Annotated in this window: 56 protein-coding genes and 1 tRNA gene (1 of these 57 only partly in view); 32 read left to right on the forward strand and 25 right to left on the reverse strand. The window is 66.8% G+C overall.

Going from position 1 to position 54,898, the window contains the following annotated elements; all coding sequences use genetic code 11:
- Positions 1-175: 175 nt before the first annotated feature.
- From ACW17X_RS11930 to ahcY, 3 genes are all read right to left on the reverse strand, one after another.
- Positions 176-871, reverse strand: coding sequence for a LolA family protein (locus ACW17X_RS11930; protein WP_492097633.1), 696 nt, complete (start codon positions 869-871; stop codon positions 176-178).
- Between the two features lie 206 nt (positions 872-1,077).
- A complete protein-coding gene (locus ACW17X_RS11935) occupies positions 1,078-2,283 on the reverse strand; it encodes a BaiN/RdsA family NAD(P)/FAD-dependent oxidoreductase (protein ID WP_492097635.1) in 1,206 nt (401 codons plus the stop codon).
- Between the two features lie 24 nt (positions 2,284-2,307).
- Positions 2,308-3,699, reverse strand: coding sequence for an adenosylhomocysteinase (gene ahcY, locus ACW17X_RS11940; RefSeq protein WP_271164922.1), 1,392 nt, complete (start codon positions 3,697-3,699; stop codon positions 2,308-2,310).
- A 146-nt stretch (positions 3,700-3,845) separates the two neighbouring features.
- On the opposite strand from ahcY, the gene ACW17X_RS11945 reads away from it, so the two are divergent.
- The gene (locus tag ACW17X_RS11945; RefSeq protein ID WP_492088395.1) at positions 3,846-4,247 is read left to right on the forward strand and encodes a Tat pathway signal protein; all 402 of its coding nucleotides are present in this window, start codon (positions 3,846-3,848) and stop codon (positions 4,245-4,247) included.
- Positions 4,248-4,341: 94 nt separating this feature from the next.
- On the opposite strand, the gene pnp is transcribed toward ACW17X_RS11945, so the two are convergent.
- The 8 genes from pnp to ACW17X_RS11985 form a co-directional block, all read right to left on the reverse strand.
- A complete protein-coding gene (gene pnp, locus ACW17X_RS11950) occupies positions 4,342-6,579 on the reverse strand; it encodes a polyribonucleotide nucleotidyltransferase (RefSeq protein WP_492097637.1) in 2,238 nt (745 codons plus the stop codon).
- A 249-nt stretch (positions 6,580-6,828) separates the two neighbouring features.
- Complete coding sequence (rpsO, locus tag ACW17X_RS11955) at positions 6,829-7,098, reverse strand: 30S ribosomal protein S15 (protein ID WP_492097639.1); 270 nt, start codon at positions 7,096-7,098, stop codon at positions 6,829-6,831.
- A 73-nt stretch (positions 7,099-7,171) separates the two neighbouring features.
- A complete protein-coding gene (truB, locus tag ACW17X_RS11960) occupies positions 7,172-8,104 on the reverse strand; it encodes a tRNA pseudouridine(55) synthase TruB (RefSeq protein ID WP_492097641.1) in 933 nt (310 codons plus the stop codon).
- 121 nt (positions 8,105-8,225) lie between these two features.
- Entirely contained in the window at positions 8,226-8,684 is a 459-nt protein-coding gene (gene rbfA / locus ACW17X_RS11965) for a 30S ribosome-binding factor RbfA (RefSeq protein WP_492097643.1), read from the reverse strand.
- A 65-nt stretch (positions 8,685-8,749) separates the two neighbouring features.
- On the reverse strand, positions 8,750-9,427 hold the full coding sequence (locus tag ACW17X_RS11970) for a DUF2459 domain-containing protein (RefSeq protein ID WP_492097645.1): 678 nt from the start codon (positions 9,425-9,427) through the stop codon (positions 8,750-8,752).
- A 58-nt stretch (positions 9,428-9,485) separates the two neighbouring features.
- Positions 9,486-10,010 carry a hypothetical protein gene (locus tag ACW17X_RS11975; RefSeq protein ID WP_492097647.1) on the reverse strand — a complete coding sequence of 175 codons (525 nt, stop codon included), beginning with the start codon at positions 10,008-10,010 and terminating at the stop codon, positions 9,486-9,488.
- A 47-nt stretch (positions 10,011-10,057) separates the two neighbouring features.
- The gene (locus ACW17X_RS11980; protein ID WP_492097648.1) at positions 10,058-10,990 is read right to left on the reverse strand and encodes a Gfo/Idh/MocA family protein; all 933 of its coding nucleotides are present in this window, start codon (positions 10,988-10,990) and stop codon (positions 10,058-10,060) included.
- A gap of 4 nt (positions 10,991-10,994) precedes the next feature.
- Positions 10,995-12,158, reverse strand: a complete 1,164-nt coding sequence (locus tag ACW17X_RS11985) for a DegT/DnrJ/EryC1/StrS family aminotransferase (protein WP_492097650.1) — start codon at positions 12,156-12,158, stop codon at positions 10,995-10,997.
- 187 nt (positions 12,159-12,345) lie between these two features.
- Here ACW17X_RS11985 and ACW17X_RS11990 point away from each other — a divergent pair, with 187 nt between their 5' ends.
- The 3 genes from ACW17X_RS11990 (at position 12,346) to ACW17X_RS12000 (ending at position 14,884) form a co-directional block, all read left to right on the forward strand.
- Positions 12,346-13,434: an AGE family epimerase/isomerase gene (locus ACW17X_RS11990; protein ID WP_492097651.1), complete on the forward strand. Its 1,089-nt coding sequence runs from the start codon at positions 12,346-12,348 to the stop codon at positions 13,432-13,434.
- A complete protein-coding gene (locus tag ACW17X_RS11995; protein ID WP_492097653.1) occupies positions 13,431-13,940 on the forward strand; it encodes a D-glycero-alpha-D-manno-heptose-1,7-bisphosphate 7-phosphatase in 510 nt (169 codons plus the stop codon). Before ACW17X_RS11990 ends, ACW17X_RS11995 begins: the two co-directional genes overlap by 4 nt.
- Before the next feature lie 62 nt (positions 13,941-14,002).
- On the forward strand, positions 14,003-14,884 hold the full coding sequence (locus ACW17X_RS12000) for an alpha/beta fold hydrolase (RefSeq protein ID WP_492097655.1): 882 nt from the start codon (positions 14,003-14,005) through the stop codon (positions 14,882-14,884).
- Here the strand turns inward: ACW17X_RS12000 and ACW17X_RS12005 are convergent.
- Positions 14,881-15,855 carry an ABC transporter ATP-binding protein gene (locus ACW17X_RS12005; RefSeq protein ID WP_492097657.1) on the reverse strand — a complete coding sequence of 325 codons (975 nt, stop codon included), beginning with the start codon at positions 15,853-15,855 and terminating at the stop codon, positions 14,881-14,883. The two genes, ACW17X_RS12000 and ACW17X_RS12005, sit on opposite strands and share 4 nt — an antisense overlap.
- A gap of 107 nt (positions 15,856-15,962) precedes the next feature.
- Between ACW17X_RS12005 and ACW17X_RS12010 the strand changes: the two genes are divergently transcribed.
- The 8 genes from ACW17X_RS12010 to ACW17X_RS12045 all read left to right on the forward strand — a co-directional run bounded on the left by ACW17X_RS12010 (position 15,963) and on the right by ACW17X_RS12045 (position 25,525).
- Entirely contained in the window at positions 15,963-16,202 is a 240-nt protein-coding gene (locus ACW17X_RS12010; RefSeq protein WP_271164909.1) for a zinc-finger domain-containing protein, read from the forward strand.
- 88 nt (positions 16,203-16,290) lie between these two features.
- Positions 16,291-16,731, forward strand: coding sequence for a VOC family protein (locus ACW17X_RS12015; protein ID WP_492097659.1), 441 nt, complete (start codon positions 16,291-16,293; stop codon positions 16,729-16,731).
- 35 nt (positions 16,732-16,766) lie between these two features.
- Positions 16,767-17,366 (forward strand): DUF6655 family protein, encoded by a 600-nt coding sequence (locus ACW17X_RS12020; RefSeq protein ID WP_492097661.1) that lies wholly within the window; start codon positions 16,767-16,769, stop codon positions 17,364-17,366.
- A 38-nt stretch (positions 17,367-17,404) separates the two neighbouring features.
- The gene (gene polA / locus ACW17X_RS12025; RefSeq protein WP_492097663.1) at positions 17,405-20,320 is read left to right on the forward strand and encodes a DNA polymerase I; all 2,916 of its coding nucleotides are present in this window, start codon (positions 17,405-17,407) and stop codon (positions 20,318-20,320) included.
- A gap of 69 nt (positions 20,321-20,389) precedes the next feature.
- Positions 20,390-20,845 carry a DUF6932 family protein gene (locus ACW17X_RS12030; RefSeq protein WP_492097664.1) on the forward strand — a complete coding sequence of 152 codons (456 nt, stop codon included), beginning with the start codon at positions 20,390-20,392 and terminating at the stop codon, positions 20,843-20,845.
- Complete coding sequence (locus ACW17X_RS12035) at positions 20,842-22,113, forward strand: XRE family transcriptional regulator (protein ID WP_492097666.1); 1,272 nt, start codon at positions 20,842-20,844, stop codon at positions 22,111-22,113. Before ACW17X_RS12030 ends, ACW17X_RS12035 begins: the two co-directional genes overlap by 4 nt.
- Before the next feature lie 6 nt (positions 22,114-22,119).
- Complete coding sequence (locus ACW17X_RS12040; protein ID WP_492097668.1) at positions 22,120-23,277, forward strand: beta family protein; 1,158 nt, start codon at positions 22,120-22,122, stop codon at positions 23,275-23,277.
- Positions 23,278-23,413: 136 nt separating this feature from the next.
- Positions 23,414-25,525, forward strand: coding sequence for a phage terminase large subunit family protein (locus ACW17X_RS12045; RefSeq protein WP_492097670.1), 2,112 nt, complete (start codon positions 23,414-23,416; stop codon positions 25,523-25,525).
- On the opposite strand, the gene ACW17X_RS12050 is transcribed toward ACW17X_RS12045, so the two are convergent.
- Together ACW17X_RS12050 and ACW17X_RS12055 are read right to left on the reverse strand one after the other, a co-directional pair.
- On the reverse strand, positions 25,522-26,676 hold the full coding sequence (locus tag ACW17X_RS12050; RefSeq protein WP_492097672.1) for a hypothetical protein: 1,155 nt from the start codon (positions 26,674-26,676) through the stop codon (positions 25,522-25,524). The two genes, ACW17X_RS12045 and ACW17X_RS12050, sit on opposite strands and share 4 nt — an antisense overlap.
- A 90-nt stretch (positions 26,677-26,766) precedes the next feature.
- Positions 26,767-28,935 carry a TonB-dependent receptor domain-containing protein gene (locus ACW17X_RS12055; RefSeq protein WP_492097674.1) on the reverse strand — a complete coding sequence of 723 codons (2,169 nt, stop codon included), beginning with the start codon at positions 28,933-28,935 and terminating at the stop codon, positions 26,767-26,769.
- Positions 28,936-29,090: 155 nt separating this feature from the next.
- On the opposite strand from ACW17X_RS12055, the gene ACW17X_RS12060 reads away from it, so the two are divergent.
- Genes ACW17X_RS12060 through ACW17X_RS12075 form a run of 4 tightly spaced genes read left to right on the forward strand, consistent with a single transcriptional unit; the run spans position 29,091 to position 30,958 of the window.
- On the forward strand, positions 29,091-29,294 hold the full coding sequence (locus ACW17X_RS12060) for a twin transmembrane helix small protein (RefSeq protein WP_183196873.1): 204 nt from the start codon (positions 29,091-29,093) through the stop codon (positions 29,292-29,294).
- Between the two features lie 2 nt (positions 29,295-29,296).
- Positions 29,297-29,869, forward strand: a complete 573-nt coding sequence (locus ACW17X_RS12065) for a cob(I)yrinic acid a,c-diamide adenosyltransferase (protein WP_008261323.1) — start codon at positions 29,297-29,299, stop codon at positions 29,867-29,869.
- Positions 29,845-30,000 (forward strand): DUF6471 domain-containing protein, encoded by a 156-nt coding sequence (locus tag ACW17X_RS12070; RefSeq protein WP_492097677.1) that lies wholly within the window; start codon positions 29,845-29,847, stop codon positions 29,998-30,000. The genes ACW17X_RS12065 and ACW17X_RS12070 overlap by 25 nt, the downstream gene beginning before the upstream one ends.
- Positions 30,001-30,004: 4 nt before the next feature.
- Complete coding sequence (locus ACW17X_RS12075) at positions 30,005-30,958, forward strand: hypothetical protein (RefSeq protein WP_492097679.1); 954 nt, start codon at positions 30,005-30,007, stop codon at positions 30,956-30,958.
- Between the two features lie 225 nt (positions 30,959-31,183).
- Here ACW17X_RS12075 and ACW17X_RS12080 read toward each other — a convergent pair whose 3' ends face one another.
- Complete coding sequence (locus ACW17X_RS12080; RefSeq protein WP_271164898.1) at positions 31,184-31,528, reverse strand: hypothetical protein; 345 nt, start codon at positions 31,526-31,528, stop codon at positions 31,184-31,186.
- Positions 31,529-31,643: 115 nt separating this feature from the next.
- Between ACW17X_RS12080 and ACW17X_RS12085 the strand changes: the two genes are divergently transcribed.
- The 4 genes from ACW17X_RS12085 to ACW17X_RS12100 all read left to right on the forward strand — a co-directional run bounded on the left by ACW17X_RS12085 (position 31,644) and on the right by ACW17X_RS12100 (position 33,928).
- A complete protein-coding gene (locus ACW17X_RS12085) occupies positions 31,644-32,408 on the forward strand; it encodes an electron transfer flavoprotein subunit beta/FixA family protein (RefSeq protein WP_492097681.1) in 765 nt (254 codons plus the stop codon).
- A gap of 1 nt (position 32,409) precedes the next feature.
- Positions 32,410-33,339 carry an electron transfer flavoprotein subunit alpha/FixB family protein gene (locus ACW17X_RS12090; RefSeq protein ID WP_492097683.1) on the forward strand — a complete coding sequence of 310 codons (930 nt, stop codon included), beginning with the start codon at positions 32,410-32,412 and terminating at the stop codon, positions 33,337-33,339.
- Between the two features lie 75 nt (positions 33,340-33,414).
- A complete protein-coding gene (locus tag ACW17X_RS12095) occupies positions 33,415-33,705 on the forward strand; it encodes a DUF167 domain-containing protein (RefSeq protein WP_492097685.1) in 291 nt (96 codons plus the stop codon).
- A 97-nt stretch (positions 33,706-33,802) separates the two neighbouring features.
- Positions 33,803-33,928 carry a hypothetical protein gene (locus ACW17X_RS12100; RefSeq protein WP_492097687.1) on the forward strand — a complete coding sequence of 42 codons (126 nt, stop codon included), beginning with the start codon at positions 33,803-33,805 and terminating at the stop codon, positions 33,926-33,928.
- 10 nt (positions 33,929-33,938) lie between these two features.
- Here ACW17X_RS12100 and ACW17X_RS12105 read toward each other — a convergent pair whose 3' ends face one another.
- Positions 33,939-34,685, reverse strand: coding sequence for a helix-turn-helix domain-containing protein (locus tag ACW17X_RS12105; protein ID WP_492097689.1), 747 nt, complete (start codon positions 34,683-34,685; stop codon positions 33,939-33,941).
- Positions 34,686-34,859: 174 nt separating this feature from the next.
- Here ACW17X_RS12105 and ACW17X_RS12110 point away from each other — a divergent pair, with 174 nt between their 5' ends.
- Positions 34,860-36,983: a marine proteobacterial sortase target protein gene (locus tag ACW17X_RS12110; RefSeq protein ID WP_492097691.1), complete on the forward strand. Its 2,124-nt coding sequence runs from the start codon at positions 34,860-34,862 to the stop codon at positions 36,981-36,983.
- Positions 36,980-37,585: a class GN sortase gene (locus ACW17X_RS12115; protein WP_492097693.1), complete on the forward strand. Its 606-nt coding sequence runs from the start codon at positions 36,980-36,982 to the stop codon at positions 37,583-37,585. Before ACW17X_RS12110 ends, ACW17X_RS12115 begins: the two co-directional genes overlap by 4 nt.
- A gap of 75 nt (positions 37,586-37,660) precedes the next feature.
- Here ACW17X_RS12115 and ACW17X_RS12120 read toward each other — a convergent pair.
- The 3 genes from ACW17X_RS12120 to ACW17X_RS12130 all read right to left on the reverse strand — a co-directional run bounded on the left by ACW17X_RS12120 (position 37,661) and on the right by ACW17X_RS12130 (position 39,013).
- Positions 37,661-37,737 (reverse strand) — tRNA-Arg (locus ACW17X_RS12120).
- A 164-nt stretch (positions 37,738-37,901) separates the two neighbouring features.
- Complete coding sequence (locus ACW17X_RS12125; RefSeq protein WP_492097695.1) at positions 37,902-38,702, reverse strand: SDR family oxidoreductase; 801 nt, start codon at positions 38,700-38,702, stop codon at positions 37,902-37,904.
- The gene (locus ACW17X_RS12130) at positions 38,702-39,013 is read right to left on the reverse strand and encodes a 4a-hydroxytetrahydrobiopterin dehydratase (protein ID WP_492097697.1); all 312 of its coding nucleotides are present in this window, start codon (positions 39,011-39,013) and stop codon (positions 38,702-38,704) included. The genes ACW17X_RS12125 and ACW17X_RS12130 overlap by 1 nt, the downstream gene beginning before the upstream one ends.
- 168 nt (positions 39,014-39,181) lie before the next feature.
- On the opposite strand from ACW17X_RS12130, the gene ACW17X_RS12135 reads away from it, so the two are divergent.
- The 5 genes from ACW17X_RS12135 (at position 39,182) to ACW17X_RS12155 (ending at position 43,615) form a co-directional block, all read left to right on the forward strand.
- Positions 39,182-39,895: a Crp/Fnr family transcriptional regulator gene (locus ACW17X_RS12135; RefSeq protein ID WP_492097699.1), complete on the forward strand. Its 714-nt coding sequence runs from the start codon at positions 39,182-39,184 to the stop codon at positions 39,893-39,895.
- Positions 39,896-39,935: 40 nt separating this feature from the next.
- The gene (locus ACW17X_RS12140) at positions 39,936-40,724 is read left to right on the forward strand and encodes a class I SAM-dependent methyltransferase (protein ID WP_492097701.1); all 789 of its coding nucleotides are present in this window, start codon (positions 39,936-39,938) and stop codon (positions 40,722-40,724) included.
- A complete protein-coding gene (ubiB, locus tag ACW17X_RS12145; protein WP_492097703.1) occupies positions 40,712-42,289 on the forward strand; it encodes a 2-polyprenylphenol 6-hydroxylase in 1,578 nt (525 codons plus the stop codon). Before ACW17X_RS12140 ends, ubiB begins: the two co-directional genes overlap by 13 nt.
- Positions 42,290-42,302: 13 nt before the next feature.
- Positions 42,303-42,755 carry a hypothetical protein gene (locus tag ACW17X_RS12150; protein WP_492097705.1) on the forward strand — a complete coding sequence of 151 codons (453 nt, stop codon included), beginning with the start codon at positions 42,303-42,305 and terminating at the stop codon, positions 42,753-42,755.
- 74 nt (positions 42,756-42,829) lie between these two features.
- A complete protein-coding gene (locus ACW17X_RS12155; protein WP_492097707.1) occupies positions 42,830-43,615 on the forward strand; it encodes a hypothetical protein in 786 nt (261 codons plus the stop codon).
- A gap of 38 nt (positions 43,616-43,653) precedes the next feature.
- Here ACW17X_RS12155 and arfB read toward each other — a convergent pair whose 3' ends face one another.
- The 3 genes from arfB to ACW17X_RS12170 form a co-directional block, all read right to left on the reverse strand.
- The gene (gene arfB, locus ACW17X_RS12160) at positions 43,654-44,055 is read right to left on the reverse strand and encodes an alternative ribosome rescue aminoacyl-tRNA hydrolase ArfB (protein ID WP_492097709.1); all 402 of its coding nucleotides are present in this window, start codon (positions 44,053-44,055) and stop codon (positions 43,654-43,656) included.
- Positions 44,052-44,510, reverse strand: a complete 459-nt coding sequence (locus ACW17X_RS12165) for a YaiI/YqxD family protein (protein ID WP_304935340.1) — start codon at positions 44,508-44,510, stop codon at positions 44,052-44,054. The genes arfB and ACW17X_RS12165 overlap by 4 nt, the downstream gene beginning before the upstream one ends.
- A gap of 791 nt (positions 44,511-45,301) precedes the next feature.
- Positions 45,302-45,652 (reverse strand): endonuclease domain-containing protein, encoded by a 351-nt coding sequence (locus tag ACW17X_RS12170; RefSeq protein WP_492097711.1) that lies wholly within the window; start codon positions 45,650-45,652, stop codon positions 45,302-45,304.
- 184 nt (positions 45,653-45,836) lie between these two features.
- On the opposite strand from ACW17X_RS12170, the gene ACW17X_RS12175 reads away from it, so the two are divergent.
- Positions 45,837-47,243 carry a coniferyl aldehyde dehydrogenase gene (locus ACW17X_RS12175; protein WP_492097713.1) on the forward strand — a complete coding sequence of 469 codons (1,407 nt, stop codon included), beginning with the start codon at positions 45,837-45,839 and terminating at the stop codon, positions 47,241-47,243.
- A 10-nt stretch (positions 47,244-47,253) separates the two neighbouring features.
- Here ACW17X_RS12175 and ACW17X_RS12180 read toward each other — a convergent pair whose 3' ends face one another.
- From ACW17X_RS12180 to ACW17X_RS12190, 3 genes are all read right to left on the reverse strand, one after another.
- Positions 47,254-47,598: a hypothetical protein gene (locus ACW17X_RS12180; protein WP_492097714.1), complete on the reverse strand. Its 345-nt coding sequence runs from the start codon at positions 47,596-47,598 to the stop codon at positions 47,254-47,256.
- A gap of 127 nt (positions 47,599-47,725) precedes the next feature.
- Positions 47,726-49,066 (reverse strand): amidohydrolase family protein, encoded by a 1,341-nt coding sequence (locus ACW17X_RS12185; RefSeq protein ID WP_492097716.1) that lies wholly within the window; start codon positions 49,064-49,066, stop codon positions 47,726-47,728.
- The gene (locus ACW17X_RS12190; RefSeq protein WP_492097718.1) at positions 49,066-50,538 is read right to left on the reverse strand and encodes an amidohydrolase; all 1,473 of its coding nucleotides are present in this window, start codon (positions 50,536-50,538) and stop codon (positions 49,066-49,068) included. Before ACW17X_RS12190 ends, ACW17X_RS12185 begins: the two co-directional genes overlap by 1 nt.
- A 183-nt stretch (positions 50,539-50,721) precedes the next feature.
- Here ACW17X_RS12190 and ACW17X_RS12195 point away from each other — a divergent pair, with 183 nt between their 5' ends.
- From ACW17X_RS12195 to ACW17X_RS12210, 4 genes are all read left to right on the forward strand, one after another.
- Positions 50,722-51,084, forward strand: a complete 363-nt coding sequence (locus ACW17X_RS12195) for an endonuclease domain-containing protein (protein ID WP_492097720.1) — start codon at positions 50,722-50,724, stop codon at positions 51,082-51,084.
- A gap of 114 nt (positions 51,085-51,198) precedes the next feature.
- Positions 51,199-51,900: a tRNA (guanosine(46)-N7)-methyltransferase TrmB gene (trmB, locus tag ACW17X_RS12200; protein WP_492100467.1), complete on the forward strand. Its 702-nt coding sequence runs from the start codon at positions 51,199-51,201 to the stop codon at positions 51,898-51,900.
- A 97-nt stretch (positions 51,901-51,997) separates the two neighbouring features.
- Positions 51,998-53,962: a methyl-accepting chemotaxis protein gene (locus ACW17X_RS12205; RefSeq protein WP_492097722.1), complete on the forward strand. Its 1,965-nt coding sequence runs from the start codon at positions 51,998-52,000 to the stop codon at positions 53,960-53,962.
- Positions 53,963-54,189: 227 nt separating this feature from the next.
- A protein-coding gene (locus ACW17X_RS12210; protein ID WP_492097723.1) for a methyl-accepting chemotaxis protein crosses the window boundary here: on the forward strand, positions 54,190-54,898 show its beginning. The gene runs 1,295 nt beyond the window's last position; 709 of the gene's 2,004 nt are visible here — the first part of the coding sequence; the start codon lies at positions 54,190-54,192; its stop codon lies beyond the right edge, outside the window.

The raw sequence follows: 54,898 nt of genomic DNA on the forward strand, positions 1-54,898 counted from the left end.
GGTGATCGTCTCTCTCGCCGCCGGGAGGGGGATGCATCCGAGGCGGTAGAACGGCCGCCGCCGTCCTGTGCTCTTGATGTCACGCCCGACGGAAAAGGTCAAATTGTCATATTTGACGTTTGGCCGTGATCATCCGGCAACGGATCGATACCCTTGATCGGCGAAAAAGACCGCGTCAGTTGCGGCCCGGACGACGCGTCGGATCGCGCAGCTGGAACAGGCTGGCCGACAGGCCGGACGCCGGCCTTAAGTTGGTAAGCTGCGTCCGGGTGCGGGCCCCTTGGGCGTCGGTGATGGTCCACTCGCTCAGGCGGATCGGACTGCCGGCGAAGGCCAGGACCACAGACCCGTCATTGGGCCGTCCCGAATCCCGGGCCGTGATCGTAAAGGCGCCCGCATTCATGCGGGTAACGCGATCGATCCGCACGCCCTGATCCAGACGGACATTGCGCGCCAGGAAGGTCGACAGCGGCGTCCGCCCCAGCGGGACCTGCTGGAAATTGTTCAAGCGCGGATCATAGCGTTTGACGTTGTAGCCGTCCGACACGACCAGCAGCCCGGCCGGATTGGTGTATTCGAACCGCATCTTGCCGGGGCGCTGCAGATAGAAGCGGCCTTCGCGACGCTGGCCGCCTGGTCCCGTCTCCACGAAGCCGCCCTGGGCCGACGTCAGGGCCTGCAGATAGGCCTGGGCCTGCTGCACCACGGCGCGATCTTCGGCCGAAAGGCTGGATTGCGCCTCAGCCGCGTCAAACAGGCCGAGGGCCGCAACCCCGGTCAAGAGGCCCGCGCCAAGCAGCAGCCGGCGCCGGTCAAGGTCCGCAGCGTCGGCGACGGCGGCTTGGGTCGTGGAGTGGGTGCGTTCGGTCATCAAGTCAGTCTCCCAGTCGGGAATGGTCAGCGGTCCTGCTGTCTTGCCCGGCCGGCTTGGCGTCGGAATGACGCGAGCCTGACCATATTCCGGCGCTCCGATGAAGCCCTGTTCATCGCAATACTGAAGCTTAGGAAGACAGAGGCGGGATAAACGGGCTCGCCCGCCAGCCGTTCCCGACCGACTGATCGGCAATGTCCGACGATCTAGCAGACCTGCCCGGCGGCCCAGCCGGACGACCAGGCCCACTGGAAATTATAGCCGCCCAGCCAGCCGGTGACATCGACCGCCTCGCCGATGAAATACAGGCCGGGAACCGCCTTGGCGGCCAGGGTCTGCTGGTCCAGGGCGGCGGTGTCGATCCCGCCCAGGGTTACCTCGGCGGTGCGATAGCCTTCGGACCCGACCGGCTTGACGCTCCAGGCGTTGACCGCCTGATCCAGCCGCCGCAGCGTCGCGTCGGACAGATCGGCCAGATTGCCCGCCGCGCCCTCGCGCGCGCACAGGCTTTCCGCCAGCCGTCGCGGCACCACATGGCCCAGGGCCGTATGCACGGCCTGACGCCCGTTTGCGGTCTTGGCCGCCTTCAGTTCGTTGAAGACGTCGCGGCCGGGCGCCATGGACGCGACGATGGCCTCGCCCTCGCGCCAGTAGGAGCTGATCTGCAATATGGCCGGGCCGCTGAGGCCGCGATGGGTGAACAGCATGGCCTCGTTAAAGGCCGCCTTGCGCGCCCTTGTGTCGGGCGCCGAGGCGACGCGGGCGTCCACGGCCACGCCCGCCAGCGGCGTCAGGGTCTCCAGCAGGCCCGCCTCGAAAGTCAGGGGGACCAGGGCCGGACGGGTGTCGGTGACGCGGATATCGAACTGGCGCGCGACCTCATAGGCCCAGCCGGTCGCGCCCATCTTGGGGATCGACTTGCCGCCGGTCGCCACGACCAGGGCCGCCGCCGTGACCTGGGTTCCGTCCGACAGGTCGATGGTCCAGGCCTCGCCCGTTTTCGCCAGGCGCTCGACGCCGGTCTTCATCTTCAGGGTCACGCCCGCCGCCGCCATGTCGTCGGTCAGCATGCGGACGATCTGTTTGGCGCTGTCGTCGCAGAACAGCTGGCCCAGGGTCTTCTCGTGCCAGGCGATACCGGCCCGGTCCACGCGCTTGATGAAGTCGTGCTGGGTGAAGCGGCGCAGGGCCGAGGTGGCGAACCTGGGGTTCTCACCCAGGAAGTTCGCCGGCCCGCAGCCCAGATTGGTGAAATTGCACCGTCCGCCGCCGGAGATGCGGATCTTCTCGCCGGGGTTGGCCGCGTGATCGACGACCAGGACCCGACGGCCGCGCCGCCCGGCCTCGGCGGCGCACATCATGCCCGCAGCGCCGGCCCCGACCACCAGGACGTCGAAAGACGCCCGGCTCACGAGACCGGCTCCGGGATATGGGCCTTAGTAGCGATAGTGCTCGGGCTTGAACGGGCCTTCTTGCGGCACGGAGATGTAATCGGCCTGTTCCTTGTTCAGCACGGTCAGCTTGGCGCCCAGCTTGCCGAGGTGCAGCGCGGCGACCTTCTCGTCCAGATGCTTGGGCAGGGTGTAGACCTTGGTCTCATAGGCCGACTTGTTGGTCCAGAGTTCCAGCTGAGCCAGGGTCTGGTTGGTGAAGGAGGCCGACATCACGAAGGAGGGGTGGCCCGTGGCGTTGCCCAGGTTCACCAGGCGGCCTTCCGACAGCAGGATGATCTTGTTGCCGCCGGGGAATTCGATGTGGTGGACCTGAGGCTTGATCTCGTCCCACTTGAAGTTCTTCAGGCCGGCCACCTGAATCTCGGAGTCGAAGTGGCCGATGTTGCAGACGATGGCGTTGTGACGCATCCGGCGCATGTGATCGACGGTGATCACATCCTTGTTGCCGGTGGCGGTGACGAAGATGTCGGCCTTGTCGGCGACGTCGTCCAGGGTCTGGACGTCATAGCCTTCCATGGCGGCCTGCAGGGCGCAGATCGGGTCGATCTCGGTCACGATCACGCGGGCGCCGCCCTGGCGCAGCGAGGCGGCCGAGCCCTTGCCCACGTCGCCGTAGCCGCAGACCACGGCGACCTTGCCCGACAGCATGACGTCGGTGCCGCGACGGATGGCGTCGACCAGGGATTCACGGCAGCCGTACAGATTGTCGAACTTCGACTTGGTGACGCTGTCATTGACGTTGATAGCCGGGAAGGGCAGCTCGCCGCGTTCCGACATCTGGTACAGGCGGTGGACGCCGGTGGTCGTTTCTTCCGACACGCCGCCGATGGCGTCGCGAATGGCCGAATAGAACCCGGGCTTCTCGGCGATGTAGCGCTTCATCACCTTGAACAGGGCTTCTTCTTCCTCGTTCTGGGGATTGGCCAGAACCGAGATGTCCTTCTCGGCCTTCGGGCCGAGCACGCACAGCAGGGTGGCGTCGCCGCCGTCATCGAGGATCAGGTTCGGATAGCCGCCGTCGGCCCATTCGAAGATCTTGTGGGCGTAGTCCCAGTATTCTTCCAGCGTCTCGCCCTTGACGGCGAAGACCGGGGTGCCCGAGGCGGCGATGGCGGCGGCGGCGTGATCCTGGGTCGAGAAGATGTTGCATGAGGCCCAGCGGACCTCGGCGCCCAGGGCTTCCAGCGTCTGGATCAGAACGGCGGTCTGGATGGTCATGTGCAGGCTGCCGGCGATCCGGGCGCCCTTCAGCGGCTGGGCCGCGCCGAACTCGGCGCGCAGAGCCATCAGGCCTGGCATTTCCGTTTCGGCGATGTCGATTTCCTTCTTGCCCCAGTCGGCCAGAGAAATGTCGCGGATGATGTAGTCGGTCATGGGAGGGCTCCTGGCCGCAGGGGATTTCCAGCCCTTCTAGCCCGCAGACGATGAAGGAGCAATAAACACATAAGGATATCCTTATATGCGCTATGCCTGATGGCGGGCTCAGCAGTTTCTTAAGCCTGATCGGTTAGGCTAAAGGGATGGAACGCCGCGCCCTTCTCGGTCTCGCCCTCGTCGCGACGGCCGCCGCCTCGACCCCCGCCCGCGCCTCTTCGGGCGGCGCCGCCGCCCCGTCGGCGGACACCTATTTCAGACTGCCGATCGTCACGGCCTCGATCCTGCGCGCCAATGGCGGGCGTGGCGTGTTTTCGGTCGAGACCGGCGTGGATGTGCCGGACGCGACGCTTCGAACCCGTGCGCAGCAGTCGGCGCCGCGGCTTCGCGCCGCATATGCCATCGCCGCCCAGAGGTTCGCCAATGGACTTCGCCCCGGCGCGGTCCCCGATCTGGATCGACTGACGGCCGAGCTTCAGGCGGCCACCAACGCCACCTTGGGCCGCGCGGGCGCCCGCGTGCTGCTCGGGACGGTGCTGGCCCTCTGATCGCCAGCGGACGCGCCGCTTTTTGCGGCAGAGGAATGAAAAAGGCCCCGCCGTCGCCGGCGGGGCCTTTTTCTTTTCGGACGAGCCTTAAGGCTTAGTCGCGACGACGACGACCGCGATCGCCACCGCGATCACCGCCGCCTTCGCGCTTCGGACGGCCGCCGGTGTCGTCCGACAGAGGCTCTTCGCCACGCTCGGCGCGTTCGGCGTTGATCTTGTCGGTCAGGTCTTCACCCGTCGACTGATCGACGACCTTCATCGACAGCTTGGTCTTGCCGCGATCGTCGAAGCCCAGGAACTTGACCTTGACCTCTTGGCCTTCCGACAGGACGTCGGCCGGGTTGGCGACGCGTTCCAGAGCGATCTGGGACACGTGGACCAGGCCGTCCTTGGCGCCGAAGAAGTTCACGAAGGCGCCGAAATCGACGACCTTGACGACCTTGCCGGAGTAGATGGTTCCGACTTCCGGTTCCGAGGCGATAGACTGGATCCAGGCCTTGGCGGCGTCGATCTTCTCCTGGTCGTTGGCGGCGACCTTGATGGTGCCGTCATCGCCGATGTCGATCTTGGCGCCGGTCTTCTCGACGATCTCGCGGATCACCTTGCCGCCCGAACCGATCACTTCACGGATCTTGTCGACCGCGATCTTGATGGTTTCGATCTTCGGCGCATGCTCACCCAGTTCGGCGCGCGGCGCATCCATGGCCTTGGACATCTCGTCCAGGATGTGGAGGCGACCGGCCGAGGCCTGGGTCAGGGCCTGCTTCATGATCTCCTTGGTGATCCCGGCGACCTTGATGTCCATCTGAAGGCTGGTGATGCCTTCCGAGGTGCCGGCGACCTTGAAGTCCATGTCGCCCAGGTGGTCTTCGTCACCCAGGATGTCCGACAGGATGGCGAACTCGCCCGACGGCTCCAGGATCAGGCCCATGGCGATGCCCGAGACCGGACGGATCAGCGGCACGCCGGCGTCCATCAGGGCCAGCGACGAACCGCAGACCGTGGCCATCGAGGACGAGCCGTTCGACTCGGTGATCTCGGAGACCAGGCGGATGGTGTAGGGGAAGTCTTCCTTCGACGGCAGCATCGGACGGATCGCGCGCCAGGCCAGCTTGCCGTGACCGATTTCGCGACGGCCGGGCGAACCCATGCGGCCCGCTTCACCCACCGAATAGGGGGGGAAGTTGTAGTGCAGCAGGAAGCTTTCCTTGTAGGTGCCCTGCAGGCTGTCGATGTACTGCTCGTCCTCGCCGGTGCCCAGGGTGGCGACGACCAGGGCCTGGGTTTCGCCGCGGGTGAACAGGGCCGAACCGTGGGTGCGCGGCAGGACGCCGACTTCCGACACGATGGCGCGGACCTTGTCGAGGGCGCGGCCGTCGACGCGGTGGGCGTTCTCGATGATGTCGCGACGCAGGACGTCGGCTTCGCATTCCTTGAAGGCGGCCGAGAACTTGGAGCTGTCGACGCCCTCGGGGTTCTCGTCGGTCTTCACCAGGGCGGCGGCGGCGGTCTTCTTGGCCGCATCGACGCCCGAGCGACGCTCGTACTTGCCGGGGTGGGTGTAGGCGGACTTGATGTCCTCGCCGACCAGCTTCTTGATCGAGGCGACGACGTCGGAGTGGTCTTCGGCCTGGAAGTCGAAGGGCTCCTTGGCGGCGTGTTCGGCCAGATCGATGATGGCGTCGATCACCGGCTGCATGCCGGCGTGCGCGAACATCAGCGCCTCGAGCATCTTCTCTTCCGACAGCTCCTTGGCTTCGGATTCGACCATCATCAGGGCGTCTTGCGTACCGGCGACCACCAGGTCCAGGTCAGAGGCCGGGATCTGATCGACGGTCGGGTTCAGAACCAGCTCGCCGTCGATCAGGCCGACGCGCGCGGCGCCGATGGGGCCCATGAAGGGCACGCCCGAGATGGTCAGGGCGGCCGAGGCGGCGACCATGCCCAGGACGTCCGGATCGTTTTCCATGTCGTGCTGCAGCACGGTGATGACGACCTGGGTCTCGTTCTTGAAGCCCTTGACGAATAACGGGCGGATCGGACGGTCGATCAGGCGGGAAACCAGGGTTTCCTTCTCGCTGGGACGGCCTTCACGCTTGAAGTAGCCGCCCGGGATCTTGCCGGCGGCGAAGGTCTTTTCCTGGTAGTTGACGGTCAGGGGGAAGAAATCCAGACCCGGCTTGGGCGAGCGGCCATAGACGACGGTGGCCAGAACCACGGTCTCGCCGTAGGTCGCCAGCACGGCGCCGTCGGCCTGGCGGGCGATGCGGCCCGTTTCCAGGGTCAGCGGGCGTCCGGCCCACTCGATCGTCTTGCGTTTGATATCGAACATATTTCGTCTTTCGTATCCCGGACGGCGTATTCCGTGCGGGGTCCCATCATTGGGGGCGGATGCGTCGGGCGTTCAGTCCTTCGATCCAGGGGTCGCCGCGCCATCGCGAAAGACCCGGGTTGAGGACCGGCATGGCCCTCGCGTCTGCGCCGTAAAGTCCTGCGGCGCCCAGGTCGGTTCTAATCGCACAACGAGGCGCGGACGTGACCGCCCGCGCCTCGAAATACAGTCTTACACTGATCCGACGCCTTAGCGGCGCAGGCCCAGCTTGGAGATGAGCGCCTGGTAGCGAGCGGCGTCGACCTTGTTCAGGTGGTCGAGCAGACGGCGACGTTGCGACACCATCTTCAGAAGGCCACGACGCGAGTGGTTGTCCTTCTTGTGGGTCTTGAAGTGTTCGGTCAGGTTGGAGATGCGTTCCGATAGGATCGCGACCTGAACCTCGGCGGAGCCGGTGTCGCCAGCGGTGCGGGCGTTATCGGCGATGATCTCGTGCTTGCGTTCAGCAGTAACCGACATCGTAAGTCTCCCTTGGTGGCCTACCGCGCTTTCGCGCGACTTGAGGCCGGGTTGGAGTCCCCTGATCAGGCGATCAGGAAAGATTGAAAACGCGGTCGGGTTCTAACCGGCCGGCCCGCAACTGACAGAGGGCGACGAGGGTCTGGCCCTGAAAGGCTGAAACCGTTCGCGAACCGCCGGAAAGGCGATCCTTGAGGGTTTCCACCTGACGGGGGAGCAGAACGATCGGGCGTCCCTGCCGAAGCGAGAAGGCGTCCTGATCCGTCACGGCCAGCTCCGGGATGTCGTCCAGGGCGGTCGCAACGGGAAGCAAGCCTTCCGAGGCGGCGCCCCTATGCACCAAATCCTCGAGAAAATCCAGCGTCACGGCGTTTTCGGTATGAAACGGTCCCACCCGCTCGCGCCGCAGGGCCGAAACATGCCCCTCTGCGCCCAGGACGGCCGCCAGATCGCGCGCCAGCGACCGGACATAGACGCCCTTGCCGGTGCGGATGGTCAGTTCGACGTGATCGGCGTCCGGCGCGTCGGTAACTTCTGCCGAGTAGATGGTGACGCGGCGCGCCTGAAGCTCGAACTCCACTCCGTCGCGGGCCAGGTCATAGGCGCGGGCGCCGTCCACCTTGATGGCCGAGAAGCGGGGCGGGGTCTGGTCGATCTCGCCGACGAAGGCGGGCAGGGCGGCCTTCACCGCCTCGACCGAGGGACGAACGTCCGAGCGGCCGATGATCTCGCCCTCGCGGTCCACGCTGTCGGTCGAGACGCCCCAGTTGATGGTGAAGCGATAGACCTTCTGCGCTTCCATCATCATCGGCACGGTCTTGGTCGCCTCGCCGAGCGCAATGGGCAGGATGCCGTTGGCCAACGGATCCAGCGTCCCGGCGTGACCGGCCTTCTGGGCGTTGAACAGGCGGCGGATGCGGCTGACCGCCTCGGTCGATCCCATCTCGAACGGCTTGTCCAGGCAGACCCAGCCGTCGATCACGTCGCCCTTCTTCTTGCGGGCCATTATGCTGGGCCTATCGCGCTTGGCGCTGCTTGAGGCCACGATGCTTGGCCTACCGCGCTTTGCGCTACTTGAGGCCGCGATGCTCGGCCTACCGCGCTAGGCGCAACTTGGGGCCGGGTCATTAGGCGTCGCCCTCGCTCTCGTCGTCGCGGCGTTCCAGGTCGGCGCGGACGCGGGGGTCTTCGAACAGGCGGTCGATATGGCTGGCGGCGTCGAAGCTTTCGTCGTGGCGGAAGCGCAGGTCGGGGGTGAACTTCATGTCCAGCCGGCGGCCCAACTGGCCGCGCAGGAATTTGGCGTGGACGTTCAGCGCCTTGATGATCTCGCTCTCATGGCCCGTGGTCGGGGCGGCCTCGACGCCGGCGCCCAGGGGTTCGACGAAACAGGTGGCGTGTTTCAGGTCCGGCGACAGACGAACCTCGGTCACGGTGACGGAGACGCCGGCCAGCGCCTCGTCGTGGATGTCCTCCTCGCGCAGGATGTCGACCAGGGCATGACGGATCAGTTCGCCGGCGCGCAGCTGGCGTTGGCTGGGACCGGCCGGGCCGGAGGAATTGCGAGTATGCTGTTTGTGGGCCATCGGCCGCTCCTTCTTGTTCGCCCGCCGGGGCTCGGACCCGGCCGGATAAGCGAAAGTCGGGCGGTCTAGGCGCGTGGAGCCGTCCTGTCCAGTTCCGCCGCTCGGGCGGACCGCATCACCTCGGCCGAAAAAATCGAGCGGGCCGGGCGGACCGTCACCCCGCCGGCGTTCAGCACCCCGGCCGTCCAGTGGTTGCACAGGTGCAGAATCGAGAAGGTGTCTCGACCGGCGAAGAAGCGGGCGTCGTCGCCGGGACGGGCGGCGGCCACACGCGGCGCGCCGTGAGACAGGTCCAGCGAGGCCTCGATCCGCCCCGCCATCCGGTCGAAGGCGGCGGGTGTCAGGCTCAGGGCCGCGCGGCGGTTTGCGGTGTAGCGGTCGCGGGGATCCTGGGCCTCCGGGTCCAGCATCAGGACGGACGGATTGCCCGGTCGGAAGAAGGCGCGCGCGCCGTCGGGCAGCCGATCCGAGATCGGGCTTTGATCGACGTAGAAGGTCGCGTCGCCCCAGCCGATCAGGATCCAGTCGCCCGGCGCCAGGGTCGCTACGGCCTGTCCCAGTGCCCCGCCGCGCCGTTCTAGCGCGGCGCGAGGCACAGCCAGATCTGTGTGGAAGCCGTTATCCAGCAGATAGACGGCGACCGGTGTGTTGGCGTCCGGCGGGATAGGCCCGCCCGGCCGGGTCCAGGTCAGCAGGGCGGCGATTACGCCGATCAGAACCGCCAGGGGCAGGGCCCAACGCATCGTCGTCTCTCCGAACGCCTCTTCAGCCGCGAGGATAAGCGATCAAGCGTGACAGGCGCTAGGAGGCGGTATCGTCGAACGGCGACGCCGGCGCGGTCTGCCATTCGCCGCGCCATTCGTAGCTCAGGGTCACGCAGTGGCGATAGGCGCCGTCGCTCCAGCGACCCACGGCCTGCATGGTCAGGGGCCTGGGCGCGCGGATGCGGCTCATCACAAGCCAGACTTCGTCCGCGCCGGGGCAGAGGGCGCGGGCCAGGCCGCGTCCGTCGCCGGTCTGTTCAATTACATAGAGGTCAGTCTCGCGGGCGCCCTCGGGCAGGGCCCGCCGCGCTGCGTCCGGGCCGCCGCGCGTGAAATCGGCCGAGCCGCGCGCCGTGGTCGAGAACAGCCGCTCGACACTGATCGCCCCGAACAGGCCGCGTCGGACCTGAAGCGTGATCCCCTTGGTCAGGGCCTGGGTGATCCGGTCCGTGGCGTTATACGAGAAATAGCGGGTGTCGGCGTGCGCGGGTGCGGCCGCCGACACGGTCAGCAGGGCGACGAGGCCAGAGACGACGAGAAGCGGGGCGAGGGGCGAGCGCATGTCTCTTCCTTTCCCAACCATTGCGGCGACTTTAGGCCTCGCCCCGATCAGTGTTCCCCCAGGCAGCGCAGGGCGACCTCGAGGTTCCGCAGACCGTCTTCGCCCGTCACCGCCGGGGTCTCGCCGGTGTGGATCGCGCGGGCGAAGGCTTCCAGCTCCTTCCTCAGGGGCTCGGCCGGCCAGCTGTTCAGCATCCGGGTGGAGTAGGAGCCGTCGGGCTGCTGGCCGAAATATTCGGTGACCTGGCGGGTGATCAGGTCGGCGACGATGAATTTGGTCTTGGTGGCGACCTGCAGGGTGCGGGTCTTGTAGGGCGTGACCCAGTTGGTGGTGATGTGGGCGATCACGCCATTGTCGAGCCGGAACTGCAGCAGGGCCGTGTCCTCGCGCTCGGCGCGGGTGCGGGCCAGCTGCGGCTGGACCTCGACGATCTCGGAGCCGGTCAGGTGGCGGATGATGTCGATGTCGTGGACCGCCAGGTCGATGACCACGCCCACATCGCCCATGCGGGGCGGGAAGGGGCCGACGCGGGTGACCTGGATGGAGATGATTTCGTCGTCGGCGACGGCGCGCTTGACGGTCTCGACCGCCGGATTGAACCGCTCGACCTGGCCGACCATCAGGACGCGGTCATTGGCCTTGGCGGCGTCGATCATCCGCTGGGCGTCGGCGACCGTGGCGGCGATCGGCTTCTCGACCAGGACGTGGACGCCCTTTTCCAGAAGGGCGACGCCGATGTCGGCGTGGAAGCGGTTCGGCGTCGCCACGACGGCGGCGTCCAGACCGGCGTCGATGAAGGCCTGGGCCGTGGTGACCGGGGCCGCCTCATAGGCGGCGGCGACGCCGTCGGCGACGACGCTATCGGGATCGAAGACGGTGGTCAGGTCGAACTCGCGCATCTCGGAGGCGACGCGCGCATGGTTGCGGCCCATGACGCCGACGCCGGCGACGCCGAACTTGAGGACGGGGGTGTTCGGCATGGTCTTAGCCCTTGTAGCTGGCGACGGCGGCGATGACCTTGTCCTGGGTCGCCTCGTCCAGATCGGCGTGCATGGGCAGGCTGAGGACCACGTCTTTCAGCCGCTCGGTGACGGGCAGGCCGCCGGCGCCGTGCGGGAAGCGCCCATAGGCCGGCTGCAGGTGCATAGGCACGGGATAATAGACGGCCGTAGGCACGCCCTCGTCCTTGAGGTGGGCGATCAGGCCGTCGCGGTCCGCGTGTTCGATCGTGTACTGGGCCCAGATGGACACGCCGCCGTCGATGACGTGGGGCACGGCCGCCACATGGGGCGCCAGATGTTCATTGTAGCGGGCGGCGATTCGGTTGCGCCATTCGATCTCCTGGCCGAACACCTTCAGCTTCTCGATCAGGATGGCGGCCTGGATGGTGTCCAGCCGGCTGTTCATGCCGATGCGCATGGCCAGATATTTCGGATCGTGGGTGAAGGCGGCCGCGCCGGCCTGAAGATCCTTGGCCACCACTTTTCCGTGGACGCGCAGGGAATCCATCTCCTGGGCCAGATCCTCGTCGTTCGTCAGCACCGCCCCGCCGTCGCCGTAGCAGCCCAGCGGCTTGGCCGGGAAGAAGCTGGTGGTCGTGACATCGGCCCACTTCAGCGGATGATGTCCGTCCAGGGTGCAGCCGAAGCCTTGCGCCGAATCCGATATCAGCTTCAGGCCGTGGCGGTCGCAGATGGCCCGGATGGCGGGATAGTCGGCCGGCTGGCCGAACAGATCGACGGCGATGACCACCTTGGGCGTCAGGCGACCCTCGGCCTTGACCGCCTCGATGGCGGCCTCCAGGCGGACGGGGTCCATGTTGTAGGTGCGCGCGTCCACGTCCACGAACACCGGCGAGGCGCCCAGCCAGGGCACGACCTCGGCCGTCGCGGTGAAGGTGAAGCTGGGGCAGAAGACGGCGTCTCCGGTGCGGATTCCCCAGGCGATCAGCGGCAGGATCAGGGCGTCGGTGCCGTTGGCGCAGCCCAGGGCGTGCTTGGCCTGACCGAAGGCGGCCAGGTCGGCCTCAAACTGACGGACCTGAGGCCCCATCACCCAGGCGCCGCCGACGACGGCCTCCTGAACGGCGGCCTCGATCTTGCCGGCGAGACGCAGGCGCTGGGCCTGAAGGTCGATGAAGGGGATCATGAGAGGCGCTCTCCATGGCGAGGCGGGGCGGCGATTCGGGGGCGGCGGACCGACGGGTCCGGCCGCTAGGCTGGCCGCCCTCCTAGCAAGATCAGGCGCGGGGGCCAAACGGAGCGGCGTCACTTCGCGTTGCCCTTTGCAACCGTGGCCGCTTGGCGCCGCGCCGGATGCACCTTAAGCCACCGCCATGATGACGCTCTCAGATGCAAAGAACCGGGTCTCGACCTGGCTGTTCGATCACGCCCTTCCCTTGTGGGCCTCGCGCGGGGTGGACGCCGACGGGCGCTTCTTCGAACTGCTGGATTTCGACGGACAGCCCGTGACGGGCGCGCGCCGCCGCACGCGGGTTCAGGCGCGCCAGATCTATGTTTTCTGCGAGGCCGCCGACCTGGGCTGGGACGCGGGCCGGGCGATTGCGCGGGCCGGTCTGGACGGCATGATCGCCACCTGCCGCCGTGACGACGGCCTGTGGGTCGCGGCCACCGACGACGCCGGCGGCGTGCTGGATGAGACGCCGGACCTTTATGACCTGGCCTTCGTCATGTTTTCCCTGGCGGCGGCGCACCGTGTGCTGGGCGACGAACGCGCCCGGCCGCTGGCGCTGAAGACCCTGGCCCAAATCAATGCGCGAATGACCGCGCCGCACGGCGGCTGGCACGAGGCCCTGCCGCCCCGCCTGCCGCGACGCCAGAACCCGCATATGCACCTGCTCGAGGCCATGCTGGCCTGGCAGGCGACGGCGCCGGATCCGGCGTTCGAGGCGGCGGCGCGGGCAGCGCTGGACCTGTGCCGGACTCGTTTCCTGATCGACGGCGCCATCCGTGAGTATTTCACCGAAGACTGGGCTCCGGACCCGCAGACCGGCCATATCGTCGAGCCGGGCCATCTGGAGGAGTGGTCGTGGCTGCTGCTTCAGGCCAAGGCCGCGGGTCTGGATTCCGCCGAAGCCGCCGAGGCCCTGCACCGTCGCGGCGCCGCCGAGGGACTGAAGGCCGGTTTCATGATCCGCGAAGTCGATGCGCAGGGCGCGCCGGTCGACGCCGGACGCCGCCTGTGGTGCCAGACCGAGGCGATCCGTTCGGCTCTGGTGTTCGGCGACCATCAAGCCGTCGACCTGATCGCCGCGACCTTCGACACCCATCTGGCCACCGCCGTTCCCGGCCTGTGGGTGGATTCCTATGACGCCGACGGCGTTTCGCCCGACAAGGCTGTGCCCGCTTCGAGCCTCTACCATCTTATGACGGCCTTCACCGAGCTGCTGAGACGCGACGCATGACCGGCCTGCCCGCCGTTTTCCTGGACCGCGACGGGGTCCTGATCGAGGATTCCGGCTATCCGCACCTCCCTGAACATCTGAAGCTGCTGCCCGGTGTGGGCGCGGCGGTACGGCGGTTGAATCTGCTGGGCTATCTGACGGTGATCGTCACCAATCAGTCGGGCGTGGCGCGCGGCATGTTCGGCGAGGATCAGATGCACGCCTTCAACAGCCTGCTGGTCAAACGGCTGGCGCAGGAGGGGGCGGTGATCAATGCGGTCTACGCCTGCCCCTTCCATCCAGAGGCTCAGGACGAACGCTATCGCCATCCTGAGCATCCTGACCGCAAGCCCAATCCGGGCATGCTTTTACGGGCCATCGCGGATCACGACATCGACCCGGCCCGGTCCTTCATGATCGGCGATCAGCCGCGCGATATCGAGGCGGCCAAACGGGCTGGGGTGTCGGGTTTTCTGTTCCAGGGCGGCAATCTGGATGTCTTCGTGCGCGAACTGATCGGCGCCTGACGCCATCGCAATTCCTTGCGCGGTGAATTACGCTGTTCCTTCTTGGTTGAAGGAGCGCCCCCGTGAACCCCGTCGCCGCCTATGCCGAACGTCGCTGGAAATCATCGGACGGCCTGGACCTGTTCGCGCGCGACTATGCGCCGGGGCCCGGCGTCGCCCGCCCCCCGATCATCGCCATCCATGGCCTGACCCGTAACAGCGCCGACTTCGGGGCCCTGGCGCCGCTTCTGGCCCAGAGCGGTCGGCGCGTGCTGGCGGTCGACGTGCGCGGGCGCGGCCTGTCGGATCGCGCACCCGATCCGATGACCTATCGACCCGACGTCTATGCGGCGGATGTTCTGGCCTTGATGGAGCAGGCGGCCATCGACCGCGCCGTCTTCGTCGGCACCTCGATGGGGGGGCTGATCACCATGGCATTGACGGCGCTGCGGCCTAAGGCCGTTGTGGCCGCCATCCTGAACGACATCGGGCCCGAGGTGGCGCCGGAAGGTCTGGCGCGTATCGCCGCCTACAGCGGTCAGCCGGTCGAGATCGGCTCCTGGGCCGACGCGGCGGCCTATGCGAAGCGGATCAACGCGGTCGCCTTCCCCCATTATTCGGATGCGGACTGGGACGCCTTCGCCCGCCGCATCTTCCGCCAGCAGCCGGACGGCGAGATCGGGCTGGACTATGATCCCGATATTTCCGTGCCGATCCGGGCGGCGGGGGCCAAGGCCCTGGTTCCCAACCTGTGGCCCATGTTCCGGCGGCTGGCGAAGACCAAGCCCACCCTGCTGGTGCGCGGGGGGGCGTCGGACCTGTTGAGTCCCGCGATCGCCGAGAAGATGCGCAAGGCCGCGCCGGCCATGGCCTATGTCGAGGTTCCCGGCGTGGGGCACGCCCCTATGCTGGACGAGGCTGAGGCGAAGGCCGCGATCTTCGAGTTCCTGGCGGAGATCGGCTAGTCCTTGGTCGGATCGACCTGGCTCGCGTCCCCGTAGGTCAGGGCCAGGAAGACGTCCTCCAGGTCCGGGTCCTCGGTGGTGATGTCAGCGATGGTGATCCCGGCCTTGCGTACGGCGGCGATGACCTGTTCCACCGACGACTGCCCCTTCTTGTAGGCCACCGCGAAGGCGCCGTTCGGGCGGGCGGTGACGACGAAGCCGGGCAGGGCGGGCGCCGTGTCCAGCGGGACGTCGGGCGTGACGACCACATTGCGGCTGTCCAGGCGGCGCAGCAGTTGCGGCGTCGGCTCGCAGGCCACCACCTGGCCCCGGTTGACGATGGCGATAGTGTCGCAGAGCTCCTGCGCTTCTTCCAGATAGTGGGTGGTCAGGACGATGGTCACGCCCTCCGCGTTGATCTGGCGGACATAGGCCCACAGCTGACGGCGCAACTCGACGTCCACCCCGGCGGTCGGCTCGTCCAGGATCAGGATGGGCGGATTGTGAACCAGGGCCTTGGCCACCATCAGGCGGCGTTTCATGCCGCCGGACAGGGCGCGGACATAGGCGTTGGCCTTGTCCGATAGACCGAGCGCCGCCAGCAGCTCGTCCGAGCGGCGCTCATTCTTCGGCACGCCGTAGAAGCCGGCCTGGACCTCCAGCGACTCGCGCGGGGTGAAGAAGACGTCGGCGACGATCTCCTGCGGGACGACGCCCAGGGCCGCAGCGGCGTCGCGCGGCTCCTTGTCGATGTCGCGGCCCCAGATGGTCACCGTGCCTTCCGACTTCTTCACCACCCCGGCCAGAATATTGATCAGTGTGGACTTTCCGGCACCGTTGGGCCCCAGAAGGCCGAACACCGAACCGCGCGGAATGACCAGATCGACCCCGCGCAGGGCCGTCTTGGGCGCGGCCTTCTTGGAGCCAGCGTAAGTCTTCTTCAGCCCGCGCACCTCGATGGCGTTGTCAGGCAGGATCGTCGCATCGGTCATTTGGGGCGCTTTGGTCGAGACATCGGGTCATGCGGCGGTTTGACGCCGCCGGACGGGCCGCATAGGTATGCGCCCGACGCCTCCTCGCCAAGTCCACGAGTTGAACAATGCCGCCCCGCCATCCCGACGCGATCATTCCTCCGCCCGAAGAGGTCATTGTCTCGACCAAACGCGTCGCCTGCGACGGCGGCGGCGGCGCTCTGGGCCATCCGCTGGTCTATATGGATATGGGCGAGGACGACTTTATCGAGTGCGGCTATTGCGACCGTCGCTTCGTCCTGTCGGCTCATCCGCACGATGAGAGTGAATATCTGAGCCCGGCCGCCCGCGCGCCTGAGGCTCACTGAACCTGCGCCCAAGCCGAGTCGCGGTTTGGACGTTGGGCGATTATAGAAGGCGCTGACCCGCCACTCCCCCGGACGGAGACAGACACTCTTGCGCTATCTGCACACCATGGTCCGGGTTCAGGACCTCGACGCCTCGCTGCACTTCTATTGCGACCTGCTGGGCCTGCAAGAGGTCCGCCGGGTGGACAACGAGGCCGGGCGGTTCACCCTGGTCTTCCTCGCTGCGCCCAAAAACTTGGAACAGTCGGCGGCGGAACGCTGCCCCGAGGTCGAACTGACCTTCAACTGGGATCCCGAAGAATATCAGGGCGGCCGCAACTTCGGCCACCTGGCCTATAAGGTCGACGACATCTACGCCGCCTGCCAGAGGTTGATGGACGGCGGGGTGGTGATCAATCGTCCCCCGCGCGACGGCAATATGGCCTTTGTCCGGTCACCGGACGGGATTTCGATCGAGCTGTTGCAGGAAGGCTCGCCGCTGGCGCCGGCCGAACCCTGGGCCTCCATGCCCAACACGGGAAGCTGGTGATGAGGAGGAGCGACGCGACGCGTTTCGGTTCAGCCGTGGCCCTTCTGACTGCGGTTCTGCTCGCGTCGGCCTGCGCCTCCACCACGGAATCGAACATCGGCCGGACCGCAACCGAGCAGCTTCTGCTTACACGAGCGGCGGACAAGGCCGTCGAAGGCCTCTCCCTGCCCCTGCCGACGGGCACGACGATCTTCGTCGACGAAACCTATTTCCAGGCCGATAATGCCCGGTACGCCATCAGCGCGATCCGGGCGGCCCTGTCCGACGCCGGCTATCGGCTGACTCGCACCAGAGATGAAGCCGACGCCGTGTTTGAAGTCCGCACGGGCGCCTTGTCGCTGGAGCAGATGCGGCGAGTCGTCGGCATTCCGGAAATGCGGATTCCGATCAACGAGAATTTGAACGTCGTCTCGCTGCCGGAGCTGTCGGTCTACAGCAATCGCGACCGCGCAGGCGTCGCCGAGTTTTCCGGCTTTCTTTACGAGGCGAAGACCGGCGCGCCCTTGGGCGCCGTTCTGCCGATGATCGGCCAGTATCGGATCCGGAGCCACAAGCTGCTCATGATCGTCACCTGGGGTCAGCAACAGGCGCAACCGGGCCAGCTTAATCCTGGATCCAGCTGGACCGAATTCTAACGGCTGACGCGGCGGGCTCGGCCGCCTATGTTCCGCCCATGACCGACGCCGCTGCTTCCGAGACCGCCCCCGAACACGACCGCCCCCTCACCCAGGACGGCCCCGCCCTGCGGCTGTGGATGATCGACGCCTCGGCCTACATCTTCCGCGCCTATCACGCCCTGCCGCCCCTGACTCGCAAGTCCGACGGCCTGCCCGTGGGTGCGGTCCAGGGCTACTGCAACATGTTGTGGAAGCTGCTGAAGGACATGAAGGGCGCCGACGGCCCCACCCATCTGGTCGCCATCTTCGACCATTCTGAAAAGACGTTCCGCAACACCCTTTACGACCAGTACAAGGCGCATCGTCCGCCGGCGCCCGAGGACCTGGTCCCGCAATTTCCTCTGGTGCGCGAGGCCACGGCGGCCTTCGGCGTGCACTGCGTCGAACTGGCCGGCTACGAGGCCGACGACCTGATCGCCACCTACGCCTGCAAGGCCCGCGACGCCGGCGGCGAGGCGGTGATCGTTAGCTCAGACAAGGACCTGATGCAGCTGATCGGCGGCGGCGTCGTCATGTGGGACCCGATGAAGGACCGGCGTCTGGCCGAGCCCGAGGTGTTCGAGAAGTTCGGCGTCGGTCCTGAGAAGATGGTCGATCTTCAGGCTTTGATCGGCGACAGCGTCGACAACGTCCCCGGCGCCCCCGGCATCGGCCCCAAGACGGCGGCCCAGCTGCTGGACGAATACGGCGATCTGGACACCCTGTTGGCGCGCGCCGGCGAGATCAAACAGCCCAAGCGCCGCGAGACCCTGATCGCCTTCGCAGACCAGATCCGTCTGTCGCGCGAGCTGGTCCGCCTGACCTGCGACGCCCCGGCGCCGGAGCTGATCGACGATTTCGCCGTGCGCGATCCCGATCCCGAGACCCTGTCGGCCTTTCTCGGCAAGATGGAGTTCCGGTCGCTGCAACGCCGCGTCGGCGACGGCAAGGCGGGACCCAGCGAGATCTCGGCCTTCGCCCCCAAGCGCGCGCCGAACCTGAGCGCCCCGGTCGCCACGCCCCGCTACGGCCAGGTGGTGGAAGGCCCGGCCGAAGCCCAAAGCTTCGACCTCGAGGCCTACGAATGCGTGCAGACCGAGGAGGCGCTGGATCGCTGGATCGCTAGGGCGGTCGAGGCGGGGACGGTCGGCTTTGACACAGAAACGTCGTCGCTGTCGGCGACGCATGCGGGGCTGTGCGGGGTGTCGCTGGCGGTGGGGCCGAATGAGGCGTGTTACATCCCGCTGACGCATGAGCATGAGCCCCAGGCGGGCGAGGGCGGGCTGTTCGGGGAGCCGGGGGAGGCGCGGGAGCCGATCCAGCAGCTGGACAAGGCCAAGGCCTTGGCGAAGCTGAAGGGGTTGCTTGAAGACCCTAGTGTGTTGAAAATTCTGCAGAATGCCAAGTATGATCTGGCGGTAATGGCGCGGCGGGGGATCCGGGTCGCCCCCTATGACGACACCATGCTGATCTCCTATGTGCTCGAGGGCGGGCTCCACGGGCACGGGATGGACGAGCTGGCGCGGCTTCATCTGGGGCACGACCCCGTGCCGTTCAAGAGCGTGGCCGGAACGGGCAAGAGCCAGAAGTCGTTCAAACACGTCGCCCTGAAACCCGCCACCCAGTACGCCGCCGAAGACGCCGACGTCACCCTGCGTCTGTGGCGCATCCTCAAGCCCCGGCTGGCGCGCGAGGGCCTGTCCACCGTCTATGAGACCCTGGAACGCCCCCTGCCCGCCGTCCTGGCCGAGATGGAGACCGCCGGCGTCCGCGTCGACCCCGCCCGCCTGAAACGCCTGTCCAGCGAGTTCGGCCTGCGCATGGCCGAGCTGGAGGCCCAGGCCCACGAGATCGCCGGCCGCCCCTTCAACATCGGCTCCCCCCGCCAGATCGGCGAAATCCTGTTCGGCGAGCTGAACCTGCCCGGCGGCAAGAAGACCGCCTCCGGCCAATGGGGCACCGACGCCAGCGTGCTGGAAGACCTGGCCCACACCCACGCCCTGCCCCGCGTCCTGCTGGACTGGCGCCAGCTGTCCAAGCTGAAGGGCACCTACACCGACGCCCTGACCGCCGCCGCCGACCCCGCCACCGACCGCGTCCACACCAGCTACCAGCTGGCCGCCGCCACCACCGGCCGCCTGGCCAGCTCGGATCCGAATCTTCAAAATATCCCGATCCGCACCGAGACCGGCCGCGAAATCCGCCAGGCCTTCATCGCCGCCCCCGGCCATCTGCTGATCAGCGCCGACTACAGCCAGATCGAACTGCGCCTGCTGGCCCATATCGGCGACATCCCCGAGCTGAAACGCGCCTTCAAGGCCGGGCTCGACATCCACGCCGCCACCGCCAGCGAAATGTTCGGCGTCCCCGTCGAGGGCATGCCCTCCGAAACCCGCCGCCGCGCCAAGGCCATCAATTTCGGCATCGTCTACGGCATCAGCGCCTTTGGCCTGGCCGCCCAGCTGGGCATCGATCAGGGCGAGGCCGGCGCATATATCAAGACCTATTTCGACCGCTTCCCCGGCATTCGCACTTACATGGACAAGACCAAGGCCGAGGTCCGCCAGGCCGGCTTCGTCTCCACCGTCTTCGGCCGCCGCATCCACATCCCCGCCATCCACTCCAAATCGGGCGCCGAACGCCAGTTCGGCGAGCGCGCCGCCATCAACGCCCCGATCCAGGGCGCCGCCGCCGACATCATCCGCCGCGCCATGATCCGCATGCCCACAGCCCTGGCCGAGGCCGGGCTGAACACCCGCATGCTGCTGCAGGTCCACGACGAACTGGTCTTCGAAACCCCCGAGGCCGAGGCCGACCGCGCCATCACCGTCATCAAACGCGTCATGGAAACCGCCTCAGACCCCGCCGTCGCCTTGACCGTGCCGCTGGTGGTGGAGGCGCGAGCGGCGGCGAACTGGGATGCCGCGCATTAGGTGTAGCGTTCTCACTGCTGATTGAATAACGCTGCTTGCCAAGAATCGACACAACGATAATGTTGTGTCATGATTCCTGCTCTGGTTAGACTACCTGGTGCGCCCTACGCCGTCCTGCCTCCTGGCGTTCACAGCGCGACGTTGGCGGAGGTGGAAGATCGATATGCCACAAACGATCGGCGGCGTTGGCTGTTTGAGGGGTTGCATGAGGCCGCCAAGGCTCTTCGTGCCGCCGGATGCGGCACGATGTTTCTCGACGGGAGTTTTGTAACCGATAAGGAAGAGCCGGGAGATTTCGACGGCTACTGGGATCCGGCAGGCGTCATTCCATCTCTACTGGATCCAATTTTTTTAGATTTCGAGAATGAGCAAGCTGCTCAGAAATGGAAATATCGCGGCGAAATGTTCATAGCCGAAGAATTCGGTGGCCCATCTGAAAGTATAAAGCGCTCATTTCGCACGGATAAGTTTACAGGGTCGGAAAAAGGAATTTTGAGAATTAAGCTTCGGGGTATCCACCAGTGATCGCCAATCAAAAACAGTACAAAATCACGGTCGATCGACTGGAAGAGGTCGATAGAGATCTATCAAATTTTGATGAGATATCTCTCGTAAGGAGTGGGATTGATCCCATAATTATTGCCGCGCAGCGCCGTTCACTGGAATCTGAGCGGGGTCGTATGTCGAGGGATGTTGAGCGCTATCTCGCTCTTCGCGAGGGGAGGATCGACGCCCTACATTCCAAGGATATCTCAGGTCTAGGTGTGGCGCTGATCGAGGCTCGACTAGCGTTAGGGCTAACCCAAAAAGAGCTTTCAATCAGGCTGAACATCAAAGAGCAGCAAGTACAAAGGTACGAGCAGGAGCGATATCAATCTGCAAGTCTGTCTCGAATCCAGGAAGTAGCTCAGGCACTCGAAGCTGACACGTCGGTGGAATTGAAGCTGTCCAGCAAGATCGATTTTGAACTGGATGATTTTGACCCACGTCTTCTCCCGGTACGGGAGATGAAAAAACGTGGCTGGTTCAATGATCTGCGAGTTCCCAGCGATGTGCCCAAGACTGATTTGGCTTTGGCGGAATATTTTATGCGCGCTGCTTCTGCTGGATCATCGACGGCAGCGCTTCACCGGCAACGAGTTCGGTTGGGGGGCAAGGTAAACCCCTACGCTGTGTCAGCGTGGAAAGCGCGTGTCCTTCAAAAGGCGCGAAGAAAAACCCCAAGGAATGTAAATCAGACTATTGATGCTATATTTATCAGAGATCTGGTGAATTTAAGCGCCGCGCCTGATGGCCCCCTATTGGCAATACGGGCCCTTGAAGGCAGGGGTGTTGCTGTTGTCGTTGAGCGTCATTTGACAGGTACGCATTTAGACGGTGCGGCTATGCTTCTTGATAATAAAATTCCGGTAATAGGGCTGACTATTCGGCATGACAGGCTAGATAACTTTTGGTTCGTCTTGATGCATGAGCTAGCGCACGTAGTGTGTCATCGTGATCGAGGCCTTTCAGAAGGGTTTTTTGACGATGAGATGGCCCCTAGCGTGGATGATCTGGAAATCGAAGCTGACGAGTTCGCGCTTAACGCCCTGATATCGGACGAAATTTGGAAGTCGTCTTTTGTGAGGTTTACCAAATCAAAGGAACAGGTAACTGCATTCGCGGATAAATTGGGGATATCGCCATCAATTGTAGCTGGACGAATCCGTCATGAACGTAAAGACTATAGGCTCTTTAACGACCTTGTAGGGGGCAAGGAGGTTGGGCGGTTGTTGTTGGATCAGCTAGGATAGGCGGCTATGAAACGCTTGGTTCGCAGTTCTCTTTATCTCGCCGTGCTCAAGTGGAAGCAGGGTGAAATCAGGAGTCTGGGCACCTTTCGCGGTTCACGCTCTGACCTTGCCGTCCTCTTTGATATACCCCCGGCGGGCGACTACGATCATGAGTTGAAGGCGGTTCTCGAACCTACAGAGTATCTGAAACAGTTTGGATCTCGCCTAGAAAAGGCTTGTGGCAAACGCGGAGTTTTCATCGACGCCGTCCAGGTCGATGATGAACGCCATCGGGCCGGATTATCTGTGCATCCTCTAACAGAGTTGCTGGAGCGCGCTAGGCTGGCGGAAGGTATGGCCTACCCGGTTACAGGCCCCGGTAGGTCGATTGAGTACCAAGAGGCTGTTAGAAGATTCGCGCAGTTCAACCCTGACAAACCAATCGGGATTCGTTTGAATGCCGCAGCAACGTTTGATGATTTTGCTGGTTTGGTGCGAGATGTCAGGTTGCTTATGTTTGAGCTCGGTATTACTGCGGATCGTTGTTTCTTGGTTGTAGATTTTGGTGCTTTCGAGCCTCATGATATTGAGGCTTTTGCGAAGAATGTTGCTGAACGCCTAAACAATCTTCCATACTTGCACGATTGGCTTCACATCGCTGTGGCGATGACCAGCTTTCCCAAATCTCCCAAGATTAGTGCTGGGAGCATAGGAGCGTTTAAGAGAGCGGAGTGGGAATTCTATAAGCGCTTAAGAACGCTGCCCTTGTTAAGGGTGCCGATTTTCGGTGACTATGGATTAGAAAACCCTGCTCCTGGGGCAGTTGGCCGGATCAGCCCGGTAGCTCAATGCCGATATAGTACAGAAGATTATCTTTTCATATTTAAGGGAAAGTCGACAAAAAAGCCAAATGGATATCAAGCGATATATCCGGTTGCGGAGATGCTGATAGGCCATGAAAAGTTTTTTGGAGCCAATTTCAGTCTTGGGGATGATTACTTCCACCAGTTGGGGACGATCCAGAAATCCACTGGGAACGCCTCGACATGGCGCTGGGCTGCTACAGACCATCACTTAACTCAAAGCATCCGCTCTTTGAGAACTCTGGTCGGCCTTCCGGCAGAGGAGGTCGTTCCCGTGGACGAGGCAATGAGCCATCAGCTGGATCTCTTAGAAATGGGCTAGCGTGTCGGCGGAATAGGAAACCTAAAGCCGTCGAGGTATCATAATTTCTCGTAAAAACGTCTGTGAAAGCAAGTGTCTAGGTAAAATGAGCTGCGATTTGCGCGCCTGAGGTGCGGGCGGGCTTAGGCTTTTCCGCATGGGGAAGCATTTCAACAGTCGGATGGATGACGCGGCCTGGCGGGTCTGGTTCGGGCGGTGGCATGGGGGCGAGGCGGCGAAGGCGTTGCGGGCCGAGGCGGGGGTGTCGCACGACACCTGGACGGCGAACGCCAAACGGCTGGGGATGCGGATCGGCGACCTGCCGGCTGATCATCCGGCGCGGCGGTCGATCCCGGTCCTCGAGCGGCCGGACGATTGGCGGCATCCCAAAAGCAACCTGACGGCGGGGCAATGGCGCGAGGTCTGCGCCCTGCTGGAGCGGGGGGCGACCTATGCCGATATCGAGGCGCGGTTTCCGATCAGGGGCTCGACCGTGGCGGAGATGGCGAGGAAACTGGGGTTCCAGAAGGGGCAGAAGGCGCGGGCCGCAGGCGAGCCGCCGCCCGGAAACCGGCGGCCTGAGCCGGAGGCGGCGGCGGCGATCTGGGGCGTGGCCATCGATCCGGCCGATCTGGTGGCGACGCGGGCCGAGTTCTGGGAGCGGATGCAGCAGGCGGGCCGCGAGGGTCAGTTCGGGGTGATGGGGCGGATCGCCCTGGCCAAGGAACAGGTCGAGCGGGTGATCGAACAGGAGCTGAAACGGACGCGCCCTGCGGGCGCTTCTATTCCTGGGGGCTACCGCCCTTCGGGCTGCTTGAGACCCCAGACCCGCATTACGCCTGGGGGCTATCGCCCTTCGGGCTACATGAGCCCCCAGACCCCCGGTTTGCTCGAGGGCGGTCAGGGCGCTGGGGGGTTGGTGCTGCGGGAGGCGCAGCAACCGCCGGAGGGGGCGTGGTCGACCTGGTTGTTTCTGGGCGGGCGGGGGGCGGGCAAGACTCTGGCGGGGGCGTCGTGGATCGCGGACATGGCCGAGCGGCTGGGGGCGGGCGGGCGGCTGGCGCTGATCGGGCCGACCTTGCACGATGTGCGCGAGGTGATGATCGCCGGGCCGTCGGGGGTGATGAGCCTGCCGCGCTGGACGGGCGTCGGAGGGGATGGCGAGGTGGAGTGGCGGGGGCCGGAGTATCAGCCGTCGCGGCGGCGGCTGGTGTTTCCGAACGGGGCCGAGGCCTTCGTCTTCTCGGCCGAAGACCCCGACAGCCTGCGCGGCCCCCAGTTCGCCGCCGCCTGGGCCGACGAATTTTGCGCCTGGCGCAACGGCGGGGAGACGCTGGCCCTGCTGCGGATGGGGCTGAGGTTGAGGTTGCCGGAGCCGGACTCCCCAGCCGTCGATGCAGACGCGGCGCATAACGGAGGAGTGGGGGCTCAAGGAGCGAGCGACCGCGTCGCGAGCGGTAGCCCCCGGCTGGTGGTTACGACCACGCCGCGCCCGACACGGGCGCTCAAGGCGCTCCGCGCCGAGGAATCCTGTGCGCTCACCCATGCGACGACGCGGGACAATGGGGATCATCTGGCGCCGGGGTTTCTGGAGGGGCTGGAGCGGCTGTACGGCGGGACGCGGCGGGCGGCGCAGGAGCTGGAGGGCCTGGTGGTCGAGCCCGAGGGCGGGCTGTTCACCGCCGAGATGATGGCGGCGGCGCGGGGGGCGGCGCCGGTCTCGGTAGACGGGCGGCCGGTCTATGAGCGGGTGGTGGTGGGGCTGGACCCGACCTGTTCGCGCGGCGGGGACGCCTGCGGCATCGTGGCGGTGGGGCGGCGCGGGGACGTTGCCTGGGTGCTGGCCGACCGCTCGATGCGGGGGCTGTCGCCGCAGAAATGGGCCGAGCGGGCGATGGAGACGGCGCGGCTGTTCGGGGCGGTCCGCATCGTCGGCGAGGTCAATCAGGGCGGGGACATGGTCGAGGCGGTGCTGAAGGCGGCCGGGTGCGGGGCGGATGGGGACAGCGTCGGCTTTACGGCGGTGCGGGCCTCGCGCGGCAAGGCGGCGCGGGCCGAGCCGGTGGCGGCCCTGTATGAACAGGGGCGGGTGCGGCATGCGGGCGCGTTTGCGGCGCTGGAGGAGGAACTGATGGCTCTGGGCGGCGAGGAGGCCGAGAGCGGGGGTGCGGAGGCGGGGCATTGGGACCGGGCCGACGCCCTGGTCTGGGCCGTCACCGACCTGATGCTGGACGGCCGGGGCGAGGGGCCTCGGGTGCGGGCGCTCTAGGCCGCCATCACGGCGATGTCGTCGGGCAGTTCGCCGCGGCCCAGCAGGCCGGTCTCGAAGTCCATGAAGATGTCCATCAGCTCCTCGACGCCGGGGGGATGGGCGGCGGGGCGGAAGCGGAAGCGCCAGTAGCTGACGATATGCTGCACGGCGCCCAGCTGGTCGCCCAGCTTGGCGAACATGGAGGGGGCGTCCAGCAGGAAGTCGCGGAAGGCGGTGGGGCGGCCTTCTTGCGTCAGGCGGGCGTAGGCGTCGTCATAGATGCGCAGGGTGCGGCTGACCTCGTCGCAGGTGCGGATGATGCGGCCGCGCAGGACGGCGCGGCTGCGGTCCAGATGCTCGCGGGCGACGCGGTCGATCTTGCCGGTGGGCTTGAAGGTGCGCACGGCCTCGGCCACGGCGGCGACCTCGCCCAGCAGGGTGGACAGGGTCCATTTGTAATAGAGGAAGCCCTTCCAGCAGAAGACTCCCTCCTGATACTGCTCCGGCGCCAGGCGCAGGGTCAGGCGCAGGGCCTCCAGCTGGTCGCCGGGGCTGTTGGACAGGATCTTGGCCGCCATCCGCGCCGCCGAGTCCGAGGCCACGGCGATGGTGTCCTCGCCCAGGCTGAGGCTGACCAGGGGCTCGATCTCGGCGTGGACGAAGCTCTGCATCCGCGCCAGGTCGCCGTCGCTGATGGAGAAATAGCAGGGCGCCGGGTCCAGACCGCCGCGCCGCAGCTGCTCGCGCAGCAGGAAGGGATCCAGCGACGGCAGCCGGTCGATCAGGCGCAGGGTCTCGAGGTCCGGGTGGCCGGCGGAGAGGCCGAAGGCCTCGGCCATCATCCGCTCGAAGCCGATCTGGTTGACGAAGGCGTATCGGCCGCCGGTCTTCAGATCCTCGTCGTCGATGGGGATGACCATCTTGGTGGCGACCTGGCGGCGGCCGGGGAAGAGATCGATCTCGTTGCGCCGCAGCCGGTGCTTGATGATCAGGCTGCGGTTCAGGGCGGAGGTGCGGAAGATCGGGCGGGCGGCCCAGTCGGGATTGCGCACGGCGCCGTCGGACCGGCTGTCGCCGTTCTCCTCCCACACGCGCAGCAGGTTCAGCACCCGGGCGGTGGAGGCCGAGCTTCTGAGATGCTCGAGGTTGCGGACGACGCGATCAGTCATGGCGGCACCCTGCGCCAACAATGGTGACCAATGGCTTAGCTTCGCCGTAAAAAGACCGGGGGTCGGCGAACCGGCCCCCGCTCATCAGGATCAGAAGGCCGCCGTGACCGACAGCCACAGGCGCCGGGGCTCCTGATTATTGGCGTAGAGGTTGGTGTAGGCGACGGCGCCGGTGTTCACATTGCTGACGTAGGAACCGTAGCTGACGAAGTCCTTATCCAGCAGGTTGTAGACGGCGCCGTTGATCGTGACGCGGTCGTTGACGGCGTAGGATCCGCCCAGGTGGAAGACCTCGTAGGCGCGGTAGTCGCCCCAGGTGGCCTTGGCCCGGCTGGTCGATGAATCTTCGGAGCGATAGCGGTCGCTGCGATATTCGCCGCGCAGCCACAGGTTCAGCTGGTCGGTGACGGTCCAGCGGACGGCGGCGTTCAGCATGTGTTCGGGCGTGTCGCTGAGCGGACGACCGGCCTCGGCGCCGCTCTTCTGCTCGGAGTCGGTGTAGGTGTAGTTTCCGGTGAGCGACCAGTCGGGGGCGAAGCCCCAGCGGAACGAGGCCTCGACCCCGCGCGTCACCGCCTCGTCGATGTTGACGGTCTGGCCGAAGGTCTCGACCAGGGGCCAGAAGCCGTAGTCGGCGCAGTCGGGCAGGGCCTGTTCGCCGGCCTGATACTGGGTCTGGGTCAGGCCGAACGAGCAGTTGTTCAGCGCCACGCCGGTGGCGATCTTGTCCTCGAACGCGTTGTTGAAGACGGTCAGATTGGCGCGGAAGTTCGAGCGGTTGTCATAGAAGACGGCCAGTTCCGAACTGGTGCTGGTTTCGGGCTTCAGGCTCGGGGTGCCGACCGTCGGACGGGTGCCCTGGCCGGTGAAGCCGGTGATCCCATCGACGATCTGATCCAGGCGCGGGGTCTTGAAGCCCTGGCTGACGCCGCCCTTCAGGGTCCAGTTCGCCGTCGCGTTCCACACCAGATAGGCGCGCGGGCTGAAATGGGAGCCGAACTGGCTGTGGTCGTCGTGACGGGCGCCCAGGGTCAGGGCCAGGGTGTCGGTGAACCGCCATTCGTCCTCGGCGAACAGGGCCCATTGCTGGTGTTCGTAGGGGGCGACGGCGACCCCGTCGATCATCTCGGCGTCCCAGTACTGGCCGCCGACGGTGAAGGTGTGGTTGCGCCAGGACGAGAACAGTTTTGTGTCGAAAATGGTGTTGGTCGCCGTTAGTTCGCGCGGACCGCCGGCGCCGGGCACGCCGGCCGGGACGATGCGGCCGACCGTTTCACGTTCGCCGCGCGACAGGGTGGACTGCAACTCGCCGAAGGGCAGGCGCCAGTTGTGGGCCAGCACAAATTCCTCCTGGTTGAACTCCAGGTCGGAGGCGTAGCCCTGAATGCCCAATGTGCCCAGCTGACCGGCCGAGTTGTCGTACCACTGGCGGGTCACGTCCACGTCCAGCATCAGGTCGTGGTCGGGGTGGGGCGTCAGGGCCAGGCGGCCGCCCAGCGACCAGATCTCGTTCTCGACCGGGCTGGGGCCGCGCGTGCTGACGACCGCATTGCCGCCGGCGTCGGTCTCATAGGTCAGTTCGGAGGCTTCGCGGGTCTGGTAACGGCCCCGCAGCGCGGCGCCCAGCAGGCCCTCGATCAGCGGGCCCGAGGCGTAGAGGTTGGAGCCGTACAGATTGCCGAACTGGTCGTCGCCCTGAACCGTGGCGTCGGCGGTGACCGAACCGGTCCAGACCGTCCCGACCTTGCGGGTGATGATATTGACCACCCCGCCCATGGCGTCGGAGCCATAGAGGGTGGAGACCGGGCCGCGCACCACCTCGATCCGCTCGATGGAGGACATGGGCGGGATGAAGCTGGTGGAGGTTTCGCCGAAGCCGTTGGGGGTGATGGAGCCGGCGGCGTTCTGGCGACGGCCGTCGATCAGGACCAGGGTGTAGTCGGACGGCATGCCGCGAATGGAGATGTTCAGGCCGCCGGTCTTGCCCGCCGTGGCGCCCACATCCACGCCTTCGACATTGGCCAGGGCCTCGGCCAGGCTCTGATAGCGTTCGCGCTCCAGCTCGGACCGCGACAGGACGCTGATGGAGGCGGGGGCCTGTTCGATCCGCTGTTCGAAACCGGCGGCGGTGACGACGATGTCGTCCAGGGTCGCGGCGGGTTCCGTCTGCCCCGAAGCCTGGGCGAGGGCGGTTCCGGAGGTCAGGCTGAACACGCAGGCCGCGCCGGCCAGAAAGCGGTTGCGGGTCGAAGGTCTCATCACAGGCGTTGCCCCGGTTAATCTTGCGAGCGCCTCTCAACATCATTCTCGATGGGGGCCAAGGGGGGTGTGCGGATGGGTCGCAAGGCGCGAGGCCTCTTGTTGTAAAGGCCTGGCTGCTGGCGCCCGGTGCAGGCCGGGGCTAGAACAGGGCTATGCAGATGTTCGACATCCTGGTCATCGCCGCCATCCTCGCCGTCACGGTGACGCTGGGTCTGGGCCTCTATTCGCTGTTCCGGGGCGGGGACTACGCCCGGAGCCATTCCAACAAGCTGATGCGGTGGCGGGTCGGGCTTCAGGCCGTGGCCGTGCTGATCCTGGTCGGCGGCATGGTGTGGAAGGCGACGCAAGGGGCCTGATCATGGTGACGCTGAACAAGATCTACACCCGCACCGGCGACGACGGGCAGACGCGGCTGGCCTCGGGCGCGCCGGTGTCCAAGGCTGATCCCCGGGTCGAGGCTTACGGCGCGGTGGATGAACTGAACGCCGTCCTGGGCGTGGCTCGGCTGAACAGCGGCCAGAACGACCGGATCGACGCCATGCTGGCCCGGATCCAGAACGAACTGTTCGACCTGGGGGCCGATCTGGCGACGCCGCTGGACCCGCCGCCGGCCTGGGAGGCGCTGCGCATCCTGGACAGCCAGGTCGAGCGGCTGGAGCAGGAAATCGACTGGATGAACGAGAGCCTGAAGCCGCTGGACAGTTTCATCCTGCCCGGCGGCTCGCCCCTGTCGACCCATCTGCACGTGGCCCGGACCGTGTGCCGCCGGGCCGAGCGCGAGGCGGTGCGGCTGGTCGAGGCGGGCGAGGCGGTCAATGGCGCGGCGGTGCGGTATCTGAACCGGCTGTCGGACCATTTGTTCGTGGCTGGGCGGCGGGCGAATGCGAACGGCGCCAACGACGTGAAGTGGAAGCCGGGGGCGACGCGGTAGGGGTTGCGCTCAAAAGTAAGGGCGTCACCTATGCACAGTTAGCGGAAAAGCTTGGCAGCATGGGAATTCACGAGACAGAGCGGAATTTGACGAACAAGATTAGCCGAGGTGGATTCACAGCGGCGTTCTGATTCAATGTCTGACAGCGATCGAGATGAGCAATATCCACTTAGGCGGCTGATTGATCTCATCCTCCTGTTAGCGGCCATCGGTGTCGCCGCACTTTTGTTTCTTGGTTTTCTTGAGCGGGTTGCGTCGGGCCGTGAGGCGATAACTCGCGCCGCCAGCAATGCCTGCGCACAGCGCGATTATGAGGCCTGTCAGGGCAGTTATGCGGATATCAGGGCCGCCAAAGCTAGTGAGGACATGGTTGACCTTAGCGTCTTCCAGTTCTTCGCGGGCATTGTCGGAATCTATTTTGTGGCGAGGACTCTCAATGCCACAAGGGACGCGGTGAAGCAGGCCAACGACGCCGCCGTGGCCGCCGCCACCGCCGTCGATGCGGCGCGCGAGGCTAATAACATCCAACGAGCTGCTATCGCCGCGCAACATCGACCATGGATGGCGCCTCAGAGCATCGAGGTCACCTCCGGTCTTGTTTGGACCGAGCATGGGGAGGGAAGACTTGAATTCGAGTTCAAGTTTCAAAATGTCGGCAATGGGCTAGCACACGGCGTTTTTGTGGACGCCGAACTTCTGGTCGATATGAGTTGTGATCTGGTCGACGAGGTTTCGCGTATTCAAAGCGCCAGCAAGAACATAACCCGCAACTGGGGGATGGTTCGCTTCCCTGGCCAACTTTACACGCAGCGCCATTCGCTCCCCATTTCGGTTGAGGCGTTGGACGCCGCCGGTGCTAAGTTGAAAAAGGCCGGTATTGACGAGTTTAAGGCTCTCTTCGTCATGCTGGTCGGAAGCCTTGGCTATCGGTCCAGCCAAATCGGGGGGGCTCACTCGACCCCATTCGTCTTCATGCTGGAGCGAATGCCGGACGACGCCGGAAACATTGCGTTCCACGTTGGAGAGGACGTCCCGAGAGGCCAAATCCGCCTGAAGGCATGGCCAGTCCAGATTCCCGATCCCGACTAAGGCTGCGGCAAGCGCTCCGATCATCTCACACCCCATATAGGGCGTGAAACATCACCGGATTTGGTGTGTTTGCTACATAATACCGGAGAAGGTGGCCCGTAGGGCCGAATGAGGGGCCGGCGGTGGGCCAACGCGCACCACCTTGCCCCTCACCCTTTCGCGCAAGACCGATCGCTACGCTCTCGGGCGCTCGTACCCTCTCCCGGTGGGAGAGGGTGAACACGATCAGGTCGCCGGTCGGGCCGCAGCCAAGGCCGCCTTCTGGCGGGTGATTTCGGCGGCGCGGGCGCGGTCCTGGGCGGCGAGCTGGTCTTCGATGCGGATCAGTTCGCGGTTCTTTTCGTCCGAGGCCTGGGCGCGGGAGACGCCGTTGGGGCGGCCGGTGATCTGGGCGATGGAAATGGGCTGGGCGCAGATGCGGTTTTCCATGTCGTACCATTTGCCCGCCGCCTCGCAGCGTTCGCCCGGCGCGACCCAATAGGCCTGGACCGCGAAAACCCCCGCCACGGCGACGCCGAACAGGGCGAAGAAGATCATGGCCAGGCGGGGAAAGGTCAGAAAACGCTTCATCTCAGGATCCGTTAGGCGGGTTTTGCACGGGAGCTTGACCCCGCGTTACGTTGACAGGCCTTCGCGACCGCTCCATGTCCTGCCCCTACATTCAGGCGAATTCACGGATAGACCCATGAAGGTTCTCGTCCCCGTCAAACGGGTGATCGACTATAACGTCAAGGCCCGCGTCAAGGCTGACCAGTCCGGCGTCGACTTGGCCAACGTCAAGATGAGCATGAATCCCTTCGACGAAATCGCCGTCGAAGAGGCGGTTCGTCTGAAGGAAGGCAAGGAGCATCACGCCGCCGGCACCGCGACCGAGATCGTCGTGGTCTCCATCGGCGTGACCCAGGCCCAGGAAACCATCCGCACCGCCCTGGCCATGGGCGCGGATCGGGGCATCCTGATCCAGTCGGATGCGGACCTGGAGCCGCTGGCGGTCGCCAAGCTGCTGAAGGCGGTGGTCGAGGAAGAAAAGCCCGACCTGGTGCTGATGGGCAAACAGTCGATCGACGGCGACAACAACGCGGTGGGCCAGATGCTGGCCGCCCTGCTGGATTGGCCCCAGGCGACCTTCGCCGGCAAGCTGGTGGTTGAAGGCGGCAAGGCTACGGTGACGCGCGAGGTCGACGGTGGTCTGCAGACCCTGGCCGCCGAACTGCCGGCGGTGGTGACGGTGGACCTGCGGCTGAACACGCCGCGCTACGCCTCCCTGCCCAACATCATGAAGGCCAAGAAGAAGGAGATCGCCGTCAAGGCGGTCGCCGACTACGGCGTCGATGTCGCCGACCGTCTGAAGGTCCTGAAGGTCACCGAGCCGCCGAAACGGTCGGCCGGCGTCAAGGTGGCCGATGCGGCCGAACTGGTTTCCAAGCTCAAGTCCGTGGGAGCGCTGTAATATGGCTGTCCTCGTCATCGCCGATCACGACGGTTCGACCGTTCGCGACACCACCCACAAGACCGTGACCGCTGCGCTGGGCCTGTCGTCCGACGTGGATGTTCTGGTCGTGGGCCAGGGCGCGCAGGCCGCTGCTGATGCGGCTTCGAAAATCGCCGGCGTCCGCAAGGTGCTGCTGGCCGAGAGCGGCGGCCTGGGCCACGGTCTGGCTGAGGCGGTGACGGACACCGTCCTGCCCCTGGCCGCCGGCTACGACGCCATCCTGACGCCGGCCTCGACCGACGGGAAGAATTTCGCGCCCCGGATCGCCGCCAAGCTGGACGTCGCCCCGATCTCGGACATCATCGAGGTGGTGTCGGCCGATACGTTCGTGCGGCCGATCTACGCCGGCAACGCCCTGGAGACGGTCCAGTCGGCTGACGCCAAGAAGGTGATCACCGTGCGTCCGACGGCCTTCGCCGCGGCCGCCGAGGGCGGTTCCGCCCCGGTCGAGAGCGTCGCCGGCGCCGATGCGCCCAAGACGGCCTTCGTCTCGGAAGAAATGGTCAAGTCGGACCGGCCCGAACTGGGCGCCGCCAAGATCGTGGTCTCGGGCGGTCGCGCCCTGGGCTCGGCGGAGGAGTTCCATGCGGTTATGGAGCCCTTGGCCGACAAGCTGGGCGCCGCCATCGGCGCCTCGCGCGCGGCGGTCGATGCGGGCTATGCGCCGAACGACTATCAGGTCGGCCAGACCGGCAAGGTGGTCGCCCCGGCCCTGTACATCGCCATCGGCATCTCGGGCGCCATCCAGCACCTGGCCGGGATGAAGGAATCCAAGACCATCGTCGCCATCAACAAGGACCCGGACGCCCCGATCTTCCAGGTCGCGGACTATGGCCTGGTCGGCGACTACAAGACCATCGTGCCGGAGCTGATGACCGCCCTGGGTTGAGGCTCGGCGGAATTATCCGATAGGGGAAGGGCGCGACGCCGGACGTCGCGCCCTTCTGCGTTTGCGCAGGACCGAATGGCCCGACTGCCCATCAAGCTACAGCCCGGCGCCTCCAGCGACCGGATAGACGGCTGGGACGTCGACGCCGAGGGGCGGCCCGTGCTGAAGGTGCGGCTGCGCGCCCGGCCGGTGGACGGCGAGGCCAACGCCGCTCTGGTGAAATTCCTCGCCAAGACGCTGGGGGTGTCGAAGTCGTCGGTCGATCTGGCGCGCGGCGGTCAGTCGCGGCTGAAGATGATCGAGGTCGAGGGGCTGGACGAGGCCGAGCTGAAGGCGCGGCTGGACGGGATCATTGCGGCGGGCTGAGCGTTCAGGGCGGAGGCCTTTGCCTGAGGATCGCCCCGATGACCCAAGTTCCGAGTGTTCATGTCCGTTGCGACGCCCGTCGGCGGGGCGTGTGATCATGTTCCACATCGGGCCCGACGTTCGTCACAAACACCCCGGCACGCGCCGCGCGGCGGTCGCCATTCCGGTGGTGCTGGTTCTGTCCCTGATCGCCTGGCTGGGTCTCGCCGCGGTCCTGGGCTGACATAGGGGGATTATCGAGGGAAACGCGCGAAGTCGTCGGTCGTGACCTTGTCCAGTTCCGCGCGATAGCGGGGATAGGCCGGACTGTCGGGTGCGATCAGGCCGAACGTCCCCTCCTCCTGGGGCGAAGGCGTCAGGGGCGAAGGCGTCAGGGCGATCGGCACGGCCGCCGGCACCAGCTGCGAGCCGTTCCCCACCATCAGCGTGGTCAGAATGCCGTACAGCGCCCCCTTGATCGTGGGCCGTCCCAGCACCGCCATCCGGTATTGCCCGTCGACATTGGTGACCAGATAGGTGTGCCCGGACAGGTGGGGGACCGACACGCTGCCGCGCTGTGAAAAGGCGCTGTCCAGCCGCTCGGATTCCGAAAAGGCCAGATGGGATCGCTCGTGGTCCCAGACGATGTCCGTCAGATAGGCGTAGATGTGGTTCGGGTAGCCGAAGGACGGTCTGAGGGTCAGATAGCGGCCTTCCAGCCAGCGCACGGCGCCGCGAGAATAGGATCCCATGGCGTCGGGCGAAGCCGCCGGGAGGTCGATGGGCTGAGAGATCGTCTGGCTTGGCCGTAGCGGCACGCCCAGCGCCTGTTCCAGACGGATGACGGTCGCCAGGGTGAAGGCGCGGCGGCCTGACAGGGCCTTTTCCAGCGTCGAGATGCTGATCCGGGCCATGTCCGCCAGCGCCTGCCGCGACAGGCGCCGCCGCGCCAGTTCCTCGCGCACGCGATGCGATATGCGCTCGGCCTCGGTGTCGATCACGCCATTCCCCGTCCCTGAACCTGTGATGGAATGCGCACATTTCCGCACATGCCGTCAAGTCGCGGACAGGACACGGAAAGCCGGGCGGAAAACGGCGGAGACCGGCCGGGATTTCGCGTGGCTGTGCGCACGGTTCGAGGCCTAGTCAAAAGGCTCCATCAAGGAGCATGGCCCATGAGAACCTCGCCTTTCCGTTCGACCAGTCGAAGGGGCGCCCCGCTGATCGGGGCGGTGTCCCTGCTGCTGATTTCCGTGATGCTGGCGCTCAGTCTGGCTTCGGCCGTCAGCGCACGCCAGGCCCCGCCGACGGGTGAGGTCACCTCCGGCGCCCTGGTGCTGAAGACCCGCGACGGCGCCACGCCCGCCGCCGTGCAACTGGGCACGGACATGGAGGTGACCATCACCGGCCAGACCGCACGGGTGAAGGTCGTCCAGGCGTTTCGGAATACGGGGCGGGACTGGGCCGAGGCCACCTATCTGTATCCGCTGCCCGAGGACGGCGCGGTCGACAGTCTGAAGATGGTGATCGGCCAGCGCGTGATCATCGGGCGGATCGAACGTCGCGAAGCCGCCCGGCGGATCTATGACCAGGCCAAGGCCGAGGGACGCGGGGCCGGACTGGTCGAACAGCAAAGACCGAACCTGTTCACCAATCGCGTGGCCAATATCGGCCCCGGCGAGACGGTTCTGATCGAGATCGAATACCAGGCGCCGGTTCGCCGGACCTCCGGAGAATACAGTTTCCGCCTGCCCCTGGTCGTCGGCCCCCGCTATACGCCCGCCACCGCCCAAGGCGCGCCCGATGTCGCGACCGCCAGGGCCGTCGGCGCGCCGGTTCTGGACCCGCGCCGTCACGCCCCGACCAATCCGGTGTCCATCACCGTGCACCTGAACCCCGGGTTTGCGCCGACGGGCGTCGTCAGCCCCTATCATCCCGTGCGGATCGTGGACGCGCCCGGATCGGGCCGCACCATTTCGCTGACCCAGGCCACCGTTCCCGCTGATCGCGATTTCGAGCTGCGCTGGCGCTCGGCCGAGGCCGATCCGTCGGTCAGCCTGTTCCGGGAGCGCTTGAGGAACCAGGACTATCTGATGGCGGTGATCGAACCCCCGGCTCCAAGTCGTCGTCGTGCGCCGCCGCCGCGTGAACTGATCTTCGTCATCGACAACAGCGGCTCCATGTCGGGCGACTCGATGGACCAGGCCCGCGAAAGCCTGAAGCTGGCCCTGCGCAGCCTGACGCCCGTCGATCGTTTCAATGTGATCCGGTTCGACGACAGCATGACGGAGCTGTTCGACAAGCCGGTCCAGGCCACGCCCGACCAGGTGGCGCTGGCCCTGCGGTTCGCCGGTCAGCTCGAGGCCCAGGGCGGCACCGAGATGCTGCCCGCGCTGAGAGCCGCGCTGGTGGATGATACGCCCCAGGACCGACGCCGCGTGCGCCAGGTCATCTTCCTGACCGACGGCTCGATCAGCAACGAGGACGAGATGCTGAGCGCCCTGGGGTCGGATCGCGGCCGCAGCCGGGTCTTCATGGTCGGGATCGGCAGCGCGCCCAACAGCTTCCTGATGAGCCGGATGGCCGAGGTCGGGCGGGGCGCATACACCCATATCGGCGACACGCGCGAGGTCATCGCCCGGATGTCCGCCCTGCTGGATCGCCTGACCCGTCCGGTCGTGACCGACCTGCGCGTCTATGGCCAGGGCGGAGACGCCGAGTTCACGCCGGTCGATCTGCCGGACCTCTATGAAGGCGAGCCCCTGGTCGTTCTGGGCCGCAGCGGCGACCGGCTTGGTCGGATGACGGTGTCGGGCGTGCTGGACGGTCGCCCGTGGAGCCGTCGGATCGACCTGAGCCAGGCGGTCGAGGGGCGGGGTATCGGCAAGCTCTGGGGCAAGCGCCGGATCACGGACATCGAGGTGGCCAGCCGCCTGGGCCAGATGACCGATGAGGCGGCGGCCGGCGCCATCGCCCAGCTGGGTCTGGATTTCTCGATCGTCACCCGCGAGACCAGCCTGGTCGCCGTCGATCATACGCCCCGCCGCCCGGTAGGCGCGCGCCTCACCGAGGAGGAACTGCCGCTGAACCTGCCCCACGGCTGGGATTTCGACGCCCTGTTCGGCGGGCCGATCGCCGGCGCCGGCGGGGAGGCCGGAGCCGAGGCGGAGGATCCGCTTCAGCCCTTCGCCCTGCCCCAGACCGCCACGGCCTGGGAGCAGACGCTGGGCAGCGGTCTGGTGCTGATGATGATCGCCGGAATGGGTCTGTGGACCTTGCGGCGGCGGAGGGCGGCGTGACCGCCGGGATCGAGACGTTGACGAAAGGACGGCGCCTGACGGGCGCCGTCCCCTTCGCCCTGGTTCTGATGCTGATCTTCGGTCTGGCCCTGGCCGGCCAGGGCCTGATCATTCCCGCCAAGGCCGTCCTGGCGCAGATCCTGATGGAGCGCGCCTTTTCCCGCGCCCTGGAGAGCGGCTCGCCCGTCAAGGCCTGGCCCTGGGCGGATACGGCGCCGGTCGCCCGGATTACCGCGCCACGCCTGGGCGTCAGCGAAATCGTCCTGTCGGGCGGATCGGGCGAAGCCATGGCGTTCGGCCCAACCCACCTGCCGGGAAGCGCGGCCCCGGGCCAGCGCGGCACGGCCGTTTTCGCGGCCCACCGCGACACGCATTTTCGCTTCCTGAAAGATCTGCGCCCAGGCGACGTCATACAGGTCGAAGACATCCACGGCGCGCGAACCTCTTATCGGGTCGAAGGCGGGCATGTCGTCCGCAACGACCAGTTCGGCATCGACCGCCATACGCGGACGCCGATCCTGGCCCTGACCACATGCTGGCCGTTCGATACGGGGGCGCGGGGACCGCTACGCTATGTCGTCATGGCGCGGCGCATATCTTGACGGTCCGCCGCGTGCAGAAATCCAGCCCGCCAAGTCGAGGCGTTCTTCCTGGTGTTGTTGGATTCAAGGAGAGGATGGCGCACCCGAGAGGATTCGAACCTCTGACCCCTGCCTTCGGAGGGCAGTACTCTATCCAGCTGAGCTACGGGTGCGTGGTCGGCGTGACGCCGAAGAGGCCGCTTACAGCAAGCGGCGGGCGGCCTCAATCCCGAATAAGCGCAAGACGGTCGGATGGCTGTCTTCTAACCGCCGCCGGGCTCCTCCCGCCTCAAGCAGCGCGAAGCGCGGTAGGCCCAAAAGAAAGCGCGCCTGCGCCCTATTGCGCGGTCATGCCGCCGTCGATCTTGAACTCGGAGCCCGTGACGAATTTGGATTCGTCGGAGGCGAGATAGAGGACGCAGTAGGCGACGTCGTCGGGTTCGCCGATCCGCTTCAGCGGGATGCCGCGGGTCAGGCGTTCGTGGGCCTTGGCCTCGTCGCCGCCGGCCATGGCGATGAAGGGGTCCAGGATCGGGGTCTTGATGAAGACCGGGTGGACCGAGTTGCAGCGCACGTTCCAGTCGGCCTTGGCCGCCTCGAGCGCCAGGGTCTTGGTGTACATCCAGACGGCGGCCTTGGTGGCGTTATAGGCGCCCATGCCAGGGGCGGCGACCAGGCCGGCGATGGACGAGATATTGATGATCGAGGCCGGGGCGGCGGCGCGCAGATGGGGCATGGCGTATTTGGCGCCCAGCATGATCGAGCGCAGATTGATCTCGTACTGACGCTGCCAGTTGTCGACCGTGTCCTGTTCGACGAAGGCCAGGGGGCCGCCGACGCCGGCGTTGTTGACCAGGACCGACAGGCCGCCCAGGTCGGCGACGGCGGCGGCGATCACCTGTTCCCACTGGGCTTCGCTCGCGACGTCGTGGGCGTAGGCGAAGGCGGCGCCGGGGATTTCGGCGTTGATCCGGGCGGCCAGGGCGGCGACGCGGTCGCCGTCGATGTCGGTGAGGGCGACCAGGGCCCCCTCTCGGGCCAGCATGACGGCCATGGCCTCGCCCAGGCCGCCGGCGGCGCCGGTGATCAGGGCGGTCTTGCCGGCGACGCGGCCGGGGCGGTTGTGGGGGGCGGCCATCAGTCGTGTCCGTTTCCGGGCGTCAGGTCGCCGGTGATGGAGTCGATGAACTGGGCCATCTGCACATCGTGGTCGGTGACCCCGTCGGCGTCGTGCGTCGTCAGCAGGATTTCCACGCGGTTGTAGACGTTGAACCACTCGGGATGATGGCCCATGGCCTCGGCCTGCATCGCCACGCGCGTCATGAAGGCGAAGGCGGCGTTGAAGTCGTGGAACAGGATCGCCTTGACGATGGCGTCGCGACCGTCTTCGCCGGGCTTCCATCCGTCGAGCGCAGCGCAGGCCGCCTTTGCGCCGATGTTGCCGTCCATTCCGCGTCTCCTACTCGATCTCTGTCGATTGATCCTGGCGTAAGGCGCCCGCAGGCGTGCGGCAAGGGTTGGGAACGCACCACCAAGCTTGGGCGTTGAGCTTTCCGTTAAGCGCGACCTTGGGCAATGGCCTGTTGACGCGCCGTGGATGTGGCCAAGGAGATGAGGATGGACAATCTGTGGATCGCCGCCCTCGATCCGGCCGACCGCGAGCGGATCGAACCCCATCTGGAGGAACGCGAGGTGACGCGCGGGCAGATGCTGTACGACGCCGGCGAGGCGGTCGATCAGGTCTGGTTCCCGATCAATGGGGTGGTGTCGCTGATGACCGTCCTGCCCGACGACAAGATGGTCGAGACCGCCGCCATCGGCCGCGAGGGCCTGGTCGGGGTGACCTGCGGCCCGTTCAACGCCCGGGCCGCCAGCCGCGCCATATCCCAGGGCGACGGGGTCGCCGCCGTCTGTTCGGCCGAGGCGTTCGGCGCGGCGCTGGACGAGAGCGAAAGCCTGCGTTCGGCCTTGTCGCGCTTTACCGAAGGCCTGATGGCCCAGGTGCAGCAGGCCGCCGCCTGCAACGCCCAGCACCGGCTGGACGAGCGGCTGGCGCGCTGGCTGCTGATGCTGCACGACCGGGCCGAGGACGACCGGGTCGATCTGACCCAGGCCGACATCGCCGGCATGCTGGGCGTGCGCCGCGCCACCGTGTCCGAGGTCGGGACCGCGCTGGAGGGTAAGAGGCTGATCCAGCGCGGCCGGGGCTGGGTTCGGGTGCTGGACCGCGACGGGCTGGAGGCGGCCTCATGCGGCTGTTACGGCCTGATGCGCGAGGTGATGAAGGAACTGGAGCTGCCCCAGCCTGAAGCCGGGCCGGAAGCCGCCTGATCGCGTGACGGGCGGCTCGTGACGCGCTAGACCCCGGATTATGACCGACGCCTCCTCTCATGGCCCGCATTCGTCGGGCGACCGTTCCTCCTTCGGCTTCCGCGACGTGGATGCGCGCGAGAAGGTGAAGATGGTGCGCGGGGTCTTTGATTCCGTCGCCTCCAGCTATGACGTCATGAACGACCTGATGAGCGTCGGCGTCCACCGCGTCTGGAAGGACATCGCCGCCGCCAAGCTGAATCCCCGGCCCGGCGAGACCATCCTGGACGTGGCCGGCGGCACCGGCGACATGGCGCGGCGCTATTCCAAGATGGCGCGCGCGGCCCAGGAGCGGCGGGGCGGGGACGACGCCAATGTGATCGTGCTGGACTATAACGCCGAGATGATCCTGGCCGGGGTCCACAAGGGCGGCGAGCCGGAGATGAGCTGGTCGGTCGGGGACGCGATGAACCTGCCCCTGCCGGACGCCTCGGTCGACGCCTATTCGATCAGTTTCGGCATCCGCAACGTGGCCCATATCGACAAGGCCCTGGCCGAGGCGCGGCGCGTGCTGAAGCCGGGCGGCCGGTTCCTGTGCCTGGAGTTCTCGCGGCCCACGACCGGGCCGGTGCGCAAACTGTATGACGCCTGGTCCTTCCACGCCATTCCGCGCATCGGCGGCTGGGTGGCCAAGGATCGCGACAGTTATCAGTATCTGGTCGAGAGCATCCGCCGCTTCCCCGACCAGACGGCCTTCAAGGGCCTGATCGAGGACGCCGGCTTCAAGCGCGTCTCGGTGACCAATCTGTCGGGCGGGATCGCCGCCATTCACCACGGGTGGGCGATCTGACCCGGATCTATCGCACGGCCCCGCCGCCGCCCGCCACGGTCGCGGTGCAGAACCCGGTCGCGGCCTTTCTGCGCCTGCTGGGCTGGCTGTGGGTTCTGGCGCGCCATGACGCCCTGATCCCGCGCGAGGCCAATCCCCTGCTGCCCGTCTGGGCCCGACCCTTCGCCCGCGCGGTGCAGATGCTGTCCGGCCGCGACGGACGCCAGGGCCGGCCGGGCCAGAGGCTGGGCAAGGCGTTCGAACATCTGGGGCCGGTGGCGATCAAACTGGGCCAGGTCCTGGCCACCCGCGCCGACATCTTCGGCCTGCAGTTCGCGCGCGACCTGGGCCGGCTGAAGGACGCCCTGCCGCCGTTCTCGATCGAGGAGGCGCGGCGCGAGATCGAGAAGTCCCTGGGTCGGCCGGTCGAGAGCCTGTTCATCGACCTGAGCCCGCCGGTCGCCGCCGCCTCCCTGGCCCAGGCGCACCGGGCGACCCTGGCGGACGGCCGGGCCGTGGCGGTCAAGGTGCTGCGGCCGGGGGTCGAGCGCCGGGTCGCCGACGGGCTGGACGCCATGCGGCTGGGCGCCGCCCTGGTGTATCGGCTGGTTCCCCTGTCGCGCCGGCTGGAGCCCCAGGCCTTCGTCGAGACCATCGCCAACTCCATGGACCTGGAGCTGGACATGCGGCTGGAGGCGGCCGCCGCCAGCGAGATGGCCGATGTCCTGGCCAAGGACGGCTATATGTCCGCCCCCGCCGTCGTCTGGGACGGGGTGGGCAAGCGGGTGCTGACGCTGGAATGGGCCAAGGGCGTGCCCATGACCGATCCGGCCCTGGTCGACCTGCCGGGCCTCGACACCGATCTGCTGGCCGACAATGTGGTGCGGGCCTTCCTGGTTCAGGCCCTGGACCACGGGGTGTTTCACGCCGACCTGCACGAGGGCAATCTGTTCGCCAGCGCCCCGGCCCATGTGACGGCCATCGACTTCGGCATCGTCGGGCGGCTGGGTCCGGCCGAGCGGCGCTATCTGGCCGAGATCCTGTGGGGCTTCATCAGCCGGGATTACGACCGGATCGCCCGGGTCCATTTCGAGGCCGGCTATGTGCCGCCCCACCATTCGGTCGAGACCTTCGCCCAGGCCCTGCGCGCGGTGGGCGAGCCGGTGATCGGCCGCGCCGCCAGCCAGGTGTCGATGGGCCGGTTGCTGGGCCAGCTGTTCGAGATCACCGCCCTGTTCGACATGCGGCTGAGGCCCGAGCTGATCCTGCTGCAAAAGACCATGGTCTCGGTCGAGGGGGTGGCGCGCCGTCTTCAACCCGACCACGACCTGTGGAAGGCCGCCCAGCCGGTGGTCGAACGCTGGATCCGCCGCGAACTGGGGCCCCAGGCCCAGGCTCGCGACGCCCTGAACGAGATGATCGCGGCGGCGCGGGCCATCTCGCGCCTGGTGCAGGACCCGCCGCGTCCGGCGGCGGTGGTCATCGAAAAGTCGGGAACTCCCGCTTGGGTGACGGCTTCAATCACGGTCGCGACAGTCGCGGCCCTGACGGCCCTGGGGCTCTCTGTTTGGCCCTATCTGCACTGACCGGAGCCTTCGCATGAAGACCAAGCTGATCAAGACGGTTCTCGCCGCAGCCCTGTTTGCCGCGCCTGTGCCCGCGCTGGCCCAGGCGGCTGCTGGTTCGGTGCCCAACGCTTTCGATGCGGCGCCTGCCGCCCCCGCCCCTGCTTCGGCTCCCGTCGAGGCCCAGGCGCCGGACATCGCCCGGGCCGAGGCGGCCCTGCGCGGCGTGATCGCGGCGGTTCAGGGCGCGGGCTTCGACTATTCGGTCTTCACCCCCGATCTGGCGACCCGGATGCGCCAGCTGTCGCCCGAGATCAGCCCCCTGATCAAGAGTTTCGGCGCCGTCCGCACGGTCGAGTTCCAGAAGGCCGAGGGCGACGCCCAGCTGTTCCGCGTCACCTTCGACAACAAGGTGACCGAATGGATGATCCTGTTCGATCCCGAGGACCGGATCGCCGGGCTGCGGTTCCGACCCGTCGAAGGCTAGGGCCACGCTAAGGCCAAGCTGATGCGCTAAGCCCTGGAATGACGGCGCTTTTCCCGTCTTCTGGGGTGTCAGACATGAAATATTCCGTCGCCGGCCTCGGCATGATGGCCCTTCTCTCCGCCTGCGCGAGCGGCCCTTCCGGTCATCCGGGCGGCCCCAAAGGCGGCCCGCCGCCGCAGCGGTCGGAGATCTTCGTCAGCCCCTATGGCGAGCTGTTCGTGTCCGAGCCGGGCGATCACTATCCGGTGGCGGCCTGGTTCGCCGACGCCGACGCCGACAGCGACGGTCGCCTGACCGCCGAGGAGTTCGCCGTCGACGGCCAGCGCTGGTTCGGGACTCTGGACCAGGACGGCGACGGGGTGGTCGGCCCGTCGGAGATCTTCGCCTATGAGCGGCTGGTGGACGCCACCTTCGCCGCCCTGGGCGGCGGGATGGAGGGTGGACCGGGTGGTGGTCGGGGCGCCGGTCGGGCCTTTGGTCGGAGCGGCCCGCCCGGCGGCGGCCAGATGAACCTGAACGGCGACCAGCAAGACCCGATGGGCGGCGGAATGGGCGGCATGGGCGGTCAGGAAGGCGGCGCCGCCCCGTCCAAGCCGCGCGCCCAGCCCTATCGCGGCGGGACCGAGCGTCTGGCCCGCGCCGGTCTGCTGTCGGTGCCCCAGCCGGTGCGGGCGGCCGACCGCAACGCCGACCAGAAGATCACGCCCGAGGAATGGACCGCGGCGGGCGAGCGCTGGTTCGTCCTGCTGGACCAGGATCACGACGGGGTCCTGACGCTGGAAAGCCTGCCCAAGACGGTGGTGCAGGGCGGGGCGGGCCAAGGGCGGGGCGGTCGGGGCGGACGTCCGCCCCGCCGTTGATCCAGGCTCGCTAATCCAGAGTCGCTAATCCAGGGCCGCTAATCCAGGTTTGGCCGGCCGCGTCCCGACTTGATCGAGGCGCGGCTGGTCTTGGCCTTCAGCCGGCGCTCCTTGGAGGCCTTGGTCGGGCGGGTCGGGACGCGGAAGACGGGGCGGATCGAGGCCTCGTCCACCATGGCCTGAAGCCGTTCCATCGCGTCGGCGCGATTGCGCTCCTGGGTGCGGTGGCGGACGGCGGTGATCAGGATCACCCCCTCCAGCGTCAGCCGACTGCCGGCCAGCTTCATCAGCCGCTGCTTCACTGGTTCGGTCAGGCTGGGGGAGTTCTTGACGTCGAACCGCATCTGGACGGCGGTCGAGACCTTGTTGACGTTCTGGCCGCCCGGTCCGCCGGCGCGGTAGAAGTGGAACTCCAGCTCGTCCTCGGGGATGGTCGTCATGTCGCGACCCTGCGCGCCTTGACCACGGCCTGGTCCAGGGCCTGAAGAAACCGCGACCGGTCGGCGGCCGAAAACGGCGGCGGGCCGGACGTCGCCACCCCCATCGAGCGCAGATGCTCGCCCACCATCCGCCCCGCCAGGGCCGAGCCGATCGAGTCCGGGGTGAAGGGCTGTCCGTTGGACTTCAGCGCCTGGGCGCCGGCCTTCAGGCAGCGGTCCGCCAGGGGGATGTCGGCGGTGATAACCACATCGCCCACGCCCGCCCGCTCGGCGATCCAGTCGTCGGCCACGTCCGGCCCGGCGTCCACCACCACCTGCTCGATCAGGGCCTCGCGCGGGACCTGCATCCAGCCGTTGGAGACCACATAGGTCTTCAGCCCATAGCGCCGCGCCACGCGATAGACCTCCTCCTTCACCGGGCAGGCGTCGGCGTCGATGTAGAGGGCGGTCGGCATGGGCCTGACCTAGCGCGGACGGGGGCGGGTCGTCGAGGGTGGGGTGAACGGCTGCACATGTGGCCCCGTTCCTCTCTTTCGTCATCCTCGGCCTTGGGCGAGGATCCATACGCCCGGTGCGTCCGTGCCGGGTTCGGTCGGAACAGTTGGTTAGCGGGCGTCCTTCGCGCTATGCGTGGCGTATGACCAAGCTTGGGTTTCTGCGACTGGCTGCTGCTTTAGGGTGCGCAGCATCGGCGACCGCCTATTTTGGTTTTGTGGCAGTCCATCCAAGCGGTGACTCCTGGTGGCGCCTCAATCGCTGGTGGGCCGTGATCTTTCTGGCGCCGGCTCACGTGCTAATTCCTTGGGCGGTGTTCATGGCTGTCGGAATTGGTGTCTTCCTATCGCGTCGAAAATGGGGGGATAGAGCCCTCTTCATGTCGGCGTTATTGGTGGCTGCGCCCGCTATTTGGGTTGTGGTTGACCTGGCGCATGGGGTGGCTACGAGCAGCGGCACATGGTTTTCGAACAACTGGCGAAACAACGTCTCCCTGATCTATGCGGAGTATGCGGTCGGTCTATTCATAGCGTCGGCTTGGACCGGACTGTGTTTGGTGGAGTCCGTGTCACCGAGCTTTCGACAGCAGGCTCGAAACGTCCGTTAAGGGCGCCGGTCTTGCGGACGCACCCCCTCCGTCTCGGCGCTATGCGCCGATCCACCTCCCCCAGAGGGGGAGGAGTGCGAACACTAAGTCCTCCCCCCTTGGGGGAGGTGGCGCGACGCGAAGCGGCGTGACGGTGGGGGCAGGCTAGGCCTTGAGCCGCAACCCTATCGCCTCCAGCACCCCGGCCATGTCCGCCAACACATCCCGCGCCGGTATCCGCAGCACGGCGACGCCTCTCTGGTTCAGCCAGTCGTTGCGGCGGGCGTCATGCCGCGCCTGATCGGGCGTGTCATGGCTGGACCCGTCGATCTCGACCGCCAGCCGGGCCGCGTCGCAGTAGAAGTCGAGGATATAGGGGCCGACCGGATGCTGACGCCGAAATCGCGCGCCGCATAGCCCGCGTTTGCGCAGCGCCTGCCACAGCAGAACCTCGGGAAGGGTCAGGCTGCGGCGGAGTTCGCGGGCACGATCTAAAGTTTTGCGCCGAACATCCATGACGGGAATATGTATCGAGGGCTGGCGTGCGGCAAGCCCCTCCGTCTCGGCGCTATACGCCGATCCACCTCCCCTAGAGGGGGAGGAGACACGTTGGTGACGGGGCTTGACCCCGGCCGGGGCGGGTCTGAGAAGCAGGGCGGTCGGGCGGTTTTCGGCCGGCGCGGCGAAGGGTCTGGATGCGATGACACAGGATCAGCTCTCGGACCGGTTCGGGCTTCAGCACGCGGCGTCGCGGGCGGAGGGGGCTCCGTCGGCCCAGGTGCGGCGCGGGCGGCTGGGGGCGCTGAAGGCCCTGGTGCTGGAGCGGCGCGAGGCCTTTGCGCGGGCCATAGATGCGGATTTCGGGGCGCGGTCGGTGATGGAGACGGGCCTGCTGGAGGTCACGCCCCTGATCCGCAGCCTGGACCATGCGCGCGCCCATCTGGGGCGGTGGATGCGCGACGAGCGGCGGCCAGTGGACCTGATGTTCCAGCCGTCGCGGGCCTGGATCCGGCATGAGCCCCTGGGCGTGGTCGGGGTGATCGCGCCGTGGAACTATCCGCTGCTGCTGGCCCTGGGGCCGACGGTGGACGCCCTGGCGGCGGGCAATCGGGTGATGATCAAGCCGTCCGAACTGACGCCCGCCTTCGGCGCCCTGCTGGAGGCCGCCGTGGCCGAGCGGTTCGATCCGGCGGTGCTGACCGTGGTCAACGGCGGGGTCGATGTGGCCCAGGCCTTTTCGGGTCTGGCCTTCGACCATCTGGTCTTCACCGGATCGACGCGGGTGGGGCGCGAGGTGATGCGGGCGGCGGCGGACAATCTGACCCCGGTGACGCTGGAGCTGGGGGGCAAGTCGCCGGCCGTGGTGGCGCCCGACTATCCGCTGGACAAGGCGGCGCGGTCGATCGCCTTCGGCAAATTCCTGAACGCGGGCCAGACCTGTATCGCCCCCGACTACGCCCTGGTTCCGGCCGGGCAGGTCCGGGCCTTCGCCGAGGCGGTGCTGGATCAGGCGCGCCGGGCCTATCCGACCCTTCAGGACAATCCCGACTACAGCGGGGTGATCAGCGAAGGCCACCGGGTGCGGCTGCGCGAGGCGGTGGCGGCGGCGAAGGCGGCGGGGGCCGTGGTGCTGGAACACCCGGATGCGGCCGCAGAGGGGGGCAAGATCGCCCCGACCCTGGTGCTGAACCCGCCGACCGACGGCCTGTTGATGCAGGAGGAGATCTTCGGCCCGGTCCTGCCGGTGGTCGGATACGACAGCCTGGATGACGCCCTGGCCTTCGTGGCCGCCCGGCCCCGGCCCCTGGCCCTGTATGGCTTTACGAACCAGGCGCGGACGCGCGACCGGATCCTGGGCGCCGGCCTGTCGGGCGGGGTGACCCTGAACGGGACCATGCTCCATATCGCCCAGAACGACCTGCCGTTCGGCGGGGTCGGCCCCAGCGGCCTGGGCGCCTATCACGGCCACGAGGGGTTCAAACGCCTCAGCCATGCGCGGGCCGTCTATGACGTGGGGCCGCTGAACGCCTTCGAACGTCTGGGGCCGCCGTGGGACGGGGCGTCGGGCCGGCTGGCGCGGGCGGCCCTGCGGTTTCTGGCCCGGTGAAGGGCCGCCGTTACGGACGGCCGCTTACCGGCGACCCAGGTTTCCATTCGGCTACGTCCCATTCAAGGACGGCGCCGGTCGATTTCTGAACAGCAAACCAACCCAGGTTGGTGCTGCAAATGCCGTCACACACGCGGTCGCTGTGCAGCGCCAGGACGTAGAGGTCGGATGCGCCGTCGGCTTCCGGCACGGGGTCGCAGAAGGCGATACGGGAGGAGCTCGGCAAGCGACCGCTTTGCATCACACGGGCCTTCGCCAGCTCACAGGCCTTCGTCGCCGTCGCCACCTTTGGCTTGGCGGCGCACCCGGCCGGAAGGAGGGCGGCAAGGGCCAGGGTGAGGACTGCGATCTTCATGGCCTGCTTGGATATCTCGCGTGACGATCCGACCCTACGCCTGTCCCCGGAGACGGCAATGGGAGGGCGATACGAAAAAGGGCGGAACCCTGCGGTCCCGCCCTTTTCCTTCAGACCTGAAAGGCCGTCAGTTGCGATAGGCCGGCGGCATCGGCGTCTGTTGACGATAACGGTCGCGCAGCAGCAGGGCGCGGCTGGTCAACGGTTGCTCGACCCCGTCGATGAAGACGGCCGAGGGCTGGCTGAGGGGCTCCAGCGGGTCGCCGGACCAGACCACGACGTCGGCGGCGGCGCCCGGCGCGATCTGGCCGAACTGTCCGGCCATGCCGAAGATCTTCGCCGGATTGACCGTCAGGGCGGCGATGGCGGCGCCATAGGGCAGGCCGTGCGAGACGGCGTTGCCGGCGTTGTAGCGGGCCTCGCGGGCGCGGTGGGTCGACCCCTCGTTGCCCTTGATGGCGATCACCACCCCGGCCGCGTTCAGGGCCGCCGCATTCTCCATCCGCGCCGCCCGCATCTCGAAGTCGGCGGGCAGGTTGGAGATGGGGTTCAGCAGCACCGGCACGCCGGCCGAAGCGATGTCGCCGGCGACCAGCCAGCCTTCCTCGGCGCCGTCCAGGATCAGCTTGATCCCTTCCTCGCGCGCCAGACGCAGCACCTGCTGGATGTCGGACGCCCGGTGGACGCTGACGATCAGGGGCATCGAACCATTGGCGACCGGGATCAGGGCCTCCAGGTCGGCGCGCGACAGGCTGAGGTCGCGCAGGCCCGCCCGCTCATAGGCCGACTTGTTGCGGGCGTAGAGGCGGACCTCGGCCATCGTCTCCTTGAACAGGACGAACTGGGCGCCGCGGGCGCCGCCGGCGATGTCGGCCCCGGCCTCGCCGAACGGGGCGACCATGGCCACGCGCGGCTTGACCAGGATGTTGGCGTCCTGACCCAGGTCGATGATGGCCGCCTGGCCCGCGAACAGGCCCGGCGTCTGATAGCCGCCATCGCCGGCGCCGGCCGTCTCGTCCTCATGCACATGGCCGCCGGACGAGCCGGGGTGCTGGGGCACGACCACGGCGCGGGTGATGCCGCCCAGACGCGCGACCGGCAGGGTGAAGGACCAGGGGTCCAGGCCGTAGGAGATGTCGAAGGCGGCGCTGAGGGTGTTGGCGCTGTTGCGCAGTTCGTTGGTGCCGCTGACGGCGCCGACCTCGGTCCCGGCCAGGCCGGAATCGACGGCGATGAAGCCGGGGGCGACGACCTTGCCGGTCGCGTCGATGACGCGGGCCGCGGAGGGCGCTGCGCCGGCGCCGACCGAGACGATCTTGCCGTCGCGAAGGACGACCGTGCCGCCCTCGATGACCGAGGTGCCGGTCAGAACCCGGCCGCCGACGATGGCCACGGTGTCCTGGGCGAGGGCGGGGGCGGCGAGAGACAGGGCCGCGACAGCGCCCGCGAGGATGTGGGACAGACGCATCAGCGGGCTCCTTCGGCGACGTTGGCGGCGGTCAGGCCATAGCCCGGCTGGCCCAGCTCGAAATCGCTGGTCGGCTGATAGGCGGGGTTGGTCCGGTCGAAGGTCAGGGCGCCGTCGATGAAGACCTGGTCGGCGCGGGCATAGATGGAGAAGGGATCGGCGCTCCAGATCACCACGTCGGCGCGCTTGCCGGCCTCCAGCGAGCCGGTCTGGTCGGCGATGCCGATGGCCTTGGCGGCGTTGGAGGTGATCCAGCCGATGGCGTGTTCTTCCGAAATGTTCAGCCCAGCGCGGCGACCGGCCGACAGGGCGGCGGCGGCTTCCTGGTTCAGGCGCTGGGTCAGTTCGGCGTCGTCGGAGTGGATGACGGCGCACGAACCCTGGGGCGCGTCCACCAGGGCGGCGTTCTCCTCAATGGCGTCCAGGGCCTCCATCTTGAAGCCCCACCAGCCGGTCCACATGGCGGCGCAGATGCCGTTCTGGGCCAGTTGCGGGGCCAGCTTGTAGGCCTCGGTGGCGTGGTGGAAGGTGGTGATGCGGTAGCCGAACTCCTTGGCCATATCGATCATCAGCGCCATCTCGTCGGCGCGGTAGCAGTGGTTCTGGATCAGGATCGAGCCGTCCAATACCCCGACCAGGGTCTCGTTCTGAAGATTGCGGGTCGGGGCCGCGCCCTCGCCGTCCTCGCGCCACTTGTCCCACTTGGCCTTGTAGTCGCGCGCGGCGATGAAGGCGGCGCGATAGCCGGCCATATTGCCCATGCCGGTCGCCGGGCTCTGGTTCCGCGAGCCATAGACGCGCGAGGGGTTCTCGCCGCAGGCCATCTTGACCGTATAGGGGGCGTCCGGGAACTTCATGCCCTGCATGGTGATGGACGGCGTATTGCGGATGGTGACGCCACGCCCGCCGAACAGATTGGCCGAGCCGGGCAGGATGTGCATGGTCGTGACGCCGCCGGCGCGGGCGGTGTTGAAGCCCGGGTCCTGGGGCCACAGCGAATGCTCGGCCCAGACCTGGGCGGTGTTCGGGCTGGTCGCCTCGTTGCCGTCGCTCATGCCGCTGACGCCGGGCGACGGATAGACGCCCAGGTGGCTGTGGACGTCGATGATCCCGGGGGTGACATAGCGGCCGCGCGCCTCGATGACGCGATAGCCGGCGGGGACGGGGGTCGAGGCGTCGCCGACGGCGGCGATCTTGCCGTCCGTGACCACGACCACGCCATTGTCGATCTTGCGGTCCGTACCGGTCAGGACGGTCGCGCCGACCACGGCGAAATTCTCGCGCGGCAAGGGTTGATAGGTGGACGGATAGGGGTTCAGGGTGGTCGCCGGATCCAGGCCCGCGGCCAGGGTCTTGTCCTTGGACGGCGCGGCGGCCTCCGATTCCGCGCCCGTGGTGGCGCAGGCCGATAGGCCGAGCACAGCAAAGCCTATGGCCGCGAGGCTGACGCCCCGCAGATGATGTCCGATCATCAGATCCCCTCTTCCCGACGACACGCCAGCCCGACGTGTCTTGCGATCGTCATAGGAGGGGCATCTGGCGGAGGCGTCAAAAGATTTCGATGTTCTTTGGGAGTGGGAGACGGTCATCACCTCCCCGTTCGCGAAGGCGAATGGGGAGGACAGACCGCGCAGCGGTCAGGAGGGGGCGAGACGGTGGCTGACGGTCTGAGCTTCACACGGGCGAAGGCTTTTCGCCGTTTAATGACTCCGCCGGAAGCCCGGCTTTGGACTGCGCTACGGGCTGGACGCCTGAACGGCTGCAAGTTCCGTCGGCAGCATCCGATCGGTCCGTATATTCTCGATTTTTACTGCGCCGAGGCGAAGCTGGCGGTCGAGGTGGACGGCGCGGTTCATGATCAGCCGGAACAGGTCGCTCACGACCAGCGACGGACTGCTTGGCTGGGGGAGCGCGGCGTGAAGGTTGTCCGCGTGCGAGCGATCCATGTGAAAGACGAACTTGAGGGGGTGCTCGGCTTCATCCTGGCGGTGGTGCGCGCGCGACGAGACGCGGGATAGGGCGGAGTCGCCCCCTCCTGGTCGCTGGCGCGACCGGTCCTCCCCATTCGCCTTCGCGAACGGGGAGGTGAGATGTTCTGGACGCGCCTGTTCCTGACCGCTAACGGCACGCGCATGAACGACGACGAAAACCCCCATCTCGACCGGCCGCTGCGGTCGTTCGGCCGGATCAAGGCGCGGCCGATCAAGCCGCGGCAGGCGGCGCTGATGGACAGCCTGCTGCCCGAGATCGCCGTGCCCGATCCCAAGGCCGGTCCGCTGGACCCGAAGGCGATGATGCCCGAGGCGGTCGAGGTCTGGCTGGAGATCGGCTTCGGCGGCGGGGAGCATATGGCGGCCCAGGCGGCGACGCGGCCCGACGCCCTGGTGATCGGCTGCGAGCCCTTCCTGAACGGGGTGGCCTCGGCCCTGCGCCATGTCGAGGAGGCCGGGCTGAAGAATGTCCGCATCCACGCCGACGACGCGCGCGACCTGGTGGACGCCCTGCCGGACGCCTCGGTGGACCGGGTGCTGATCCTGTTCCCCGATCCCTGGCACAAGGCCCGGCACAACAAGCGCCGCCTGTTGCAGGACGAGACGGCCCAGGCCTTCGCCCGCATCCTGAAGCCGGGCGGGACGCTGCGGTTCGTGACCGACTGGCGCGACTATGCCGAATGGACGCTGGAACGGCTGGAGCGCACGCCGGGGCTGGAGCGGATCGGGGCGGCGGATCAGGACTGGTTCCTGCCCCCGGCGGACCATGTGGTCACCCGCTATGAGGAGAAGAAGCTGGGCGACACCGCGCCGATCTTCCTGGAATACCGGCGCACAGCCTGAGGCGTGAGCTACGGGATTTTACGTAGTTTAAGCATAGACGCCTGTTTAACGAACTTCATTATTAATGGCCCCTAAGTAGAATAACAGGGGCGGAACCATGAAGGCGTTGACGATCGGCGGCAGGATCAATCTGCTGGCCCTTGTGACCATGGCGGGTCTGCTGGTGATCACCGGCCTGTCCCTGATGCGGCTGGACGCCGTGATGCGCGAAGACATCGCCGACCGCACCAAGAAGTCCGTCGAGATCGCCCACAGCGTGGTCGCCTATTATCAGGGCGAACAGGCGGCCGGCCGGTTGACGCAAGACCAGGCCCAGACCGCCGCCAAGGCCGCCGTGGGCGCCATGCGCTATGGCGCCGACGACTATTTCTGGATCAACGACATGCATCCCACCATGGTGATGCACCCGATGAAGCCGGCGCTGAACGGCAAGGATCTGAGCGAGAACAAGGACGCTGACGGCGTGCTGATGTTCAAGGAATTCGTCGCCGTGGTTCAGAAGGACGGCGAGGGCTTCGTCAACTATCAGTGGGCCAAGCCGAACCAGGACGGGGCCGCGCCCAAGATCTCGTATGTGAAGGGTTTCGCGCCCTGGGGTTGGGTGATCGGTTCGGGCGTCTATACCGACCAGATCGCGGCGGCCGTGGGCAAGGCGGCTCTGGCCCTGGGCTCAATGGCCCTGCTGGTGCTGCTGGCGGTCGGGGCGACGGGCTGGTTCATCGGCCGGTCGGTGTCGGCCCCCGTGGTGGCGCTGGAGCGGCGGATGCGCGGCCTGGCCGAGGGCGACAAGACCTCCGAGATTCCCGGCGTCAAACGCGGCGATGAGATCGGCAAGATGGCCGCAGCCCTGGCCGTCTTCCGCGACGCCGCCATCGAAAAGGACCGGCTGGAGGCCGAGACCCTGTCGCAACGCTCGATGAGCGAACAGGAACGGGCCGCGCGCGAGGCCGAGAAGGCCGCCGAGGCCGAGGCCGACCGCGTCACCATCGAAGCCCTGGGCCAAGGGCTGTCGGCCATGGCTGACGGCGATCTGACCTATCGGATCGAGGCCGAGTTCGCGCCCAAGGCGGAGCAGCTGAAGACCGACTTCAACGCCGCCATCGCCCAGCTGCAGCAGGCCGTCGCCGTGGTGGTGGCCAATATCGCCGGCATTCGATCCGGCGCCGGCGAGATCTCGCAGGCCGCCGACGACCTGTCGCGCCGCACCGAACAGCAGGCGGCGGGCCTGGAGGAGACGGCGGCCGCGCTGGATGAGATCACCGCCACGGTCAACAAGACCGCCTCGGGCGCCCGCCAGGCCTCCGAAGTGGTTCAGGCTGCCAAGGGCGACGCCGAAACCTCGGGCGTGATCGTGCGGGATGCGGTCCAGGCCATGCAGGCGATCGAGGGCTCGTCGGATCAGATCAGCCAGATCATCGGCGTGATCGACGAGATCGCCTTCCAGACCAATCTGCTGGCCCTGAACGCGGGGGTCGAGGCCGCTCGCGCCGGCGAAGCCGGTCGCGGTTTCGCCGTCGTGGCGTCGGAGGTTCGGGCCCTGGCCCAGCGTTCGGCGGAAGCGGCCAAGGAGATCAAGACGCTGATCTCGACCTCGACCACCCAGGTCGGTTCGGGCGTCAAACTGGTCGGCCAGACCGGCGAGGCCCTGCAACGGATCGTGGATCGGGTCGCCGAGATCGACGGTCTGGTCTCGGAAATCGCCGCCTCGGCCCAGGAACAGGCCGTCGGCCTGGCCGAGGTCAACACGGCCGTGAACCAGATGGACCAGGTCACCCAGCAAAACGCCGCCATGGTCGAGCAATCCACCGCCGCCAGCCATTCGCTGTCGCAGGAAGCCGAGTCGCTTCAGGCCTCGGTCGCCCAGTTCAAGGTCGGGGACACAGCCCGCGCGGCTGCGCCGGCGGCCTCGCACCGCGCCGAACCGCGCCCCGCCGCCAAGGCGCCGGCCCGTTCGAGCCATATGGCCGCCGCGTTGAAGACCCTCGGTCGCGGCGGCGCTGCGCCCGCGCCTCAGGCCGCATATGAAGCCGCCCCGTCCGCGGAAGGCTGGGAAGAGTTCTGATCCTACCAGAGGTCTAAAGAACGATGATATGTAATTTGCCCTAGGTTAGGGTTTACGCTTCGTCGCGATTTGGAAACCATAAATTGGCCCCAGCTTCAGGCGTCGCCTGTTCGCGCCGTGGAATCCCCTCGCCCCGCTTTTGAGCGACGCCTTTTGGCCGGGGCGAAGGGGCGCATCGTGCAGACGGGGGCGTGACGCCTGAGGTTCCTAATCATTGGGGCCGCCGGATGAAGATCACTGTCAGGAACCGTCTGCTGGCCGGCCTCGCCGCCATGGGCGTGGCGCTGTGCCTGATCGCGGGGGTCAGCTGGTTGTCCGCCACGGCGGCCGGCGGCCGTATCCAGACCATCATCGTCGACCGGGTCGCCCCCATGCAGGCGCTGAAGGTGGTCAGCGACATGTACGCGGTGAACATCGTCGACGCGGTGCATAAGGCGCGCTCGGGCGCCTTTACCCAGCAACAGGCCATCGACAGCGTCAAACAGGCCAAGAGCCTGATCCAGACCAACTGGGCGGATTTCAACGCCCGAGACCGCGTCTCTCCGGAGGAGCAGGCCCTGATCGACGCCGCCAACGCCAGTCTGCCGGCGGCCGACGCGGCGACGGCTCGGCTAGAGGCCATACTGGCGTCGGGCGACAGGGCGGCCCTGGCCCAGTTCGCCGACAATACGCTCTACCCGGCCATCGACCCCCTGACCGCCGCGATCGGCGCCCTGGTCGATCTGGAGGCCCGGGTCGCGCGTGAGGAGGCCGCGGCGGCCCAGCACGCCTTCCGCCTGTCGCTGATCGCCATGGGGGTGATCAGCCTGATGGCGATCCTCACCCTGATTTCGGCGACCCGTTTCGTGCTGACGGGGGTGACGGCGCCGCTGGATGCGATGACGCGCACGATGCGCCGCCTGGCCGCCGGCGAGCTGCAGATCGAAATCCCCGGCG

It is taken from the genome of Brevundimonas sp. FV1ye4L (assembly GCF_058681255.1).

Bases quoted from the DNA above. Each gene is read 5' to 3' on its own strand.
- ACW17X_RS11945 (WP_492088395.1), top strand. From the start codon at position 3,846: ATGGAACGCCGCGCCCTTCTCGGTCTCGCCCTCGTCGCGACGGCCGCC.
- arfB (WP_492097709.1), bottom strand. From the start codon at position 44,055: ATGACGACCATCCCCGAGGACGAGCTGGAGTTCCACTTCTACCGCGCC.
- ACW17X_RS11995 (WP_492097653.1), top strand. From the start codon at position 13,431: ATGACCGGCCTGCCCGCCGTTTTCCTGGACCGCGACGGGGTCCTGATC.
- truB (WP_492097641.1), bottom strand. From the start codon at position 8,104: ATGGCCCGCAAGAAGAAGGGCGACGTGATCGACGGCTGGGTCTGCCTG.
- ACW17X_RS12205 (WP_492097722.1), top strand. From the start codon at position 51,998: ATGAAGGCGTTGACGATCGGCGGCAGGATCAATCTGCTGGCCCTTGTG.
- ACW17X_RS12095 (WP_492097685.1), top strand. From the start codon at position 33,415: ATGGCCCGACTGCCCATCAAGCTACAGCCCGGCGCCTCCAGCGACCGG.
- trmB (WP_492100467.1), top strand. From the start codon at position 51,199: ATGAACGACGACGAAAACCCCCATCTCGACCGGCCGCTGCGGTCGTTC.
- ACW17X_RS12065 (WP_008261323.1), top strand. From the start codon at position 29,297: ATGGTGACGCTGAACAAGATCTACACCCGCACCGGCGACGACGGGCAG.
- ACW17X_RS12180 (WP_492097714.1), bottom strand. From the start codon at position 47,598: ATGAAGATCGCAGTCCTCACCCTGGCCCTTGCCGCCCTCCTTCCGGCC.
- ACW17X_RS12045 (WP_492097670.1), top strand. From the start codon at position 23,414: ATGGGGAAGCATTTCAACAGTCGGATGGATGACGCGGCCTGGCGGGTC.
- ACW17X_RS12100 (WP_492097687.1), top strand. From the start codon at position 33,803: ATGTTCCACATCGGGCCCGACGTTCGTCACAAACACCCCGGCACGCGC.
- ACW17X_RS12030 (WP_492097664.1), top strand. From the start codon at position 20,390: ATGATTCCTGCTCTGGTTAGACTACCTGGTGCGCCCTACGCCGTCCTG.
- polA (WP_492097663.1), top strand. From the start codon at position 17,405: ATGACCGACGCCGCTGCTTCCGAGACCGCCCCCGAACACGACCGCCCC.
- ACW17X_RS12050 (WP_492097672.1), bottom strand. From the start codon at position 26,676: ATGACTGATCGCGTCGTCCGCAACCTCGAGCATCTCAGAAGCTCGGCC.
- ACW17X_RS12040 (WP_492097668.1), top strand. From the start codon at position 22,120: ATGAAACGCTTGGTTCGCAGTTCTCTTTATCTCGCCGTGCTCAAGTGG.
- ACW17X_RS12055 (WP_492097674.1), bottom strand. From the start codon at position 28,935: ATGAGACCTTCGACCCGCAACCGCTTTCTGGCCGGCGCGGCCTGCGTG.
- ACW17X_RS12185 (WP_492097716.1), bottom strand. From the start codon at position 49,066: ATGCGTCTGTCCCACATCCTCGCGGGCGCTGTCGCGGCCCTGTCTCTC.
- pnp (WP_492097637.1), bottom strand. From the start codon at position 6,579: ATGTTCGATATCAAACGCAAGACGATCGAGTGGGCCGGACGCCCGCTG.
- ACW17X_RS12135 (WP_492097699.1), top strand. From the start codon at position 39,182: ATGGACAATCTGTGGATCGCCGCCCTCGATCCGGCCGACCGCGAGCGG.
- ACW17X_RS12005 (WP_492097657.1), bottom strand. From the start codon at position 15,855: ATGACCGATGCGACGATCCTGCCTGACAACGCCATCGAGGTGCGCGGG.
- ACW17X_RS12140 (WP_492097701.1), top strand. From the start codon at position 39,936: ATGACCGACGCCTCCTCTCATGGCCCGCATTCGTCGGGCGACCGTTCC.
- ACW17X_RS12150 (WP_492097705.1), top strand. From the start codon at position 42,303: ATGAAGACCAAGCTGATCAAGACGGTTCTCGCCGCAGCCCTGTTTGCC.
- ACW17X_RS11980 (WP_492097648.1), bottom strand. From the start codon at position 10,990: ATGCCGAACACCCCCGTCCTCAAGTTCGGCGTCGCCGGCGTCGGCGTC.
- ACW17X_RS12010 (WP_271164909.1), top strand. From the start codon at position 15,963: ATGCCGCCCCGCCATCCCGACGCGATCATTCCTCCGCCCGAAGAGGTC.
- ACW17X_RS12085 (WP_492097681.1), top strand. From the start codon at position 31,644: ATGAAGGTTCTCGTCCCCGTCAAACGGGTGATCGACTATAACGTCAAG.
- ACW17X_RS12110 (WP_492097691.1), top strand. From the start codon at position 34,860: ATGAGAACCTCGCCTTTCCGTTCGACCAGTCGAAGGGGCGCCCCGCTG.
- ACW17X_RS12130 (WP_492097697.1), bottom strand. From the start codon at position 39,013: ATGGACGGCAACATCGGCGCAAAGGCGGCCTGCGCTGCGCTCGACGGA.
- ahcY (WP_271164922.1), bottom strand. From the start codon at position 3,699: ATGACCGACTACATCATCCGCGACATTTCTCTGGCCGACTGGGGCAAG.
- ACW17X_RS12155 (WP_492097707.1), top strand. From the start codon at position 42,830: ATGAAATATTCCGTCGCCGGCCTCGGCATGATGGCCCTTCTCTCCGCC.
- rpsO (WP_492097639.1), bottom strand. From the start codon at position 7,098: ATGTCGGTTACTGCTGAACGCAAGCACGAGATCATCGCCGATAACGCC.
- ACW17X_RS12190 (WP_492097718.1), bottom strand. From the start codon at position 50,538: ATGATCGGACATCATCTGCGGGGCGTCAGCCTCGCGGCCATAGGCTTT.
- ACW17X_RS12080 (WP_271164898.1), bottom strand. From the start codon at position 31,528: ATGAAGCGTTTTCTGACCTTTCCCCGCCTGGCCATGATCTTCTTCGCC.
- ACW17X_RS12060 (WP_183196873.1), top strand. From the start codon at position 29,091: ATGCAGATGTTCGACATCCTGGTCATCGCCGCCATCCTCGCCGTCACG.
- ACW17X_RS12090 (WP_492097683.1), top strand. From the start codon at position 32,410: ATGGCTGTCCTCGTCATCGCCGATCACGACGGTTCGACCGTTCGCGAC.
- ACW17X_RS11930 (WP_492097633.1), bottom strand. From the start codon at position 871: ATGACCGAACGCACCCACTCCACGACCCAAGCCGCCGTCGCCGACGCT.
- ACW17X_RS12170 (WP_492097711.1), bottom strand. From the start codon at position 45,652: ATGGATGTTCGGCGCAAAACTTTAGATCGTGCCCGCGAACTCCGCCGC.
- ACW17X_RS12075 (WP_492097679.1), top strand. From the start codon at position 30,005: ATGTCTGACAGCGATCGAGATGAGCAATATCCACTTAGGCGGCTGATT.
- ACW17X_RS12165 (WP_304935340.1), bottom strand. From the start codon at position 44,510: ATGCCGACCGCCCTCTACATCGACGCCGACGCCTGCCCGGTGAAGGAG.
- ACW17X_RS11985 (WP_492097650.1), bottom strand. From the start codon at position 12,158: ATGATCCCCTTCATCGACCTTCAGGCCCAGCGCCTGCGTCTCGCCGGC.
- rbfA (WP_492097643.1), bottom strand. From the start codon at position 8,684: ATGGCCCACAAACAGCATACTCGCAATTCCTCCGGCCCGGCCGGTCCC.
- ACW17X_RS11970 (WP_492097645.1), bottom strand. From the start codon at position 9,427: ATGCGTTGGGCCCTGCCCCTGGCGGTTCTGATCGGCGTAATCGCCGCC.
- ACW17X_RS11990 (WP_492097651.1), top strand. From the start codon at position 12,346: ATGATGACGCTCTCAGATGCAAAGAACCGGGTCTCGACCTGGCTGTTC.
- ACW17X_RS11975 (WP_492097647.1), bottom strand. From the start codon at position 10,010: ATGCGCTCGCCCCTCGCCCCGCTTCTCGTCGTCTCTGGCCTCGTCGCC.
- ACW17X_RS12125 (WP_492097695.1), bottom strand. From the start codon at position 38,702: ATGGCCGCCCCCCACAACCGCCCCGGCCGCGTCGCCGGCAAGACCGCC.
- ACW17X_RS12175 (WP_492097713.1), top strand. From the start codon at position 45,837: ATGACACAGGATCAGCTCTCGGACCGGTTCGGGCTTCAGCACGCGGCG.